Genomic DNA, 46,200 nt, shown 5'->3' on the forward strand with positions numbered 1-46,200 from the left:
GACCTACTCAACCAGATGGATGACCGGCTGTGGTTGCTGTTCCCCGACCTGTATGGCCCCGAAGGTGATCATCCCCGCTGGGCGCTCAACAGCGGGTTCGCTTCGTAATTCCTAGTCATTGCCGCAAGGCGCTTTTGTCCACCCGGGACGGTATCCCGGAACATCTTTCCCATCACAACCCGACGACTTCCAATCAGGAGCACCGCTCATGGTATCGCTGACGCTCGCCTTGCTCACCGTCCTCCCGCATCGCCACGCCTTCATCGCGAGCATCGAGGCTTTTGTTGCCCCGGTCGTGAAATCCGCGGCCGCAGCGGTTCGCCCTCTCCCTCCTACGGAGACGGCTCCCATCATCCCTCTGCCGGCACCGCCCGCGGCCGTGCTCGCCCTCCCGGCGCCGAAGGGCCAGAACCCGCTGCTGGCGGCAATTGAGGATCACCGCAGCGCCAACCTCGCCGTGAACCAAGCCGTGCGTGACTATGTGCAGGCTGAGGAGGACCGCGCTCCCGACGAACGCCTGTTGCTCGCCATCGCCGATCGAGCCGGCGACAAGGAGGTGGCCGCCCTCAACGCCCTGCTGGCGCTCACCCCGTCCAATGCCGAGGAGGTGCAAGCCCTCGCGACCTACCTCGCCGAGGTATCGACTGACTTCGATAAGGGCGCGTTCGGGGCTTGGCTGTTCCAGCGCTTCGCCGTGATGATCACCCGCGCGCAGATCCAGGCATGAGGCTCGGCCAATGACCTCGCCCGCTCGCCGCATCGTGCCTGCCACCGCTCCGCAGACGCTCCAGGCCCGCAGCTACTTCCCCGCGCCGATCTACGGCCGACACGCCCCCACGCTGCCGCCAGACGAGCCCGTGCCCGGCACCGTCGAGGAATGGGAGGCCGTCACCGCCGTCCGGCCGGACACGCCCCACGTCCGCGCCCTGCGCTTCCTGAGCACGGCCGGCGATCTCCTCGCCGCCTTCGTCCTGATCGGCGGCGGCATGGGCCTGATCGGGCTCGCCACGCACCTCTGACGGCCCCTCGCCTGCCAGCACTGAAGCGTCACAGCACTACAGCATTGGAGCACTGCCTATGCCCCTCTCTCTGAAGCTCCCTCGTCGCAACCCCGACGCGCCTCGCCCGTCCCTGCGCGACCGCTACGCCGCCCTGAAGGGCTCGGCCGCCAAGGTGATGGGCAAGCCCGCCCGGTTCGCCCCGCCGAAGCCGATCGGCGCCGGAGAGCCGTCCAAGGCCCTCGCCGCCGCCCTCGCCGCGCATGAGATGGCCTACGGCTATGCCCTCTATACCGACGCCTACGGCCTGCCGGACCTGACCGAGCGGCGGCAGGCCGAGGAGGAGGCCTTCCGGGCGCTGCTGCACACGCCGCTACAGTCGGATGCGGACCGCGCGGCCTACGCCGCGGCCGTCATCTCGCGGCAGATGCACTCCCTCGGCGACGCCAGCGCGACCGAGCGGGATCACCCGATGGCCGTGGCCTTCCGCAACATCAGCTTCGGCGAGAACGCCCGGGAGCCGGAGGAGATGCGCCACATCGGGCGCAAGGCCGAGGCTACCACGGACCCGAGCCCTGCGGCGATTGTGGCCCCCCGGCCGACCGATCGCGCGCTCGCCCTTCTCGGCGATCTCGAGCGGGAGTGGGCGACGCAGATCATCCAGCAAGACAAGGACCGTCAGGACCACAGCCCCGAGGCGGAGGTGCGCAACGATGTGATGATTGCCCGGCGGGACGCCCTGATGGCCGCCGCCGAGGCGCTGCCTGCGACCTCGCGTGAGGCCCGCCACGCGAAGGCTCTGGCCTTCGCCTGGGACGCGTCGATCATGCTTTGGCGGGCCGATCGGACGCGTGACCAGTACGGGACCGACGGTCGCCTGATGATCGACCTGATGAACAGCCTGACCGGCGAACTCTCGAACGCTGCCGGCATGAACGTGTCGAGCCTCGACCAGCCCAAAGCGATCCCGGCCCGGTTCGACGCCTACGACCACGAAACCGGCCTCGTGACCTACGCTGACGCGGCCGGCACGATATCAACGCGACCCGCCGCCGAATGGATCGCCTTCATGGCGATGCGCCTGCACCACATCGCCCGGTCCGAGCGCACCCGCCAGTTCAATGCGGAGTGCAAAGACCTCGACGGGGCGGCTTGCGCTGCGTTGGAAGCCCGGCTCACGCGCGAGCTGCGGATTGATGCATTGCATGCGCTTATGTTCCGCTCCGATCAGGCCTTCGCCGAAGCCCAGTCAGAGCGTAACGGGCACACCGGGGCCGGGCCTTCCGCCGCGAAGGTCGACCTGAAGCCGCTCACCGTGTTGCAGCTCGTGAACCTCCACGAGGCGTACCAGGCAGCTCGGCATCTCTGGGAAGGTGTCGTCGCGCGACCTTATAGCGTCGCATTTAGAGATCCACGCGGCTGCGTTCATGCATCCCCGGTGGGTCATCTGGCAGATTTCGAGGAAACCCGTGCGGCTCTCGTGGGGGAGCGGATTATTGACGAAATCGCGAACCGCAGCCCCCAGACTGAAAAGGAGCGCGACTACATCCTGAGCCTGCGCCTTCAGCACGAAATCGCCTGCGAAGACCGCATCCGCGATGCCGACATGATGCGCGAGATTTCTCAGGCTTGGGGAGCCTGACCCGTGGCGAATGTCATCACCTTCCGGCCCCGCCCCAAGCCTGACGCTCCGCGCGACGCCCAGGCCGCCTTTCGCGAGCAGATCGAGGTTGCGGCGCAAGCCGCCCTCGACACCGCCGACAAGCTGATTGCCATCCTCAACGAGATGGACGGCGACACCGACCTTGAGGACGGCGCCGACGCCGAGCCGTCCCTTGGCGCCCCTGAGGGCCACGCCTCGCAGGTCATTTGGCTGCGCGGCTCCGACACCGACCACGAAATCACCGCCCCGGAGATCTGCGCGTGAAGCTCGCCACCACCGCCCGTCTATCCCTCGCCCTCGGCCAGCCCCGCCGCGTCGCCTTCGGTCTAATGCGTCTCAGGGCCATTCAGCGCCAGGTGCTCGCCCGGGCGGGCCACGAGGCCGGAAAGGGCAACGTCGTCACCGCTGCCGCCCTGATCCTGCTGTGGCTGGCGGGCTGCTGATGCCGACCGCGATCCCCTCCGCCGAGCCCCGGCTTTCCCCGCGCCAGTTAGCCCGGTTCCTCTGGCTCTGCATTCGGGTTCGCTACCTGTTCCGGCGGATGGAGCGCGCCAGCCTCAAGGTGTCCCGCGTCGGCTTCGACCGTACCGGCGGCCGGCTCCTCTACTTCGCCGATTGCTGGCTTGCCTGCCACGCCGAGGTGGCGACGCTCCTGCAGTGTGCCGAACCGCCGGAGAGGTGGCGGAAGTGCGCAGGCTGTTCGGTCGCTGACAAAGGTCGACTAATAAATATTATGCAAAATGTTTATGCTTGCCATTTAACAAGTGATGACACTAGAATAACAAGGCGGGGTGAGATTGCGATCTTTTCAGCGCCATCTCGCTCTGACAGGACAGCGGGAGCTTCCTATGATTTTCGTATCACGAGCACGACTTGCTAGTTATCTAGTTTTTTCATGTATTTACTGGCTTTCTATAGCAACAGCCGCTGCTGAAACGTGTGAGGAAGAAAAGAAAAGGGTGGAAGAAGCGTTTCCCGACACGACAATCGTCTGTGAGGAACGAAGACCTTCTGGGGGATCGCCTTTCGGAGGTGGTGGAGGCGGTGGTAGTTTTGGAGGAGAGGTGGCAGAGCCTCCCTCGAGACCACCCGGTGGCGGAGGGGGAACCGGACGGCCACGCACCCAATCCACGAACGCTGTCGAGCCAAGCGCAATCAAAGTGAAAAAATGTCCAGGAAACTGGCAGCAGTCGTATTGCACGGCGATCCGTTTTCTTCTTGGTTCTCCACCTACTTTTATTGACGTTGGAGTTACAGTCGGAGCGCCTCAAGAACTGAGAGATGGAAAGAAAATAAGCGCGCGAGAAATGCAAGTAGATGCCTCAGTTGCTGCAACCAATGCGGGAAATTACTTTATTGGAGCAGTTAGATCTGGAAGCTTACTTGCTACGCAAGTTCCAACTCTCTTTCCTCAGCGCATGGGCGCAGATATGATGTCACATGGCATTGGCTATAGAGTGCAGCAATGCAACCCTGTACCAAATTCGCCCCCGCCGTGCTGATGCGAAGCTTGAAGGCACTATCCTTGAAGTCTCTTGGAGCTGCGCACAGGGGCTCAGTCCTTCATATTTGATGACCCGGTAACCCATTCCCATCATCCTGCGATGGGCCTTGTCGCGTATCGGCCCCGCGCCCCGTTAGGCCACCCGGCCGGCGGGGCTCGCTGTTTCAGGCTGTCCAGCGCGGATAACTGTCATCCGCTATGCCTACCGGCAGATTATTATTTGTTGCCATCCTTCAAAAGGCTCGAATGCATCCAGCCCCAGGGCTTCTCAACCCCGATCTGGACCCAATCGCGCGCTCTCGTGAAGACGTGAAAACTTATACCCGCCTGGGCTGTCCTTAAAACCGGGGCCGCCCTATCGGGACGCTCCCGGATGTTTCCTGACCGCTTCGTGACGACCATCTCGCGCTTGGGCATTGGGACAGCCGCGGCCTCCACTTTCGGCGAATTTTGATCGATCGGCGGGCTGCTTGCGGGTGCTGAGGTTTCAAGAAGCGGCCTCACCGGATCGGACTCCGGGTTTTGGTGGACGGGGCCGGCGCCAAAACCGGGATGGCCCCGCGAGACGTAGACCCAGCCGCTCGCCACCGAGACCGCGAGAGCTACGGCCACCAACACCAGCGCCCGGCCATGCGAGGAGCGCTCGGGCTGCGGTTCCTGTGGTCGCTCGACTAAGTGGTCGACCGAAGTCGCCGAAGCCGGTTCAGGGGAAGATGCAAGAGGTGCGACAGGTGCAGTGACCCTGGTATCAACCCACCGCCGGAAAGAGTGGACGCTCTTCCATTGGACCTGAGATCCGCTCAGCACACCAGAGACCGTATAGTCGGAATGTAGGCTATACGGACGTCCCTTGTAGGACATTTCTGCTTGAACAGGAGATGAAATCAGAAATTTAGGTTCTGGATCATTGTCAGAAACTGCTGGCAATATAATTGATAAATCTGGTATCGTCGGCGAACTTGCAAGCGTGGGTGGTGATCGCAGCGTAGGTGTGTAGGTCCCCTTTGGTAGACGAGCCCGCTTATTTACGACCCACTCGGCATGCGCCTCGGCCTCGCTGATACCCTTCCTACGAGCGTTGCGCCTGATCCGCTTCCTTGCATTGGCAGATGGTAGATTAAATCCTGTTCTTTCAACATGATCCTTATTGGCTCCATACCACAATAAAAATGATATAATTGCAAATACGATGGAAATGAACGTGCCCACTTCGCAAAACCTTATTTGCTGCCTGATTAAGCAGCGAGCTTCCATCTAGTTTTGCCGCGCTTGGAACAGCCTGCACGGTGGCGCTAGCAGGGCTGATAATGTCCTATTTTTGTGGGGACGCCAGAGGCCGGCTCATACACCCATTGACCCGTCTACTTTGCAGTGGCGGTTCACCCGTGCGCGGTGGCGGAAATGATGGCGGCTGCCGGCTTAAGATCACGAGGAAGGCGCTAACCAATCTCGGCCATCTTCCGCCCGGGCCACGTTGCGTATCAGATCATTGCCCCGCCGCGCCTTCCCGGCCGGCGGGCTCGTCGTGCGCCGGGGCATCGCGTAGGTTGGCCCATGCGCTACGCTCTCGCCGTCCTCGGCCTCCTGGCCCTCGCGACCTTCGTAATCGGCACACAGGGGCCTCCTTCCCACTTTGGCGATACGCTGGTCACCGGGCTCTTGATCCTGGCGGCTGTCCTACTGTCGGCCGCGGTGATCGTCAGCCGGCTAGATCGGGTTATCGAGCTCCTCAAGGATCGCCGCCCCGGCTAGGTGCTCCGGCCACGTCGCCAGCACCTCGGAATAGATGCAGTTCCGAGCAACCGTCGTGAGGTGGCAGGCTCCGCCGATTAGGTTGCCGGGGATCTGACTCAGCGCCTCGATAAGGGCTGGGCCGTCGCGGTTCGGCACGTAGAGGCCGCTGATATCACAGGGCGTGCGGGCGGCGGCGGCGAGCGCCTGGATGTGCGGTGGGCAGGCACGCACGTCTGTCGTGATGCCGCCAATCTGCCTTGGCTGCCAGGCTGTCGAGGGATCGTGCGTGCCGTCGTGGGCGTACCAGCACTGAGGCATCCCGCCGTCCAAGGCGAAGCCGACTAGGAAGGCTTCCGCGCTTCCAGGCCAATTCGGTATTACGCCGGCATACGCGCTCACGGCGGACCGCAGAAACTCGCCAAGTTGTGCCGCAGCTACCTCGAAGCTCGCGACGAGGTTAGCGCCTGCGAAAACGGAAGGAAGCAGGAGGCCGGGCCCACGGATGGCAACCGCGGCACGAAGATGCGGCAGGGGCAAGCACTTGGTGCCAAGCAACCGCCTATCCGTCAGATAGTCGACTTGGAGCGCGTCGGTGACGATGAATGCGGCGTCCGGATCCAGCGTGATGTTGATCGATGTCATGCGGAGTGGCCGTGTTCCTTGCCGTGCCGGAAGCGATAATAGCAGCGGAGCCTACCGCCGACGTTACGGCCAATCCGGACACGCCTATGGTGCCGCCGATGGAGGCTGCAACCTCTGCACTGATAATCGCTGCGCCGATGACCTCAGCCATTCGCTAAATCCTTCATCCGAAGACCGACGCCGATCATCACGCCACCGCGCCATAAGCTGACATCCTCCGCCGGCCAGCCCTTAGCAGTGAGCCCGGCCGCGGCATCGTTCAGCCGCCGGCTCATTTCCATTTCCATCACCACTGCGGGATCGTGAGAAAGCGCCCGTAGGCCGGCGGCGGTGGCTGTGTCGGCAAGGTCGCGACCGGCGGCCATGCCTTCCTCAAGCAGCCATTGGGCGCGCGACACCATCAGCCGGCCATCCGCCGATAAGCCTCGCCGCGCTCGAATTGGGTTCGGTCACGCTCCTGGTTGTTCGTAGCTATGGCCCGAGCGAGTGCGCTTTGCACCTGCGCCTCGGTGAGCGTGGAGCCCCGAAGGTCGAAGCTGTAGGATCGGGCATCGGTCATGGTAGGCGCGGCGTTCTGGTTCGCCGCACCGTTCTTCATGCTGACGGGGATGCTTCGACCATCCGGCAACGGCACGTATGCTTCCGGTCCTCGGCCTTCGCCAAAGATTGCCATCTGAGGCGAGTTCGCTACGCCGCCGTTCGCATATCGGTTCAGCGGCAGAGCACCGCGGCTCGTCATCACTCCGCCATTGGCGAACCAATCAGCGGCGTCGCCGGTCACAAGACCATTGGAGGCATCGCCGCCCAACCCGAGGAAGCCCAGGAAGCCGCTGCCACCGATCCTACCGCCGGCTCCGATAGGGCCGAGTGCCATGCCTAGGAACCCGCCAGGGCCGGCGCCAGCGCCCTGCGTGCCTGCAAGGGCAGCGAAGGGACCTTGCCCGAACAAAGCCGCCTGTAGGGCCGCCCTGCCGAAGTTGCGGGCGAGGTCGGCAACCGCGCTGCTCCAAGACCGGGTGCTGTCTAGCAGCGGGTCAATCAGGCCGCTCCCCATTTGCCCCAGCGACGACCAAGCGGCCTGTGTGTCGCGGATCGAAGCGTTCAACCGGATCTGATCGGCCAACGCCTGCGCGCCGGGCGTGTCCGTGTTATCGCCGTAGATCTGCCGGACCTGCGCGCTAACGATCTGCTCTTGCGGCGTGCGGCCGAGTTGAGCGCGTTGAAAGAATACCTCCCGCGAGGCCGCGGCCTCGACATAGGCTTGCTGCTGCCGACCGATCGCCGCGGACACCGCGTCGATGCGCTGCCGGTTCGCCTCGCTGAGCGGGATGCCGTCCGCGGTGGCACGGTTCAGCAGGTTCGCCCGGGTCGTCAGCCGCTCGGCCTCACCGGCACTCTTGCCGAGGGCCTGCGCCTGCGCCTGCTGCGTCCGCGTGGACTGCTCCGAGACATCGTTCAGAGCTCGAGCTTGCGTGATGTCGTTCGACTGCGTGACGCCGCGACGGACCTGCGCTCGCAGCTCGTCGGGCGTCGCGATCATGGATCGCTCGGCGCGCTCGGCCACGTCCTTCAGGGTCAGTCCGTTGAAATATTGCGTGCTCGGCCGCTCCCGCGCTTCCTGCCGATACGAGCCGAGATCCGGCCGGCTCGCCGTACCGAAAACGCCGGCAAACCGCTCGTCAATGCTCTGGTACTTGTCGCCCTGGCCTAGACCGGCCTCGACCTGACTTTGCTTGACCTGCCGCTCAACCGGGTTCACCTCAAGGAGCCGGTTTGCGCGGCTCTGCGCAACCACGACAGTCGCGGCGCGCTCTTGGTCGCTCCGCATCCGGGCAAGCTCGCCCTCTACCGCAGCGCTGGCGCTCTGCTGCGCCGTCACGTTCAATCGGGGATCGCCCACCGCCACAGCGGCGCCTCGATTGACGTTCGACCAGAAGTTAGACAAGGCGTCGGTCAAATAGTTGGTCGCGCGCTGTCCATATCCGGCAAGCTCGTTGTACTTTGCTAGTCGTGGGTTGATCTCGTCCAGAGCCATACGAACGACTTCGCCGCCGCGGCCTTGTTTCTGCAAGTCCTGCAACAGGCGGCTGGTCGTGGCGCTGTAGGTGGCGAGGCGGCCGGCATACTTGTCATAGGCCGCCGAGCCGTTCGTAAAGAACTCCTGCTGGATCTTCGCGGCGTCATCGAAGCTCGTGCCGAACGTTGTCGCAAAGTCGCGAGTACTGTTGAGGGCGGCCGTCAGTGTGTCGCGCGTCGCGTTGCCGGTGCTGGCGAAGGCGGTCGCGTACCGCGTGGCGCTGTCCGTCGCTAGGATGCTCGCGCGACCAATCTTCTCGATCTCGCCAGCCGCGATCCCGCTTTGCTGGCCGAGCCCCGTCAGCCCGACCGCAACGGCTTTCTGGCTCGCGTCGAATTCGAGGTACGCCTTACCGATCACCCCGAGGCCGCCGGCCACACCTCCGGCGATACCTAGGGACAGCGGCACGAGGCGCTGAACCTCCGTCACTACGCCGCCAAGGATGCCACGAACGCCAGCGCCAGGGCCGAAGATCTGCGCGATCTGCGGCCCCTGCTGCATCAGGATCGTCAGCGGGTTCATTCCGCCGTACAGCGTAGTTCCGATGTCGATAAACTGCGCCCGCAGGTTCTGCACCTGATAGGCCGCAAGCTCTGTGGTCTTCGCACCGTCCGCTAGCGTCCGATGCCACCGGCCAGCCGCCGCCTCTGCCTGCACATGAGCACGAATGGTTTGCTCAAGCATCGCATTGATGCCGTTAACGCTCCGCTGCATATTAGCTGCGGAGGTTCCAGCTTTATCGAACCCCCTTCCGACGCCGGCCGCTGCCTGCTCCGTCCGGATCGCCGCCGCACTTAAGCGGTCGAGGTCTGTCGTTGCTTGCGCAATCGGGCGGGTATCAACTTCAAAACCGAGTGCGGCGAGGTCAGCGGCCATCTTCAGCGCCTCCGTCAGGCCGTCATGCGGCGGTGCGCGTCGAGGCGCGCGGCAAGGGTGCGGATGTCTTCGCGGGTGAGGTCGTCGATACGGCCGAGGCAGCCTTTGAGGGTGCGTGCGGCGCGGACAGGCTGCGAGAACGCCCGAGAGAGGTCGTCCTTCGCCTGCTCCGGATCCGGAGCGGCGGGTGCGGGCTCTGCGGGCAGCCCTACCGCCGTCAGCAGGTGTCTCCGGGCGTAGACCGAGACGCTTTCGCCAGCCTCCTCGGCGCACTGGATGAGGGCGGCCTGCAAGCCCTTGTCGATCCGGACGTAAAGCTTGCGCGGGTACACAACCGCCATGACTGGTCCCTCTGCAGAACGGGACCAGTAGAGCACATATTTAATTCCCTAAGGTACGCTGATTAGGAATGCAGGTATATTCCGTTCAGTGGCTTTCCTGTATTTTTCATATCATCTTTTCACTCTTCGTACTCTATTTTCACATCTGAAGTATTCTCTGTCTGCATAGCGGCCTTGGCGCTCTCAAACACCTTCGCCTGAGCAGCGCTCATACGAAACGCCCAACTCATCTCCGCAAACGAAACCGTCCCGCTGCCGTCATCTTTTCCGGACGGCACGAAGCTCGCATCGTGTTCCTTCTGATGTCGCGCCGCAATCAAAAGATGTTGGATCAAATCGTCCGCGACTGCGCCAAGCAGTTTTTTCATCGTGTCTACGGTAGTCTGGCTTTTTATTAGATATTTATCTTCTTTCAAAAATGGATACAGTAGTTTACTATATACCAAGGCATTATCAAACATTGCCATTGAACCAAACCAATCATAGCGCATTTGCTCTAACACTTGCTGCGATATTTTTTTAGTTACTTCTGGTTCATTAAAGCTATTTTCGAGCCTTTTCTCAGCTTCTTCACTGACTGATCTACCGCTTTGGGCTGCCGCTTCCTCAAGCTGCTCCCTCAACCCGGCTCGCGCGCGAAGCTTTATCTGACTTGATTTTCTGTCCTCCTCGGCAAGCCGAGGCCGGCCGCGCCTTTGGGCTGGCTTGGTGTCATCCGTGGTCATCGGCGCGCTCCTGTTCACTGCTGATTATATGAGGCCCGATCGGGCCGCAACAGACTTGCGCGATCACCCGATCTGATCTATCGATTTTTCGAGGCCCGAATTGTACCCGTTTGGAGCGTTCGATGGATCAGGACATGCGCGAGGTGCTGACGCGGGCCTGGGTCGACATCCCGTGCACCGCCCGATTTCTCGGTATCGGGAAGAACGCGGCGTATCGCGCAGTGAAGGCGGGCGAGATCCCATCCGTCAAAATCGGCGGCTTGATCCGGGTGCCGACTGCCCCTCTGCGCGAGATGGCGGGACTTCCCGCCCATGAGGCGGCCCCTAAAGCCGCCGCCTAATCCCCGCCACTGGCGGGCACGGCCTGCCGGCTCTCCGTAGACACTCTGACGCGCAGACAAAAAAAGCCCCTGCAACGGGGGCTCCGCGGCAGAGGCTTTAAGGTCAATAATCCTGTGACCGTACATAAGCGCACCGCCGTTCAACGGCAATCCATTTCGCACACCGACCCCGCAATTCCCGTCTGGGGCGCCGATGACGCCCGAGAGATGCAGGTTCGAACGATTGCCCGCCGCACGGGGCATCCGGTCGAAACCTCGCGAGCGCTGGCTGACCTTGCCTTCGCTCGCGTCGATCGCTGGGGCGCCCGCGCATGAGCCGCCCCGCCCCTCATCCCGACAATCAGGCCCGCACCTTCGAAGCACTCGCCGCGGCGATGGCCGAGGCTGCCACCTATGCCAGCGTAGCGAGCGATCTCGCTGCGATCGGCGACGCTCGAGGCGCCGCCTATGCGGTTCGGGCGTGCTCGGCCTGCCTCCTGACGAGCGCCGAGCTCGTTCAGTTGGTGAAGCCGCCGGCCCGCCCCAAAACCGGGGAGGCCGCATAATGGCGGTTCCTCCGAAGATGCGTCGCATCATCCTGGCGTGCCGTGAGGCCGACGCGAAGTTCTTCGCCCGGCGGCAGGATCGTCAGCATCGCGTGCGCCTCGCGGCTCGGGCCGAGATCGCTCTCGCCCGCTCCGAAGGTGCGATCACGCTCCCTGTCCCGGCGGGCGTGCGCGGGTTCGTTGCAGTTGAGCGGCGGCCCGACGAGGCGCTTCATTGGGCGATCGGGTTCGAGCCCGAGCACACCAATACGGATCTCGACGAGCGGGCCGCTCACGCTGCCTACCTCGAGTTCCTACAACACGACGACGCCACGCTCTGCGATCTTGCTGCGCGTGTTCGGACCGGAGGCGCCACCGCTTGACGGTCGCGGCGCCCCCGCCCTCCGGAGTTGCTGGGCTCACACCGACGCAGGTTCGCAGCCAACTCCTGAGGATGGGGTGGCCGTGCGTCCTCCCGATCGTCGCCCATGACAACACGAAGCACAGAGGCCGCGGCAAGGCGCCGGGGATCCTCCGGTGGGGTGAGCGCGCCTTGTTTGAGGGGCCCGGCACCTCCACGGCGGACCTCGCCGACTGGCAGAAGTGCGAGCGGAAGTGGCCCGGGACCGGAATGGCCTGCGGCGACATCGTCACGATCGACGCCGACTTCATCGTTGAGCCGGACATGGCCGACCGGGCGCAGGCCCTCGCGTTCGAGGTGTTTGGCGAGACCCCGTTCATCCGTCAGGGGCAGGCGCCGAAGGTCGCCCTGGTCTACCGCGCCGCCGAGGCGATCCCGAGCGTCCACCTCAAGACGGCAGACGGCTCCGGCGATGGCATCGACGTGTTGAGCACGGGGACGCAGTTCGTCGCATACGGCGTTCATGCCAAGACCCTCCGGCCCTATTCCTGGATCGGGGCCGAAACGCCCCTGACCGCCGGGCCGGATGCGGCCCCGGAGATCAACCAGGCGCAGGTTGACGACTTCCTGGCGCGCCTTGGCCGCGTCGTCGAGCTGAACGGAACCGGGGGTCGGGCGGGGCGGGGCAAAGGCACCGGAAACGGGGGCGGCCAGATCGTCCGGGATGAGACCGGCCGCGTGGTCGACGGGCGCGAATTCCACCTGACCCGTACCGTGTACGCCGTCGCGGTCGCGATGCAGGACGAGGGCGCCGAGATCACCGTTGCGTCGCTCGCCGGCAGGGCCTGGGAAGCGTTCACCGCCTCCACCCTGCTGGATGACGCCCGTTGGTCCCCCGAGGCAGCCCGGGTGAAGGCTGCGGCGCTCCTCGACCGGGTGCGCCGCGGGTTCGTGACCCTCGCCCCGCAGCCCACGGCGCAGATGCCGGCCGCGGCCCCGAGTTACCTCGACCATCGCAAGACCGTCGCCGAAGCGGAGGCAGAAACCCGCGGCGTTGTGGATGCCTTTTTCGAGCAGCACATCCCTGCCTGGAAAGCCGACCGGGAAGCCTGGGAGGTGAGCGCCGAGGAGGCGAAGGAGCGCGACCAGGAAGCACCGGCCGAGCCCACCCCGACATCTTGGGCGGCCCGCGTCGAGACCGCGATCGGCAAGACCGCGCTCGCCATCGCCGGTGCGGCACAGGCCGCTAAGACCGGTCAGCGCATCGTCTACGCCGCCCCGATGCATTCGCTCTTGGCCGAGTTGCAGGAGCGGTTCGCAGCCCAAGGCGTCGAGGCCCGGGTCTATCGCGGCTACACCAGCGCCGACCCGGATGCGGAAGATGCTGCCATGTGCCTCGACCTGCCGGCGATGCAGGATGCGCGCGACGCGGGCGGGTCCATCCGAGCGGCAGTGTGTGAGCGGCGGGTGGACGGCCTGCAATACCTCTGCCCCTTCCACGCCCTGTGCGGGATGCAGCGGCAGCGGCAGGCCAAGCCGCAAGTCTGGCTGATCCCCCACGCCCTGCTGTTCCAGTCCCGCCCCTCGTTCATCCCGAAGCCCGACGCCCTGGTGATCGACGAGGGGTTCACGATGGGGGCCCTGCCGGACAAGCCGGCGCGCATGTCGCTCGACGCCATCGAGCAAGCCCCGTTCGAGCGCGACGATGACGGCAGCGTCTTCAGCAACGCCGCGAACGACCTTCAGAGCGCCCGCGGCGCCCTACTCCGGGCGCTCCGGGCTCACGACGAGGACGGCCCCCTGGGCCGGGAAATCCTGCTTCAGCGCGGCGTCACCAAGACCGTCGCCGCCAACGCCTACCGCCTTGAGTGGATGCGCCAGAGAGAACCCGGGATCACGCCCGGGATGCCCCCGAAGGCGCGCAAGGCAGCTGCGGCAGCGGTTGCCGCTCACAACAAGGAAATGCGCCTCCTCGCCGGCCTCTGGGCCGAGCTGCGCACGTTCCTGGAAGGGAGCGCTGCCGCCTCTGGACGCCTCTATCTTCGCTACGACCGCGAGGCCGAGTGCCGGGTGATTGAACGCCGCTCCCTCGGCACGGTCCGCACTTCCTGGTCGGCGCCCGCTCTCCTCCTCGACGCCACGTTGCCCGAACCGGCGCTGCTCGCCCCCGTGCTCGGCCATCCCGTCGAGGTGCGCGCCGACATCACCGCGCGGTGGAGCCCCTACGTCCGCACCCGCCAGATCGTCGGCGCGCCGGTCACCGCCCGCAAGCTCGGGATCATCGAAGGAAAGGAATTCGACATGCCCCGCCGGTCGGTGGTCGACCTGATGCGGCTGATCCGGCTGCGCGCCGCGCTGGCCTACCCCCGCATCGTGGTCGTGATTGCGCCTCAAGCCTTGGTAGCGAAGCTCTCGGAGATCGGCCTGCCGGAGAACGTCGAGACCGCCCATTTCGGTGCGGTCGCCGGGATCGATCGGTGGGCGACGGCGGGCGGGTTGATATGCATCGGCCGGCTGCAGCCGGGGCCGCGGATCGTCGAGCCGCTGGCCGGCATCATCACCGGCGAGGTGACCGAAGCGCTGCCCGAGGGCGAGGCGGGGGGCGCCTGGTACCCGCGGACCGAAGGCGGGATCCGACTGGCGTCGGGTGCGACGGTGAAGGTGGAGCACGAGCGGCACCCCGACCCCGTTGCCGAGGCACTGCGATGGCAGATCACCGAGGCTGGGCTGATCCAGGCCATCGGTCGGTTGCGTGCCCTGCGGCGCGGTCCCGACGCCCCCGCCTTCGTCGACATCATCAACGACGTGCCGTTGCCGCTCAGCGTGGATGCGGTCGTGTCCTGGGACGAGGCGAAGGTCGGCGCCTGGGCCGAGATGGCGCCCGAGGGCGTGCTGCTCGCGAGCCCCGCCGACATCGAAGCGTGCTTTCCGGAGGTAGCTCCTACCCGGGACAAGGCACGCGAAGCCGTTCCGCCGACGCTGGGGGTAACGTCTATAAGGGATATAATTATAGACGTTACCCCCAGCGTCACGGCGGGCCAGAACGCCCCCGGAACGGAGGCCTCCGGCACCCCTAAACACGTTGGGGCTAGCGTCAGGCAGGCGACCTACAAGCGCCGCGGGCGCTACGCTCCGGCCAAGGCGATCTTGCTCCCGAACGCCCCAGCAGATTTTGAGGGTTGGCTGTTCGACCGCCTCGGTGCGCTTGAGTGGGTGAAGATCGAAGAGCCGGAGCAGGCGCCCCGGGCAGAGCCTGTCGAAGCCTCGAGCCTGCCCGCTCCGGCGAGCGCCCTGCTGCTCCGCGCGGCTGACTACGATCCCGAACTCGTCGCCCGCTGCCGGTGCGTGGTCGACGTGCCCGCCGCCGCCGAGCGTCCCGCGCCGGTTCGGGCCGAAGTGGTGCGCTGGACCCTGCCGCCCGACGCCAAGCCGATCCGGTGGGCGCCCTCGATCTGGGCCATCCTGGCGACTGCGACCCCGATCCGATTGGAGGCCGCGGAGTGACCGACCACCTCGACAAATGGGGGCCGTTCAGCCCCGCGCTTGAGCCGGCCGAGCGGATCGCCCGCTGCCGCGGCCTTGAGGCTGTGGTGCATCTGATCACCGGCCCCGACGGCAACGAGGCGGTTCGCCTGCTCCGCACGGCCGAGCGGGATCCGGCCGCACTCCCCGCCGCCGCCCGCGCCATCAACGCTCTGCCTAGCATGACTAAGCGGCACATCTGGGCGAGCTACGCCGCCGTGACGAAACCTCTTCCCCCAGCCTGAGGATATCGCATGTTCATCAGCACCGAAGACGGCCGGATCATCAACAGCACGCACGTGGTCTCGGCCGAGATGCCACGCGGCGGCGCCGGGTTCTTTGTAACCTTCACGGACGGGCGCAAGGAACGCCTCCTGCTCGCGGTCGCCGACCTCGAGGAGTTGTGCGGGACCATCGTTCCGGCCCCGACCGGATACATGGTCTTTGAGGTGCACATCCCGGCCGCCGCCGACGCGGCCCGTGGGCTTCTCTGCCTGGATCCTCGCCCCGTCATCGCCTTTCGCGTCACCGACAGCGCTGCCCGCCCCGTTCCGATCACCGCGGCCGGTGCCGCGTCCACGTCCGGCGGCTGGACCTACGCCGTGCGCGGCCCCGAGGGGCGATGGATCGGCCCCGATGACGATTACGAGCGCGCGGCGGACTTCAAGGCCGCCTGCGAGCGCCAGCTTGCCGACACCCTTGCCCGTCACCCCCGCAAAGCTGCCTGAGGAGCCCCATCATGGCCGACATCATCGAGCTTTGGAGCACCAAGCGCGACACCCCGAAGGACCGTTGGACCGTGCTGCACGTCTACGGCCAGACCGGCAGCGTCGAGGTCGCCCGCTGCACCAAAGAGGGGCGCCCCGGCTGGCTCTACCTCCTCGGCATGTGCACCGCCGCTTCCGATACTGATGTGCTCGCCGAGGTCCCTGACACCCCGGAGGGCGCCGCCATCCTCGATTTCGTAGCGCTGGCCACCCTGCGCGCAATCGACCTCGCCGTGATGGATGCTGCGACCACCGCCGGGGATGCCGCGTGATCCCCGCCGAGACCGCGCAGAGGCTCGGCAAGCTCGTGCGCCTGCTGGCGAGCGATCATGACGGCGAGGTGGTCAGCACCGTGCGGGCCATCGGCCGGACCCTGTCGGCGGCCTCTCTCGACTTCCACGCCCTCGCTGCGGTGGTGGAGGAGGCTGCCGCCCGCCCCCAGATCATCCTCACGCCGTTCTCGCCCGACGAGCCGGACCTTGGCGATGTCGACTTCGGGAGCATGGCGCGGGACAGCGCCGACCTGATGCGCGAAGCCTACGAGGCGGCCGAGCGCCGGCGGAAAGAGGCGAGAGATGCCCCCGATGCGCCCGCCACACGCCATGGCCTGCCGATCTGGGGCACGCAGCGGATCGCGCACTGGGGCGACGTGGTGGAGCACTGCCTGATGCTGGACTGGACGATCCCGAAGGCCGCTGGCGGCAAGTTCCTGTCCCGCGAGGACCGCGACCGGCTCAAGGCCTTCCGGTGCGTGTTGAAGCGCCGCCCGACGAACGCCGACGCCGAGTGGATTGAAGGCATCCTGACCCGGTGCCACGAAGTCCGCGAAGCCTGGCGCACCCGCAAGACAGCTTGATGATCTCCATTTTAGCTGAAACCACTACTCAATTATCAATATTTTAGGTACATGTAACTGAGGTCTTCTCAGTACGCCAGTCCCTTGAACTCGACTTTCTCATGCCTTGAGAGGAATACCACGGCGATCTCGCCTTTCCCGCGCCAAACTATGCTGCAGAGGACATATCCGCAGGTGCCGTCGAGGCGAAGAAAAATCTTGTCGGACAGGCAGACGCTCGGATCGATCATAATAAGCGCCCCAGACATATGCACATCACGCACAGAGCAAGGAAGCGACATGCGTCGCCCCTCTATCCATATAGAGCCGCGCCGAATATTCTGTTTCGAGCGTGCATATGACAATTTACAATCTCTATTTTATTTAGATTGTTAACATATGTTCGTATTTAAAGATCTGAGATTTTTCTTTTCATCCAGATATAGAGCCAATATTACATTATGCACAACACATATCCGACGTTGGATATATCGCTGTGGTGAGGAGCTAGCCGCGGTGGGAGGCGTCGAAGCGCTGCGCTAAGCCCGCGCCGCTGCCATCGCTGCAGAGCCCGCTCATGCTGAGACCCGCGCTGCCCTAATTGATACCGCATGGTCAATTGTTGCTGGGTAGGCCGATCAAGACACAAATCACAGGATTTAAATCCTACCATTTGAAATTATTCGTGATACAGCGCATTATGGGAACGATTTCACAATCGAAGTCATATGACTGGACCCAAATATGACCACCGTCGAGTTTTCTGAGAACAATCTGGTTAGCCTAGCCGCCGACATCGTGTCCGCCTACGTGACGAGGAACAGCGTGCCGGTCGGCGACCTGCCGGCGCTGATTGCCGCGACGCACACAGCATTGACCAAGCTCGGCGGGCCGGCTGAGTCCGCGAAGGAAGAGCGGCCAGCCCCGCTTATGCCGATCAAGAAGACGGTAACCCCAGACTACATCATCAGCCTTGAGGACGGTCGTCAGTACCGGACCTTGAAGCGCCACTTGGCCGGGCGCGGCCTCACCCCTGAGCAGTACCGCCAGAAATGGGGCCTGCCGCACGACTACCCGATGGTCGCAGCCAACTATGCCGCCCAACGCTCCGAACTCGCTAAGAGCATCGGGCTTGGCCGGAAGGCCGCCTAAAGGCGGGGTAGTTACTCAGGCTCAGGCGGCGCCGACTATGTGCCGCCTGAACTGAGAGGAGCACCGCCGTGCCTCGCCCTCCTGGTCGCCCACCCCAGACCCCGCTGCAGCCGGTCGATACCCGACAGCAGGCCGTTGACGCCGCCGTGGCCCGCGTCGTCGAGAACATTACCGCGAACTTGAAGGCGATGATCCCCGAGCACGCGATCCGGCGGCTGATCGAGCTTGAGGTTCGCGCTGCGGTGCAGGCCTTACCGCCGGTCATGGTCGAGCGGGCAGCAGCGCCCCAGGTGCCACAGGCGGCGCCGCAGCCGCAGACAAGGCCGCGAACTGAGCCGGGACCGGCTCTGGCGCCTGAGCGGCTGACCTACCGGGTGGAGGAGGTCGCCGAGATCATGGGCGTCACTGACTCGACGGTGTGGAAGTGGCTCAGAGAGAGCGGCTTGCCGTCCCGGAGGATCAACCGCGTTCGCCTCATCCGCCGCGTCGATCTGGAAGCGTTCATCGACGCCATGCCGGCGTCGCGGGGAGGCCCGAAGGACGAGTGATGCGAACTCGCGCTGAGCTTCGGTAGCTAGCTGGGCAATCCACCTTGCGCTGTGGCGATCTCAATCGCCTCCTGCACGTTCGGCCCTATCGGGTGGTGATGCCGGTCGAGAAAGGCTTTGGCAGCCGCAAGCCGATCGAGCGCCGGGCTGGGCGTCCGATACTGCTCAGCCATAAGGTCGGAGGTCACTGCGAAGGCGAGTTCCTCGGCCAGCGCAGCGACGAGCGGCAAGGCGTCGGCGAGAGAGTTGGAGGCGATCATCCTGCATGTTGCGCCTCCGCCTCCATTAAATCGAGTCCAAGCCATTCTTATGCGCGACTCAGATGCTTCTCCACCTGCACCGGATCGCGCTGCGGATGCGCCAGAAATCCGCAGCGGAGGCGCTGGAGGCGTTTTCTGAGGCTTTCCGGTCGGGGCCCTGCCTGAACCCAGAAACGCCGTCAGAGACGCTCTGAGGGCAATTACGGCCGAGCCGGGCGAGGAAGGTGGTGCTCACAAGGTGACGATGCGAAGAAGCGGATCAGGCCGTTGCCTTGACCGGCAGCCGAAAGGGCGCTCCGAGCCGATTGAACGCGTTCATCGCCGCGATGATGATCGTGAGGTCCACGAGATCCTTCGGCGTGAAGGCCGCGCTCGCGGCCGCATAGGCTTCATCGGAAGCGTGCGTCTCGCTGACCAGCGTGACTTCCTCCGCCCACGCGAGCGCAGCGCGGTATTGGTCAGGGAACAGATGGGGGACCTCGGCTCAGACCGGAACCAAGGCGACCTTCTCGAACGGCATCGTTTTAAGAAGATCCCGGGTGTGCAAGTCGATACAGTGCGCGCAGCCGTTGATCTGCGACACCCGTAGAAAGACGAGGTGAATTAGTTCATGGGGCAGATTGGTGCCCGTAGTGATGTAGTGGTGGATGCCGAAAAGCGCCTTGGCACCCTGCGGCGCTACCTCGTTCCAAATCAGCCGCTTGTTCTCGCTCATGACGGATCCTGATGCTCGGAACGTCGAATTCTGACGTTCGAAGCTATGACGAGCTGACCTGCATGGTTGTGACATGCCACGCAGCATTTCTGCCCGATGCCGCCGAGATGACATTCATCTGACGGTGCGCAGATCGCACAGGCTGTGCATCGTTGTTGGCACTCGCAGTGCCCGTCGGTTCGCAACCGCCAATCTACTCTTCCAAGCTCGTCGAGCGGGCAAGGTCGAGGATCAACGCGGCTAGTTCCGGTTCCTCAACCAGCATGGCGGCAACCTCGGGGCTCACCCATTGCACGTCACGCTGGCCTTGCTCGCGCCAGTTGGGCAGGTGATCCGTGACGGCCAGCACGTAGACCGCTACCTGACAAGGGACGACGCCTCCGCCGGCCAGCCGCTTGCCATAGGAATAGTGACCGACCGGCGTCTTGCTGATCTGACCAGTGACGCCGGCCTCCTCCTGGGCCTCGATGGCCGCGGCCCGATAAGGCTTGCGCCCCTTCATCGGCCAGCCCTTTGGCGGGATCCAGCGCCGTGTCTCACGTGTGGTAACCAGCAGAACCTCAAGGCCGCCATCCGCGGCCTGACGCACTGGCAGAGCCGCCACCTGCAGCGCGTTTTTCTCTGCCACCTTCTTCAGAGAAGCGGCCCTTTTCGGCTTCTCTGAGAGTGAGGGCGATTTGCGCTTCGGCACGGCGGCTCAGAACCTCACATGGGCAAACATCTAGGCTTTCCGACTTTGCGAGCTTCGACGCGAACGCAAGCGGCACCTTTTGGTCTGACGGAATGGGTTCATGAAAACAAGCCGGCTAACCATCGACGCTTCAGCCGCCCGGATCATTTCTTCCAGGTCGCGCCCGGCCTTCGCGATCATCCGCCGGAGCGCGATCGCCAGCGCCGTGCACCGTCCAATCTTCCAGTTCGCCCGTGCAGCCCCTTAGCGGCTCACGCCCCCAGGAGAGCGGTATTGCTGGCGAGCAGCGAAACGGCATCGGCAGGGATTGTCGATGCAAGCGTTATGATCAATCCTGCCTAGAGTCTGCTCCAGCTGAGATGCGGCCAAGCCCGAGGAAGGGCAGGTGCTCTCAACAGCAGGAGCACCGCCCACCGCTCCACCGACCTGTTCGAGCGGAGAAACAGGTCCCGCCACGACAGAACCCGTATGGCTCCACACGGTCAGTGGAGCGCCGGCAGCGAGCACCCTAATGACATTCAGCATCGCACCAACCCTTTGCGACCTTCGATAATCGTCGAGGTTGGGGCGTGTACGCCGACACAATCGCGGCTGTGTTGCATTTCGTGTTGCGTGGTAAGGTCTTCGTGCGGTTGCGCACATAGGCTCAGGCAAGCTGATGCGGTGTGTGATTGGCATCTCGTCTGTGACAGTGCAGTAGGAACCTCACCATGAGCGCCATCCATCGCCGCCTCGAAAAGCTGGAGGCCACTGCCGCGCTTCATTCTCAGCCACATCGGGTGGCCCGCCGCTTCATCATCCAAGGACCGCATGGCATGTCTCACGGCGACGCCGTAGCCTTCCTGCGCGAGCAAGGACACCAGATCCGATACCAAGATCTCAACATCATCCGGTGCGTTATAGGTGCAGAGGACGGCCGGCCCGTGGATCTTCCTCTTGAGGATCTGACGCCCTACCAGTCATAATGATCGGAACCTGATAGACTCTGCACACGAGTGTCGGAGCACCTGTTACGATCCTGTAGTTTCAGAGGTTGTGGTGGCGAAGCCAGGGACGTTCAGCAAAGGCCAGAGCGGCAATCCGAAAGGAAGGCCGAAGGGCGCTCGCCACAAGACGACGGTGGCGATGGAAGCTTTATTGGCGAGCGAGGCTGAGGGGCTGACCCGTCGCGCCATAGAACTCGCGCAGGACGGCGACACGGTTGCGCTTCGCCTCTGCCTCGATCGCCTGATGCCCGTCCGAAAAGACCGGCCGGTGCCGTTCACCCTGCCCCCGATCGAAACGGCAGCGGACCTTCCGAAGGCCACCTCGGCGCTGCTGGCAGCTGTGGCCGCTGGCGAGCTCACCCCATCCGAGGCCGCCGAACTCGGCAAGCTGGTCGATGCCCACGTGAAGGCGGTAGAGGCGGCGGATCTCGCCGTTCGGATTGCTGCCCTCGAACAGCAGGGAGCCGCCCGATGACCGCACGTTTGACCGACCGCCTCGAACGGCTGGAGCGCAGCCGCCTTCGTGAAGGAGGATCTGCTTCGGTTCCGCGCGAGGTGACGGGCGCCTGGCTACGGGCGGTCGCAGTAGCTCTGGGCGGATATCCTCGCCCCCGAGTTGCCGAAGCGCCGTACTCCTCGGATAGCCTTAGCGACGGCTTCGCCAGGGGCCTCGGCTTTGCCGATCGCGCCGAGATGGTGAGCGGTATGGAGGCGGATCCCGATCGCTGGTGTACTCGCGTGGAGCAAGCCAGCGAAGCCCTGTGCGAGAGGTACAGGGCCGAGGGAAGCCCGCCCTCGGGCGATCAATCGTTCCGCGTGCTGTGCTCCGCACTGAACGAGGTTGCTGTGGCGAAGGCAGGCAGATCCGAATGGTCGGACGATGACACGTGCTTGGTGCAGGCGCTGTCCTACTATGGCGTCGAGGAGCAGGCTCGATGACCAGCCCGTCCCTGATCCGCCGACTGGGGCAGCTTGAAGCCGGTCGCCCTTCCTCCGCCCTGGTGCTGTCGCCGGCCGAACGGGAGAAGGCTGCCGAGCGATACGCTGCCTCGCTCGATGAGCCCGAGGAGGTGAGCGAGGCACAGCGGGCGTACTTCGCGAGCCGCACCCTTCACCAGATCGCGGCTGACTACGACCAGATCCTGCGCGGCGGCCCAGCGCCGTGGGCAGGCCGTTAAGAGCCGGAGACCCCCAGATGCATCACAGGCTGAAGGACCGGCTGATCCGCCTCGAGACGTCCCGCTCTCTGATGTTGAGCGGGGAACGCCCATTCATGGGTGGCACCAACCTCATGGTGCTGCTGGTCGCAGGCCACCTCGGCGGCATGACGGCTCATGAGGCTGTCGGTGAGGCCTACGGGCGGGCATTAGGCTACGCGGGCGGCTTCGAACTGAGATCAGTCCTCAGCCTCGAGCACGGCAGCCCAGCCGGCGAGGGACGTGACCGCCGGCACGCCGAAGCCGTGGCTCGCCTTCTCACCCTGAAGGGCGTCAGCGCCGAGGAGGGTGGTGGACCCGTGTGCGACGCGCTCCGAGCGCTGTACGACGATCTGCCCGAGCACGTCCGCCAGCATCCATTCGGTCGAGAAGTTGGGACCAGCCTCAACGAGGTGATGGACATGTTTCTTTGAAGCGAGCGGGCGCGACGCTCAGGGTGCGATCGACGCAGTAGGAACCCGGCGCGATCAGATAGCTTGCCGTCCAAGCCGGCGTTTCACCGGCAGGAGGCATGCCATGTCGAGCGACACCGAGAAGCATCAGCAACTCCTCAGTGCTCTCCGAGCCGCACAGGGCAAGGGTGACGGCTCGTTCGAGGAGGCGGTTACGCGCGCCTTCGAGCATGTCTTCGAGCACCTAGACCGACTCCACTCCCATGTGTCGCAAGGCGGTCCTGACGGCGAGGATCGCCACCTGAAACCCGGGGAGTCGCCCACGCTGCGATAGGTGCAACGTGAAGGCGATCCACAACGCCTTCGCGTCGTGGTGAGACGCACGGCCTTGCGTCGTCACCAACCACCTCCGGTGCAGGGTCAATCGTATGCGACCGCTCCTCGCATGGTTAAGAATGGCTTTACGAACTCGACCTCTGGTTGCATGCTGGTGTGGGGCAAATCAGCTGAGAGCCGTCATGGCGACGATCCGTGTTCTGGACCCGGTGACCGGCCAGGTTGTGACGATCGAAGTGCCAGATGCTCACCCGTAGCGCTTTAAGCAGCGACGGTCCGACGTCTGAGGGGGGGCTGATAGCCGAACCGCCGCCGCATCCCCGGAAACAAAAGGCCGCCCTTGCGAGCGGCTGGAGTCCAGGGAGGAAACGCCCGTGAAGGGCGTGATCCTTTTATGCCCGGCCGAGCAGCGGCGGTGTGCGCGATCGCACCGTGCTAGGCAGCTACCCCCAGCACGTCTCCTACCTTACCAGCTTTAGCCAGCATCCTCGGGCATTCGAACAATTATTTGTTCATAAATACAACCCCAAATTGCATTTAGAGGGGGTCGATAAATGTTTTTCGTGTTGGTGGCAGCGGTGGCGGGCACCTGCGTCGGTGCCTCATGGACGTTATACGCTGGGCCGGCGTGGATGATGGCAGCGGCTCTCGTCGGAGCTCTCTTCAGCGCTCTGTACGCCTACCTCATCATCGCCTTCGTTGACGACGGCTACGATGGGAAGTGATCGGCGTCCTCAGTGGAACCGATCACTTGGGTCGGATGAGGTGCTGTGTCGTGCGAGCAGCACCCCCGCCATCGTCAGGGCATGCCTCAGCACGGGCAGCATCTCCTTGGCGCCGTCCTGCTCGATGAGGCCATGTGCCATCAGCAGGTAGTCGGCGACGGCCTCCAACGGCGTGCCAGGCGGTGTCGTTGCGTTCGATGGCGGCGGGATAAAATGTGCCATCGTGCCGTAGGCGGTCATCGGCTCGGAGCCGCTGGGGCTGATCTCCGTGAGCGATCCGAGATAGCCGAGGAAGGTGCGATCGGGCGGACCATAGGAGGGAACGGCTCCGATCATCACCCAAGCATAGCTTCCATCAGCCCGGCGGAGGCGAAGGCGCAGACTGTACTCGCTCTGCTGATTTCTGACACGCCGCAGGAAGGTAACCGCGGGTTCGTAGTCGTCTGGGTGCACGCACCGGAACCAGCCGTGCTCGGCAGCTTCAGAGGGGGGTTGCCCGGTGAAGGTGGACCACTCCGGGCTGACATACGTTATGGCGCCGCTCGCGTTTGCGACGAAGATCATTCGTGCTGGCCCCCCTGCCTGCGAGCAGGGGCCGGGTCAGCTGAGACGTCGGCGCCGTGCTCCCTGCACCAACTTGCTCAACTCCCGGGCGAGTTCCAGGAGCAGCATGTCGGTGAGTTTCAGCAGGAACGGCTGCTTTACCTCTGCCAGCGTGTCGCGCAGGGCCATGCACTGATCGGCCGCGCGCTCCAGCGGGTGGTCGTCCTGGTTCAACGGCTCCACCACGAAGCGGGAGCTGTCCTCCTTGCGGTCGGTGATGTCGACGATGATGCCATGGCTGCGTAGCGGCCGACCTGCAACATCATGATAGAAGCGCCCCCGAGCCAGTACCCAGCGTACTTCACCTTCTTGCGGGCATGTCCGGTATTCGGCGACGAGCACGCCTGACGACTCGGCTGTCCGGTGAATGTATGCGGAGACCCACTGCCTATCATCGGGATGGATGCCAGCTACGAAACGTTCGATGGGGATGCCGGTACTGGCTTGGCGGAGACCCACCCCAAACAGGCGGGCCACGACGTCATCAGCGTAAATGCAGTTGCTCGCGATGTCCCAGTCCCAGCTACCCACCGCATCGGGGATGGCGAGCACGTCGATTGAGGGGGCATCCAGATGAAGGGTGTGGTGTGCGCCTCTCACGCGCGCCTCCGTCAGTAGTCCAAGCTGCCTACCACAAATTGCATAGCTATTAGCAAATGCTAGTCTCTGCGTGTGAAATTTCACACGCCTGCCTGAATGCGGCCTAAGATGTGCTTTATGAGATTGAAAGCTGGCCTTAGAGATTTCACATAGTCTGCGAGCAGCGAGCCCATCGCGGCCAGTGCTAAATCGTTATAATTAAAATATTTTGGAGGCGAAGATGGGTGACGAGGTACGGAACGGATACAAACAACCCAAATATGATTCGATCAAAAATGCCGATGTGAATTCTAGAGTTGGTGATATTGGATTACGTCGCGTACGACAGATAGAAGAAGCACTTGGCGTTAGCATTAGTCCAATTACTAGTGAGATCTTAGATTACAATAATTCAGATAATAAAAAATCACATGATCAGACAATTCAGCTAATTCGAGCATTTGATCTTATTTCTGATAATAATGTTCGCAATGATATAATTGAAATAGTTATTGCCGCAGCGCAGCATGAAAACCAGTCCGATTGATCGATGGCAAACAATTGATTGGCACTGTTGCTCAAATCACAACAGCGTTTAGCGTGGCTCCAGCCTGTGACTTCATCCTCCGTTGGTGCCGGAGCGCTGTGGCGAGTTTGCATCAACCCTCTCGCCAATCCCACGCCAACCTAAAAAGCCGCAGCTGAATGACCTTTTGAGCCTCGAAGGCCAGCGACGCCGCGGGGATGAGCCACCATGTCCAACTGATCATCTGCGACGGTTGCGTTTCGGACGCTTCGTGCGTGGCGTCCGTAGACACGTAATCCATCAACATGTCTTCGATATCGGCGGGTCCAATCATGATTGCTCCTCAGCGGTCATGCTGCACCGCACAATTCAACAGATGGCCGTATGCCTACGTTCCATGCGGCTGGTGCATTGGTGCATGACTGATCGCCTTTCTGGAATGGAACTGCTCGACCTGCGACCCTGCCTTCCGGCAGAGCTTGCGACGGTCTCGCGTCTCTGCCGGTTATAGACCCATGCCGCGCCGCAGCCGTTCGAGGGCAGCTTCCAATCCTTCTGACGCTCGTCGAGATGTCGACCGATCCACCTCGCCCATAATCACCCCCCTTTCCGGGGAAGCTTGCTTTTGGGCGAGTTGGGGTGCGGGCATGGCCCTGGGGGCGGTGACGTTGGAGGCTGGCGCCCGCTGCGGCTCGGGGCGCGGGATTGGGCGCCTTGCTGGCGCAGGGGCTCCACGAGCCGCCTGAGCGCGGGCATTCGCGGCCGTGAAGGCCACGGCGTACTCCTCGGCGAACCGGAACAGCAGCGGCCTCCTGTGCAGGCCCTCAGCCGTCCGCTGGTAGCGCTTGCCCGGGTCGGGCTCGTACCGGGCAACGAAGCCAATTTCCTCGAGCACGGCGAGCGCCCCACGCACCCGGGCCTCGGTCAGCCCTAGATCCTCCCGGCCGGCGATGGCCCTCCTATCGACCGGAAAACTGTAGAGGAGCCGCCTGGGGGTACTCCAGAACCGGCCGAGCCACGTCGCCAGGGCGAGGCAGGCAGCCGCGTTCTTCCGGCCGCGTAGGGCCGTCTCAAGCCTGTCCGCGACAGAGCGCGGCAAGCGGTAGGCACACGTCATCGTTCGGCCCTTTCGGGCCGCGGCAGATCGATCGGAGGCGCCGGCAAGCGCTCCGTTCCTCAGGCAAGCCGCTACCGTTGTCGGAATTGGCGTTCCGACTTGACTCCCGGGAGAGCCTCTGGCGATATCGGGGAGCGAATGATTTCCCGGTATCGCTGCTTCGGCAGCAGCACGGCCCTCCGTTTGGCGACGGGGGGCTGTTTGCGTTTCAGGGTCTCACTGCGGCGGCGGTGTTCTCCTCAGCGACACACAGGATGCGAGTCGCCCAAGCTGGCATTCGGCACGAACGGCAACGGTTCGTCAAACTTTGGCGGATTGGCGTCCTCAGAGCTGGCGGGATAGACGGCCCGATGGCTGTTCACCCGCTTCGCGGTGAGCCAAGCGAGGCCGCGGTTGAGGGACATCCCAGAGGGAAAGCGTCGCTTCACTGGCGCACCGCTAAGCCGCGCGAGGCGCTACCGCCCTTCGTGAGACCTGAGCCCGCTCCTCGACGACCGCGTCGAAGGTGAGCGAACCCACAGCAGCTTGAACTGTTCGAATACCGTTCTGCCTGACACATGTGCCAGCGAAAGCCGAACAGCGTCGGCTGGCTCGAAATCCACTCTGCACGAAATACGAGATGCGGCATCATAATCTGACTTGACTTATCCAACCAGTCGCTCGCTATCTTGAATTTGCAAAACAACAGATAGTTTGGGCCTCAATCATGGACGACGTCACACAACACGACGCTGATTTTATCGGTCTCGCCGCCGACATCGTTGGCGCCTACGTCTCGAACAACAACGTCCGTGCTGCGGACCTTCCCGACCTCATTGCATCAGTGCACGCCTCGCTGACTGGCCTCAGCCAGCCGGCAGCTGCGCCGGAAGAGGATCACAAGGTTACCCCGGCGCAGATCCGCAAGTCGGTCACGCCCGACGCGATCACAAGCTTTCTCGACGGGAAGCCGTACAAGTCGCTGAAGCGTCACCTCAACTCGCAGGGTTACACGCCGGACGAGTACCGCAAGAAATTTGGTCTGCCATTCGACTACCCAATGGTTGCGGCGACGTATGCGGCCCAGCGCTCCGAGCTCGCCAAGAGCCTCGGCCTCGGCCAACTCCGGCGCGATCGGGCAGCTGCGCGGAAGGCGGACAACGAAGTGCAAGGGGGCGAACCTGCTGCACCGGCGCGTCGCGGCCGGCCGAAGAAGGTTGAAGCCGCGGCGGAGTGAAGTGAGCCTGCTCAACCCATGGCGGCAGGGAACTGGGCGTACCCTGCCGCTCCGAACCGTGAGCCTGATTGTAGCAGGCCTCGTGATCGCGCTCGTGGGGATCTTCTTCGCCCTTGAGGACGTGATCCCTAACCCATTCCAGTAGGCTTTCTCGCCGCGCCGCAACCCAACAGATGTCTGTGCCGCCGCCAAGCTTCGCTGCTAAGTACAGGTGCCTTGCTGTTCCGATCACCCTTCAGCGAGGTCGGCGGGCCGGGTCTCTTCGGAGGGAACGCCCCGGCCCGCCGCTCAGGCTTTGCTGTCGCTCCCTAATACGCGCTCAGTCGGGCCGGTAGATAAAACAGCGTACAGCGCTGGCGTTAATTCGTGCTCAGTCACCGCGCTGTGTAATATCTTCCATGATAGCCTGCCGATGGACGCGCCAGTGATCCAAGCACTCAAACATTAATTGAGCTAATTTTTCAAGGAATTTGGTATCTTTTTCATCGGCCTTTTTCTGCTCAATTTTATCTAGGAGGCAGCTGATACGCTGCTCGCATTCTGCGATCTGCTGATCAGCACACGCGAGATGTAGATGCTTCAAATTACGCAACAGGCAGAAACCGGCTGGATCTTGGCAAGCACCCGGCTTACCTGAGCCGCTGACCACGAACCGCCGCGAGCCGTGGGCACGCCACGCACGTTGAGTGCTGCGGCAATGGCTGACAATGTCGTCGCGCCATCCGCCCGCACGCTTGCGAATGTCGGGGCGAGTTCTACCGCACGCATCCTGGCATTGTCCTGCCTCGTGCGGAGGCTAGCCTGCCGACCTTTGGTGGAAAATCTATCGACTTTTGTGCTCAATTTTTCGACATCCGTCATATACAAGGTATGATATGAGAAAATAGCTGCCTTGTCATTAGGGATAAATTCCTATATTAAAATCAGGTTTTTTGAAGCTGCGAGCAACCCATCGAACATGTATGATTTTTAACTATTTAATTGCCTGCAACCATCATATGGATGCTGCGTCTCACTTTGCTCCCCCGTTCGGTGAGGCCAGCGGGTTGAGCCTCGCCCCCGTAGAGGTTCAGCCCGCTATTACCGATCGACCGACACTCAGAACCCATCCTGACGCGTGCCGCGCGCTACCTCGGTCATCATTTCGTTTGGGAGAGGGCGCTGCAGCTGCAACGCCTCTTCTGCCGGCGCCTCGAGCCAGGTGCGCCACTCCTCCGCAGTAGTGAGCAGCACCGGCATCGCCTTCGGGTGTACCGGCCCAACCACGCTGTTCGCCTCGGTCGTCAGGAACGAGAACAGCCGGTGCTCCTCCTCAGCGGGCTCGTCCCGCTTCGGCCCACGCACGCCCGTCCAGGGTCGCCAGATCCCTGCGAAGGCGAACAGCGGCCGGCTCTCGTCGAGGGCGAACCATACCGGCGTCTTGCGGGGATTGGTGTCAGCGTACTCGCTGAACGAGGTGACCGGCACCAGGCAGCGGAACGCAGGCTTGAGCCAGGGCCGCCAGTAGGGCGAGGCGACGTTGCGCACGTTGGTGACCGGCTGCATGCCGGCTTTCGGTGGTGGCGGGAAGCCCCAGCGCATCATCGTCAGCACCCGCTCGCCCTCGGCGGCGTGGACGATTGGGGCCATCTGGTCGGGGAAGATCCCGGGCAGCGGCGGCAGGTTGCCGGTCTCGTCGCGGTCGATCGCGAAGGTGCGCCGGATCTCGTCCTGGGAGCGAGCCGAGCTGTAGAGGTTGCACATGGCCGCGATCGTAGCCGACCGGGCCCTGCCGGTCTCTTGATGCGACGCAATCTCGATCGCGCTTCGAGCCGCCGCTTTCAACCCTAAACCACCGTACCAACCATGTCAGACGTACAGCTAAGGGTGCAGAATTAAGGGCGGGGAGGCAAGAATTAAGACGCTGAGCGCAACGATCAGCTCAGGTCCTTCGTCTATATCATGCTCAGAGCAGCTTACGCTGCCTTCCTGAATGAAATATGATCGCGCTGATGATCTTCGACGCACCCGACAGCCCACTCAAGAGCCTCTTCAGGGGCCGCGAAAGTCAACGATGCACCTGCGTATTGGCATGGGCCAAAGGCTGCCTCTAAGCACCAGCGTCCCCAGAGCGTATCGTCAAGTTCGTCGTCGCGCTCAACGCGGACCACGACAGCAAGCAGCTTGTCGTCTACGAATAAGAGGTAACCTTGCTCGTCCTGGCTGGCGGTATTCACTAGCAGGGGCTCGCATCGAAAAGTGCGTGTGGTCATCGACCTACCTACGTTTCATCAGAAGGGCACCGTCATATTGTGGACGTTCGATCGGTGGATTAACAAATGAAACACAACTAGCCAAAGGTACGAACTCGCTGACCTCCCGTCGGCGCGTGCAAGGTGATGCTAAGCAGGGGTGCCAAAATGAAGCCTGGCCGCATCATGGATGGCTAGAATTCCTGTTAAACCACAACAGGTAAGGCTCCGCGGTAGAATAGTATTTAGCTTATCAGTATGATGTACATCGAAATCGCGCACAATATAATTGAAATTCGGAAACTCGCGCCATCATTATATGCTATTTTGTTGTTTGTGGGTGATTGTAGCTGCCCTCTAATGCCTAGTTTATGATAAAAATCAACACGCAATCAGGAACAATCGAAATTGCAGGATGTTACTTCAGATATTTTGATACCTAAGCTGGAGGACAGCCTATGGGCATGATAATTTTCCTGCTCCTCGCTTGCGGATTTCCAGGGCTCATATTTTTATATATACGCCAGCGCGTTCCTGACACCGCATGGTCGAGACATGCGGTGGCCTCTCGAATGCATACAGCACCGCCCAAGCCCTTTCAGCGTTATCCAGGCTATCTTGGTGGTCTAAGAGCTGAAGGCTCTGACAGTCAGAAATCAGATAAAATCCTGTCCGCGCATGGTGCAGGTATCGAGCACGGTTTTACTAGCAATACCACACGAAGTGATGACAAAGAGCAGAGATCGGAAGACACAAATCACATCGGCGGCGCCCTCGTTCGAGAGCAAGGCAAAACGCCGCCCGCAACCGACTCAACAGGTATTGGACCGCCTCCGGCAGGTTCTAAGATCAGCCCGGATGGGAAAGTTACCTCTGTGGATAGCCAGGAATGACGCACCCACTGACACGGCGAAAAATTGACTGCTCAACAGCAGAACGCCCGCCAAGGCCATACCCTCTGGCGGGCGCTCGCGTCCCTGAAGAATGCGAAATCGCTCCTTTCGCTGGAGCCCAATACAATTCGGCTATAACCGTTCCGCCTTGGTGTGGTGGCATGTCGATGGGCTTTCTAGAAGCCCAAGGTCAAATCCCAATCAGCTTGACCATGGAGGTAATGCTTTTGTCACTAAGCAGGACCCTCCCTTTCGAGCAATTCAAGACGAGCAAGATGTTCTTCATGCTGGCGCTGAACGTCCTCGAAGAGGATCAGGAGCGCCTTTGCCTCTTGGGTCGGCAAATCCCGCTGTCGCAAGCGAGCGATGAGGGCGCGCTGCTTCGCGATGAGCCGCGCGCCGACTTCGACGTGCCGCCGTACCATCCCGAGTTCAGCTTCGCCTTCGCGCATCGCCAAATCATAGCAGGGGTCACCCGACCCGGGGCGTCTGCTTCCCACCCATGGAGCGGTTGTGCCACTGTTTTGGACGGACTTACAGAGCCACTGCACTGACCATCGGCACCTCGTTCAACCGCGTCGTGAACCGCGGCGAGCGCATCTCGAATTTGGTCGACCAAGTGCGCTTCTCGAGCAGCCCAGCCCGCGCCGGCACCACGGCGCCGCGCCCGAAGCGGCTGTTGCAGGCGTCCATCGCCGCCATCAGCGCGCCGGACTTCTCCCGGTCGTGCGCACCGAACAGCGGGCGCGGCGCCTCGTCGAGCGGCACGAGGTCGGTAGTGACCAGCCCCGCCTTGCTGTAGCGCCAGGGCGTCGGCCCCTGCTCCCGCCAGGTCATCGCTACGCCGCGGATCGCCGCGTCGATCAGGTGCCGGGTATCGTTTGTTGCCTCCGGCAGGTGCACCACCTTCGAGACCGAGCGCATCGGGTCGCCGCGGTCGTGCTCGCTGGTGTGGTAGAAGACGGTCACCGCCGAAACCGCCAACCCGTCCCGCCGCAGCTTCTCGCCGAGCCGCGTGGCGTGCGCCGCCACCGCCTGCTCCAGTACTCTCCGCTCGGTAATCCTGCTGGAGAATGAGCGGGTGACGGCGCAGCCCTTGCGCCGAGCCGGCACGATCTCGAGCGGCAGGCAGGCGCGGCCGCGCAGTTCGTGGATGATCCGCTCGCCCACCACCGTCAGTGACTGGCGGGCCGGCCGGGGATCGAGGTCGCGCAGGTCCGCCACCGTATCGACGCCCATGGCCTCCAGGCGGGCCAGCGAGGCGCGCCCGATGCCCCAGACCTCGCCGACTGAGATCCCAACCATCCAGGCCGCGCGCTCAGCCTCATCGGACAGGTCGCAGACGCCCCCGAGCTCCGGCACGGTCTTGGCGATGTGGTTGGCGAGCTTGGCGAGCGTCTTCGTCGGCCCGATCCCGATGCAGGTGGGTAGGCCGGTCCACTGCCGGACGGTCGAGCGGAGATCCCGGGCGAGCGCCACCCGGTCGCGCTCGCGCACGTCGGAGAGGTCGAGGAAGCTCTCGTCGATGGAGTAGATCTCCACGTCCGGCGCGAACTGCCGGTAGACCGTGTTCGCCCTCGCGCTCATGTCGCCGTAGAGAGCATAGTTCGAGGAGAACACGCGCACTTTCTGCCGGCGGCACAGGTCGCGGATCTTGAAGTAGGGCTCGCCCATCCGGATCCCGAGCGCCTTGGCCTCGGCCGTGCGGGCGATAGCACAGCCGTCGTTGTTCGAGAGCACGATCACCGGCACGCCGGTCAGCTTCGGATCGAACACGCGCTCGCAGGAGCAGTAGAAGGAGTTGCCGTCGATCAGCGCGATAGCGCGGCTCATCGCACGAGGCTCGCGCGGGCCTTCACGTGGTGCCAGCGCACCGAGAACAGCAGCACGCCCCAAAGCAGGCCTTCCTCTAGATCCTCCAGGGTGAAGTCCTGATCCATCTCCGGGTTGTCGAACGTGAGGGCCAGCCGGTTGCCGGTCATGATCAGGCGCTTGAGGCTCATCTCGCCGTTGACCACCGCGACCACGACCGCGCCCGAGACGGGCGAAAGCGAGCGGTCGACCACCGCCAGGTCCTCGTCGTGGATGCCGGCGCCCTTCATGCACCAGCCGCGGACACGCCAGATGAATGTCGCGGGCGGGTTCGGCACGAGCCAGCGCGGAAGCTCCAGCGCCCCCTCGATGAAGTCCTCGGCCGGGCTCGGGAAGCCGGCGCACAGCGTCGGGAGCATGAACGGAACTCGCACGAGCCCGCCCGCATCCGCCACCTGCTCGCCGACCCGATAGAGACCCACGCGCATCCTCCGTCTCGGAACAAAAAGAGAACAAGCAGGCCATGGGTTCCGGTCAAGGCCACGCTTCCGGCTTACGCCACTGCGCCAGCCCGGATCGGTGATCTGATAGGTCGAGCTTAACCACGGGAGCGGCTAGGCTGGTCCCAACAGCAGCCTGCCGACTCGGAGGAGCAGGGATGCCGATCCGGCCGGAGCACCGCTTCTTCTACCCCATCGACTGGCCCCAGCTCTCCGACGCGATCCGCTTCCGCCGGGCGCGGGGCCGGTGCGAGGCATGCGCCCGCCCGCACCTGCAGCGGGTCTTCCACCTCGGCGATGGTCGCTGGTGGGATGCCGACATTGCAAGCTGGCGCGACGGTCAGGGCCGCCGGCTCCGGCAGCGGCTACGCGACGAGGACCTGCTCGCCCGGATCCGCGTCACGAAGGTGGTGCTGGCCGCCGCCCACCGTGACCACGACACCGCCAACAACGAGGACGCCAACCTGGCGGCTTTCTGCCAGCGCTGCCACATGCTGCACGACCGCGATGAGCATCAGCGCCGCCGCTGGCGCACCGTGTTCCGTCGTAAGGCCATGGGCGACTTGTTCCAGGGGCCGTATCCGGTTGCCTGAAGCTGACGCCACCACAGAGCGGCAGGCGGCAGGTAGATCGCCGGACCGAGATCAATTCAAGCTCCGGCTTAATGCGGATCCGCGATCCCGGACGGGCGGCCCCTCCTCGGCTCTGCTATGGCCCACAACGAGAGGACTGTTTCCAGACGGCTGAGGTGTGGTCATGAAACCCTGCGCTATATAGACTGCGATAACACGTAGCATAATCAGTATTTCGCTCGCATGTAACTGTATTAACAAAAACAGCAATAACGGACACCCGTAATATATAATATTTTTTATATTTATTATTGAGCAGCTAATTATAGTAATATCGTATTGATGTTGATTTGTGTTACTCTATGGAATTGGTATATGAACAGTTAGGTAATATAAATAATCATTGCATAAGCAATCAATCTGAAAAATTTAATAGAAAATTATAGTAACTGACACAAAATGCCGACAATCGGCAGTCGTCCCCCCCAGTGAGCCCCGAACGGCTGGCAGCGTCTCGCGAGCTAGATCACGCATGTTGCCCCTATCCAGGCGCGCTACGCCCCGCTCGTCCATTACGACTTCAAGCAACAACGGGGACCGCTACGAAATGCCGCTAAACCGCGCATCCCAGCTCGTCGCGGCGTTGGCATCGCTGATGCGGGACCGCGACGGCGGCATCGGCATCATCTTCGGGCTCAGCCTGATCCCGATCGTTGGCCTCGTCGGGCTCGGGGTCGATTACGGCATGGCGATCACCAACCGTGCGCGGCTCGACCGGGCGGCGGATGCCTCGGCGCTCGCCGCCGTGGTGACGGCCAAGGCCTACGTCGCCGCCAACTCATCGCAGTTTGGCGTCTTCGACAAGGCGAAAGCAGCAGGGGCCACGCAGGCCGTCAACACCTTCAAGGTCAACGCCAGCAGTGTACCCCTTTCGAGCGTGACGCTACCAACGCCGTTCGTCGACATCTCAGGCCAGACAATCACTGCCACCGTGACCTACACGGCGACGATCCAGAATAGCTTCGCGAAGCTATTCGCGGTTCCGACCACTACGGTCACCAACACGATGAAGGCTTCGGTCGACCTGCCGAGCTACCTGGACTTCTACCTGATGGTAGACGTGTCGGGCTCGATGGGCCTGCCGTCGACCGCGAGTGGCATGACGCAGCTCGCACAGAACAACGACGACAGTTTCTCGGACTACAAGCAGGGCTGCCAGTTTGCGTGCCACTTCCCCGGCAATAAAGGCTGGGGCCTGGCTGCGGGCAAGATCCAGCTCCGCTCGGACGCAGTGAACAACGCCGTCTGCGCGCTGCTGCAGCGGGCGACGACGCCGGCGGTGCAGAACCAGTACCGGATCGGGATCTACCCCTTCATCAACCAGCTCGCGACTCTTGCGAGCCTGACCACCGACGTGAGTGCCCTTAAGGCCGCGGCCCAGTGCTCGGTGGCTTGGCCGCTCGCCTTCACCAATCTCCTCGATACCGGTGCGACGCAGCTCAACTCCCCCGGCGATCCAACTAGTGGCATCGGCTCGGGCGGTACTCATTTCGAGGTCGCGTTCCCGCAGATGAAGGGGATCGTCGGCCTGAACGGCTTCGGCGACGGCTCGACCAGCGCGAGCCGCAAGCCGTTCGTGTTCCTTGTCACCGACGGCATGCAGAATGGGCAGCACTTCTTCGTCAAGCCAAACGGTACGTACGCCTATCCGGGCAACCCGTCGAAGTTCGTGGGCTACGGCGATGCCGGGTGGGACGGCTCGCAGCCAGCACAGATCGATGCCAAGAACTGCGATGCTTTGAAGAGCGCTGGTGCAGTAATTTCTATTCTGTACATTCCGTATAATCAAATAAGCTTTGTTGATAAGGGTGGCAGTGTTGTAGCGGAGAACAAGAAAGTCAACGCATTCAGCCCGACGTTAGCAAACCCACTCCAAGCCTGCGCTTCTTCCGGCTACTTTCGGACTGCCAATACGCCCGCAGACATCACTACTGCTCTCAATTCCATGTTTGACCAAGCGCTCCGGGTTGCTAGACTTACTCAGTAGGATCCCGATTAGAAGGTGCCCAAATCTTTGTGCGACCGTGGCGAGCATCAGCGCCGCCGCTGGCCGAGACGGAGCAGCAGTTGCGGGGCCTCCCAGCGAAGAAGCGGCAACTCGTAGATAAGCTGCGGGCGAGCGCCCGCCTGCCGACTTGAAAGCCACGCAGGATGATAGAAGCTACTTCAACTGCGTGCGGCACGTCGAATAGCTAAAATATGTGAAATGCATAATATAAGAGAGTTATGTCAAAGACCTTCAAGCTAAATCGCTTGTTGTGTTTTGCTTTTAAGTGAAAAATAAATTAATATTAGGTAATTCATGTAGTTTTATTATAAATAATTTACCTTTTTCATAAGAAAATGTTTTGATCTGGCAATGTTTGCGATTTAGAAATGACGAAAGATTATGTAGATAGCTACATCAAATCTCGTTTTTCAAAAAAAGGTGGACTAATGTCTGATATGATCCGAGGCCATATATTGGCAACCGGCCCTAGCAGTATTCCGACTGTCGATGGTAAAACATTAGGCACTCAAGAAATATCATTTATTAAAATAAAAACGCCTAAGGGGAATATGCATTTGATAAGAAATGTTGTTCTTCCTCTCGAAATTGTCACAATAATTGAAGATGCAATGGATCATGGTCATTTAACAGAGCTGTGGCTTGCCGGCCGCGAAAGCAAGCCACTTGTTTATGCAATCAGAACAGAAAATGAATGTTATTATACCAATTCCGTATCGAGCGGTTTATATAAAGACGCTCTTAAATTCTTCCTTATCGGGATACCAACTATGCTATTTCTCTGTGCGGGATTGTTGTTTTGGGCTATGTCCATCTTTGCAGTAATAGCAGCTATGATTTCTGCTGCGAAATACACTGAGGAGCAATTTATCGCTGGATGGGAAAAAGGAGTTCTAAAACAGGTCGATCCAGTGCCAGAACTATCTGCATCGACCGTGACATAGAGCATCTGCAAAAAAGCCGTGACGCTTTGGTATGGTATGTCTTTCTCCTCGGCGACGGCTAATGGTAGGATGCTGAGACCTCGGACTGATGCCACGCCCAGGCCGTCGGCGCCAGCAGCGGTTCCGCAACGAGCACCAGCGCCGCCGCCGTCAAAACTTGTTCCAGCGCGGCGCTCTCAATCGCCAACGATATATTCAAATACTAGGCGCGAATGTGGGCTGTCGTATGAGTAGGCCACAACCTCGCATCCCTTCCTGATCGGACCCGGTCCAGTCAAAGTTAGGATCTCGTTGTGTTTCGAGTATATGCCGCGGACCGGGTAGCTCGCTGGTGCGCAGCCTTGCTTGAAGGCATAGGCAGTCCCAAGCATGAGGCTACCAGGCTTTAGGTCTCCCCGGTACAGGACGGCACCCGCCTTCACTACCCCCCTAAGATCTGGCTTAAGGCGAAGATACGTGATGGAATTGGTTTTGGGATCAACGCGGACCTCACTCCGGTTGTGCAACCATCCATCCTCAGAAGGCTGAAAGGGATCGGCCTTTGTCGCCTTTGACGGTTGTGGTAGTGGTGGGATGGAGATGTACCGCTTACCTTCGGTCTCGATGGCGTTGCCATCGACGCGCCAAGTTACGTCGACATCGCCCGCGATATGCCCGTTGCTCCAGCAAGCCTTTGCTCTGAGACGACCCGCCTCAACCGTGGGATTTTTACAGTCAAGACCCTGCACCCCGACCATATTTTCCTTGCTATCGATATGGATGTAATCTCCATCTGCAGCACGGTAACCACCGTCGGCTGCACCCACAAGCGCATTAGCTTTGGTAGTCTCGCAGACTATGCTGAAAATAATAAGACCGAAGGCAAAGGCTATGTTTCTCATATGAGCATCATGGCTTCATAGCCTTGCAAATTTGTTAATATAAATATTTATATATGTGCATGATCTTCATTTTTGTCATAAACAAAATTAGATATCTTCGATCGCACAAGTTGCTTGGAGGCTGCAGGTGGTTGCGATGTACAAGAAAGATGACGCAATCGCTTAGAGACCCTACAAAAACCCTGACCCCGAATGCCCTTTGAAGGCGTTCGCTCGCCGGATGTAGCCGACGACCGTCCGGGTATCCCGGTGCCCGGACTGATCCATGATGCGGGCGAGATCTGCCCCACGCTCGGCGGCGGTGGTAATGTAGCCAGCCCTCAGGGAGTGAGCCCCAAACGTCGAGGCATCGAGCCCGGCCGCGGTGGCGTACCGCTTCACGATGTCGGCGACAGCTTGGGTAGTGAGGCGAGGCGCAGGAGTCGCATAATCTGCGACACCAGAGGCATCAGCGGAGGAGTGGCGAAGTTCGCCAACCCTTCCCCTTTCGCGTGGGAGGGTGCCCCGCACCCGTCCGGATCTCGAGACCGGCCGAAACACCGGCCCCTCCGTGATCCCGGCGCTATCGAGCCAATCGCGCAGCAGGGCAACCGGCCGGATGAAGCGGCCATGCGGAATAGCCTTCTCGAACCCGGCGCCTTCCTGGTCCACCTTCGATCGGCGCACCAGCACCCTCAGGCCCTCCGGATCCTCGCGCAGGTCCGCCACGTCGAGGGCGACGAGCTCGCTCCGCCTGAAGGCCCCCGCGAACCCGAGGGCGAGTAGAGCTCTATCCCGCTTACCGGTGAGGGTGTCGGGCGTGCGCATCAGCATCGCCATCACAATGTCGGCCGTTGCCGCTGCCTTCTGATCCGGGGCCGTCCCGACCTTCCTCCGGATGCCCTTCATCGTGGCTCGCACCGCCTCGTCCTCAGTCGGGTCCGGCTGCCGGACGAGCTTGTGCGCGTACTTGATCGCGGCGAGACGCCGACCGATCGTTGAGGCGGCTCGTCCCGCCTCGGCCTCCGCCACCAGGAAGCCGGCCACAGCCTCAGGGCTCGCCGGCAGTGGCCGGAAGCCGTAGCGGCTGCACCAAGCCTCGAACGCCGCAGCATCGCCCCTGTAGGCTCGCACGGTGGCGTCGGCCTTGCTAGCGCGCTGGTAGGACTCGACGAGGGTGGCGGCTTCGGCGGGCAGGCCGGCGGAAGTTTGCGCCGCGGCGGCGCCAACCGGCAATGCAGGCGTCAAGTTGTTGTCTGCATACTCGGCGGGCAGGCTGGCGGGCCCGCCCGTGTCGCCAACTTGGCGACTTGGTTCAGCAGACGAAAAGATTTCGTTTGCAGCCGGGCGGCCAAGTTGGCCACTCCGCTCCGCGGGCTCGGCCGGAAGCAAGTGGCAGAGTTCGCCACTTGCCACAGCCTGTGACGAGTGAGGCCGGCGGCTACCCGACATCGGCGCAGCATCCCTTTTCGGTCCCGAGCGCTTCCCCGATCATGGCGCCCATCTCCTCGTCACCCCAGGCAGGGAGGCCGAGATAGTGTCCCGGCCGGCGAACCATCCCGCACCAGAACCGCCCGTGCTCGAATTCCATCGCGGGGCACGGGGCGCCTTTGACCGCACCCGGGACGAACTGGCGGGCCACCCCGCAGGGCTCGGCCGCGCAGCAGAAGCCGCACCCATTGCAGGGTGATCCGAACTCAGGCTTGGGCGGCGCCTTGGCGGTGATCGCCTCGGCGAGGAGCCACGCAGCTTCCGGCATCTCGCGGAACAGGCTGGCGGGGCTCGGCGCAGGCCCGGCGCGGCCTGTCTCATGTTGGAGTGATCGCGCCGGAACCCGCCCGCCAAGTGAGGCGGATCCTAGCACATCGGCAGGGGTGACCGAAGCGCCAGCGCGCCCGGTCCCCGGATCGGGGGAGCGCGCCGGCAACTCCCCGGCAAGCGGGCGCGAGCCTACCACACCGAGACCTGGAGATGAATGATAGCCTGGGCTTTGTTTCATCACCGATCCTGCGACCGCGCCTGTCTGAAACTTTCGAGAATGACGCTTATCGAAAGTTACATCTGGTGTCGGCGCACCGCAAGGCTATCGTGCTGTAATGCTACAGCGCTGAGACGCCAAAGTGCTACACAAGGCAAAGAGGTGGCGTCATGACCCTGAGGGCGACGCCTACCACGCCCGATCGTGCAGAGACCGCTCCGGGTGGAGGCCGCGTGAAAACGCCGAGGGCGACAATGACAGGAGGAATTCTGATCCGCCCGACCGAGGCCTTGCTTGCTGAGAGCGCCCGAACGAACACCGCCAGACCTTGCACGTTGATCGCCATCAGCTGCAGGAGCGCGCGAATGATCGACCCGACGAAGAGCACCGACCACAACGAGGTCCAGCCGCATGACCCGGCCAAAGCCAAGGCGGATCTCGCCGCTGCCAGCGCGCCTGGCCAGCTGAAGCCGGGTGATGATCTCCAGGAGCGGCAGGATCAGCTCCTCGACCAGGCGGTGGAGGAGACGTTCCCGGCCAGTGATCCGATCTCGCCGAAGCGGATCACCAAGTAGTTCGCTCAGGGCGGCCTGTGACAGGGCATTTGCCGCGCTTGTGCAAGAAAGTGCCATCTGCCTAGGGATGGCGCACAATTGTGCTTGAGAGCGGCACGCCCGCAGGCTAAGACCCTCGTCCCAGACAGAAAAAAGGCCGCCCAAGAGAGCGGCCCGAAGTCTAGGGAGGAAACGCCCAAAGAGGGCACAACATGACCGCGACGCCGTCGCGGCCGTGCATGGGGTATGTATCCCATGCTTTTCTGCATCGCACCATACGACCTATGTCCCAGGAACCATGCGCTATGCGCATGGTTGCACTAACCATTTGTGCACATCTAGGTTGTATGAGGCGTGACTTCAGCTAAATCGGGGCATGGCCAGAGGAATGGGTCGCCAGCTGCCTTTTAGGGTCAGTAGGTGAACCAAGTCGGTCCGTCCTTGCGCTATCAAAGCGCTGCAGTATGCCAGCGCTGTGGCGCTTCGCTCATCGAAAGTTAATCCTCAACGCTGTCGTGCTGCAACACCATCATGCTGTAGCGCTACAGAGTTTTAGCGCTGTAGCGCTGTAGCGGTGCGATGAAGGCCTTTGTGATCATGCTGAGGGTTCATCACGGGCAGTCGGGCAAGGGCCGCTGAGGGTGGAAAGCAGACCCTCGTGCCATGCCCGTCATGGTCGGCTTACAAATCCCGTGTGATCGTCACACGGCGCTGTCGCTCGGCAATAGCTCGAGGTCATTCTCCTCCTCGCCCACATACACCGGGACGCCGCGCAGCACGCCCTGGAAGCCCATCAGCGGCGCGCCGATCATCAGCCCCGATGAGCCGATGCGGTACTCGCGGATCGTGCCCTCGTGCGTGCCGGCCCGCTTCTTGACCACCGAGATCGCTCGCCGCACATGCCCGCGCGCCTCAAAGTAGCGCAACAGCACGACCGTGTCGGCCAGATAGGTGACATCGACCGGCGCCTTCATGTCGCCGACCAACCCATGCTGGGCGACAGTCAGGAAGGTCGCGGCCCCTTGGCGGTTGAGGTATTGCAGCAGCTCGTGGATGTGCAGGATCAGCGCATTCTCCTGCGGCATCGCGGCCTGGTAGCCGTTCAGGCTGTCGATCACCACGGTCTTCACCGCGTGCTCGTCGACGCAGTTGCGCACCCGGTGGGCGAACTCGCCCGGCGATAGCTCGGCGGCATCGATCTGCTCGATAAAGAGCAGCCCCTGGTCGCGCAACGCTTCAAGGTCGAAGCCGATCTGCCGGGTCCGATCGAACAGGAGGCCCAGCTCCTCGTCGAACACGAACATCGCCGCCTTCTCGCCCCGGGCGACGGCCGCGAGCACGTACTGGATGGCCAGCAGCGATTTGCCGGTGCCAGCCGGCCCCAGGATCAGGGTGCTCGATCCCTGCTCGATCCCCCCGCCCAACAGAGCGTCGAGCTGGCCGATGCCGCTCACCAGCTTGGTGCGCGCGAACGCGGTCTTGTGCTCCAGCGAGATCAGACGGGGGAAGACCTGCACGCCGCCCGTCGCGATGGTGAAGTCGTGGTAGCCGCCGCGGTATCGCTGGCCGCGGTACTTGGCGACGCGCAGGCGCCGGCGCTCGGCCCCGTACTCAGGTGCTATCTCCTCCAGGCAAATGACACCTTGGGCGACGCTGTGGACAGTCTTGTCCATTATGTCGGCGGTGAGGTCGTCGAGCATCAGCACGGTGGCGCCGCGGCCGGCGAAGTAGTGCTTGAGCGCCAGGATCTGCCGGCGATAGCGCAGGGAACCGCCAGCCAGGAGGCGGATCTCGGACAGGCTGTCGAGCACGATGCGTGCTGGCTTGCGCTCCTCGACCTCTCGGATGATGGAGCGGGTGCTCTCGCCTAGTTCGAGGTCGGAAGAGTAGAGCAGGCTCTGCTGCTGGCTCTCCTCGAACAGGCTCTCAGGCGGGACGAGTTCGAACACCGAGATACGCTCGTCCAGGCTCCAGCCGTGCGAGGCGGCGTTCTCGGACAACTCCTGCTTGGTTTCCGAGAGGGTGATGTAGAGGCCCCCTTCGCCGGCTTTGCCCCCTTCAAGGAGGAACTGCAGCGCGATCGTGGTCTTGCCTGTGCCTGGGTCGCCCTCAAGCAGGTAGAGGCGATCACGGGTGAGACCGCCGCCCAGGATGCTGTCGAGGCCGGCGATGCCGAAGAGCGCCTTTTTGCTCAGCTCAGTGGGCGTGGTCATGGAAGCCGATCTCGGTGAGTAGGTTGGCTCGGTTCGGCGATCCGGGCCCATCGTTGGTGCGAGCGCTCCTGATCATGAGCCGCTTCTCGGATCGTTCCTGCCGCATGCTGGGGGGGTGTACCACGATATGACCATCCACACAGCGAACGCTTACGTCCGAGAGGGGTCGAAAGCGGCTGGACGCGCGAACCAGCCGCGGTGATACGTGCCCAGGCCCATGCTCAAGGTCCTCAAAAGCGCTATGGCATGACAGCGCTACAGCATGGAAGCGCTGCAGAGCTATTTCTCTTGCTTCGCTCCGGCCTTTAGCGCCTCGACGGATGGATGCCCGTGCTTCTGCAACGCGGCATCGATCCCCTCCATGATGACATCGTGCACCTTCACGTCCCGGGTGAAGGCGATCTCGCGCAGCCGGCGATGCACCTCGCGCGGCAGGTAGATGGACGTGTGCACCGTCTCGGGGCGCGGGCGCCGGCCAGTCGGCTTCGCGGGAGCCTCGAGCGGTGCCCGATCGGCGGGAGCATCCGGCTTGGGCGCGGCCGGCTCGGCACCTGGCAGGGTGAGGCCACCAATCAGGGAGGGGCGCTTGCTCATGTCCGGTTGCCCTTCATCTTACGATCCACCCACACCCAAAGCGCTCGGATCTCCTCGGCTGCTTTCCCGTCCGGGGCGAACTCAGTGACGCCCTGCCCGGCCGCGATAGCGTCCTGATGGTCGGCACGCTGCGCCAGCGGCGGCTCTGCCAGGACCCCGAACATGCTCAACCCGCTGGCTGCCTCCGTCGCCCGGGATGACCGTCCAGGCGGGCATTGGTTCAGCGCGAAGGCGAACCGATCTCGCATCCCGAGCCGCATCAGGGTCTCGATGGTCGGCATTGTGGCCTGTAGGTCGAGGCGCGAGGGACGGGCCGGCACAAGGGCTAGATCCGCGGCCTGCATCGCGAGATTGCCTCCAGTCGAGGATACGCCCGCCGTGTCGAGGATCGCGACTGTGTAGCCTTCCGCCTTCAGCGCCTCGAGGATAGCGGGCAACTCGCCGAGCCGATCGGACGGTAGCCTATCGACCGCGGGTGCTTCGGCCGTGCGAGTGTCACCCCAGGCCCCGAGCGAGCCTTGTGGGTCGAGGTCGAGGGCAACGACCTTCTCGCCGGCCTCGGAGGCAGCGACGGCGAGGGAGGCTGCCAGCGTCGTTTTCCCGACGCCTCCCTTCTGCGTGACGAGTGTCAGGGTCCGCATGTCTCACCTGTGATGCTGTCGCGCCGTAGCATCTAAGCGCCACAGTATGAAAGCACTGCAAACGTATGATGCCGCCGTGCTGTAGCGCTACAGCACTAAGATGCTATCTCGTCATACTGGCGCTGCGTTGAAACGGCAGGGGTGAAGGTACCTGCTACCGGCCGCTGAGCTGCTGGCACTCCTTGCGCGCCGCCTCGGCCCTCTCGTCGATCCACTTCGCCAAGTCGACCAGGTGCACGCCCTTGGCGCACCGCTCGCTGGCTTCCATCCGGACGAGGGGCAGGGCGATGGCTCCAGCCGATATCTTCTGCACGAGCTTCTGCGGTGTCAGGTGCCAGAAGTAGTCCCTGCACACGACGTCGATCGGGATCACGGCTGCGCCGCCGTACTGAGCCATCAGGAGGAAGGCGGTGTTCATCGACGGTCTCCGGCGGCCGCGTCAGCGCGACTCGTCTGGACCATGACGGCCAAAGGCCTTGTATTCGTGTTATGCGGATATGCCTTGGCGGCCGCGAGATGATGCAGACATGAATGCCCACGATCTCAAACCCGGCGAACGCATCACGTGCTCCAATTGCCGAGCCGTGTATGAGGCGACGGCTGACGGCATGATCAACGACCGCAACGACGCTCGCTGCCAGGTGTGCAGCGATATCATGGTGCACTGGCCTCAGTTCGTCGGGCTTCGTCTAATCCCGCCGAGTGAGGAAGCGTAGCCTGACGGCTGCCGGATCACCGATCGGGCGGGCGCTTCTGGTCCTCCCGGCCGGTGAACCAGAAGACGAAGATCGCAACGGCCCAGACTACAGCGGGAGCAACGAATAGGGGCAGAGCGCTTCCTACGGGACTCACGCCGCGTGCCGAGCCCAGTAGGCGACACCCCAACCGAACGCGGCGGCCACAATCGGAACGATGACGAAGGCCAGGATCCGAATGTCCGTCACGGGCGATGCCACCGCCAGCGGTTGGCATCATAGGCGAGCCAAGCGCCCACGGCGATAATCACCAGGGGGCCGCCGGCCAATGCGTAGAGCTCGAACCACGTCATTCCTTGAGCCCTCCTAAAACGGCCCTCGCCAGGAAATGTAGGCCCACCCCGAGGAGAACCCAACCCGGGGCGGCGAGACCAAAGAAACGGATCTGCTCGGCCGTCAGGTTCCCGAGGCCGTAGAGGGCCACGAAGAACGGCGCGATCAGGCCGCTGCCGATCACCGCGACAGCGATGTTGTTGAGGAACGTCGCAGACAGCTTGGCCCGCTCGTTGTGGATCAGGCTCACAGCGCGCCCTCAGTGCTCATCCCGCGTCCCGTCCGCCCGGTTGCGGAAGCGGATCCCGGCGCCGCCGCCGTTTTCGGGGATGAACTCGATGCCGGCCTCCTCGAACACCCTCCGAAGCAACTCAAGCGTCGATCTCTTAGCCTCGCCGTTCTCTGCCCTGTTCAGGGTGTTGCGATGAAGCCCGGTTTTCTCGGCTAACGTTGGGTTCGACCACCCAAGAGCCGCCTTGGCCATCCGGATCTGTTCTACGGTGAGAAGGGGCGGGTTTTCGGGTTGGCCCGGGTTCATGTGCTGACAGCACCATTTTAGGGTTGACGGCACCTGCTATTGGCACCATAAAGGTGCTCATAGCACATGAAACACCCGAGACCAAGTCGATGGCCGCCACCCGTTCTCTCCACTGGGCTACCGCGATGAAGGAGATCGCTGCGACCCGTACCCATCGCCCGGCGGGCCTCCTTGCTGCCCGCGGACTGATTGCCGCCACCTCCGCCAAGCGCCGCCCCCTCGTCGTTGCCGGCGAGTACGACCGTGCCGCCATCATGTCGGCCGCCATCGCCGCCGCCCGCGTCCACCAGGGCCGCACTGGCTCGACCTGGGGCGAGGCCCTCTCCGTCACCCTCAAGGCCACCTGGGCGCTCGCCAAGGCCGCCCGCGCCGCTCGCGCTCACTGAAGGATCGCCCAGCCATGAACGCCATCGCTTCCGCCGCCTTCGCAGCCCGCCCGCCCCGCCGCCCAATCTGGGAGCGGGAAGCCGCCCTGCGCGACAGCGACACCAACCGCCTGCCCGACCACTCCGCGTTCTGGGGCCGCTTGCCGCTGCCCTTCTCCCCGGCCGAGGCGTGGAAGCTCCTTACCCCCGAGGCTCAGGCAGAGATTGGTGCCGCGATCATCACCATGCACCTCGCGCAGTACATCCACGGCGACGGCATGGCCGATGCGGACCAGTTCCATGACGAGGCGCTTCGCGGTCAGGCGAGCGAAGTGGCGAACGACCTACTCAACCAGATGGATGACCGGCTGTGGTTGCTGTTCCCCGACCTGTATGGCCCCGAAGGTGATCATCCCCGCTGGGCGCTCAACAGCGG

The 46,200-nt window shown here is 62.8% G+C and carries 53 protein-coding genes and 1 pseudogene; 30 read left to right on the forward strand and 24 right to left on the reverse strand.

What is annotated here, in order from left to right; all coding sequences use genetic code 11:
- Positions 1 to 208 precede the first annotated feature (208 nt).
- From BM430_RS29100 to BM430_RS29120, 5 genes are read left to right on the forward strand one after another with little or no spacing between them, the layout of a single operon-like run.
- Positions 209 to 727: a hypothetical protein gene (locus tag BM430_RS29100; RefSeq protein WP_093570712.1), complete on the forward strand. Its 519-nt coding sequence runs from the start codon at positions 209 to 211 to the stop codon at positions 725 to 727.
- A 10-nt stretch (positions 728 to 737) separates the two neighbouring features.
- Positions 738 to 1,019, forward strand: a complete 282-nt coding sequence (locus tag BM430_RS29105; RefSeq protein WP_093570713.1) for a hypothetical protein — start codon at positions 738 to 740, stop codon at positions 1,017 to 1,019.
- A gap of 58 nt (positions 1,020 to 1,077) precedes the next feature.
- Entirely contained in the window at positions 1,078 to 2,640 is a 1,563-nt protein-coding gene (locus BM430_RS29110; RefSeq protein WP_093570714.1) for a hypothetical protein, read from the forward strand.
- A gap of 3 nt (positions 2,641 to 2,643) precedes the next feature.
- Positions 2,644 to 2,925 carry a hypothetical protein gene (locus BM430_RS29115; protein WP_244539706.1) on the forward strand — a complete coding sequence of 94 codons (282 nt, stop codon included), beginning with the start codon at positions 2,644 to 2,646 and terminating at the stop codon, positions 2,923 to 2,925.
- Entirely contained in the window at positions 2,922 to 3,104 is a 183-nt protein-coding gene (locus BM430_RS29120; protein ID WP_093570715.1) for a hypothetical protein, read from the forward strand. The genes BM430_RS29115 and BM430_RS29120 overlap by 4 nt, the downstream gene beginning before the upstream one ends.
- A 2,768-nt stretch (positions 3,105 to 5,872) precedes the next feature.
- Here the strand turns inward: BM430_RS29120 and BM430_RS29130 are convergent.
- From BM430_RS29130 to BM430_RS34290, 5 genes are all read right to left on the reverse strand, one after another.
- Positions 5,873 to 6,541 carry a hypothetical protein gene (locus BM430_RS29130; protein ID WP_093570717.1) on the reverse strand — a complete coding sequence of 223 codons (669 nt, stop codon included), beginning with the start codon at positions 6,539 to 6,541 and terminating at the stop codon, positions 5,873 to 5,875.
- Between the two features lie 143 nt (positions 6,542 to 6,684).
- The gene (locus tag BM430_RS29135; RefSeq protein WP_093570718.1) at positions 6,685 to 6,942 is read right to left on the reverse strand and encodes a hypothetical protein; all 258 of its coding nucleotides are present in this window, start codon (positions 6,940 to 6,942) and stop codon (positions 6,685 to 6,687) included.
- The gene (locus BM430_RS29140) at positions 6,942 to 9,494 is read right to left on the reverse strand and encodes a phage tail length tape measure family protein (protein ID WP_093570719.1); all 2,553 of its coding nucleotides are present in this window, start codon (positions 9,492 to 9,494) and stop codon (positions 6,942 to 6,944) included. The genes BM430_RS29135 and BM430_RS29140 overlap by 1 nt, the downstream gene beginning before the upstream one ends.
- 14 nt (positions 9,495 to 9,508) lie before the next feature.
- Positions 9,509 to 9,835, reverse strand: coding sequence for a hypothetical protein (locus BM430_RS29145; RefSeq protein ID WP_093570720.1), 327 nt, complete (start codon positions 9,833 to 9,835; stop codon positions 9,509 to 9,511).
- 119 nt (positions 9,836 to 9,954) lie between these two features.
- Positions 9,955 to 10,560 carry a cytochrome P450 family protein gene (locus BM430_RS34290; RefSeq protein WP_143132153.1) on the reverse strand — a complete coding sequence of 202 codons (606 nt, stop codon included), beginning with the start codon at positions 10,558 to 10,560 and terminating at the stop codon, positions 9,955 to 9,957.
- Positions 10,561 to 10,682: 122 nt separating this feature from the next.
- Here BM430_RS34290 and BM430_RS29150 point away from each other — a divergent pair, with 122 nt between their 5' ends.
- From BM430_RS29150 to BM430_RS29200, 10 genes are all read left to right on the forward strand, one after another.
- On the forward strand, positions 10,683 to 10,901 hold the full coding sequence (locus BM430_RS29150; RefSeq protein WP_093570721.1) for a helix-turn-helix domain-containing protein: 219 nt from the start codon (positions 10,683 to 10,685) through the stop codon (positions 10,899 to 10,901).
- A 311-nt stretch (positions 10,902 to 11,212) separates the two neighbouring features.
- Positions 11,213 to 11,446 (forward strand): hypothetical protein, encoded by a 234-nt coding sequence (locus tag BM430_RS29155; RefSeq protein ID WP_093570722.1) that lies wholly within the window; start codon positions 11,213 to 11,215, stop codon positions 11,444 to 11,446.
- Complete coding sequence (locus tag BM430_RS29160) at positions 11,446 to 11,808, forward strand: hypothetical protein (protein ID WP_093570723.1); 363 nt, start codon at positions 11,446 to 11,448, stop codon at positions 11,806 to 11,808. The genes BM430_RS29155 and BM430_RS29160 overlap by 1 nt, the downstream gene beginning before the upstream one ends.
- Before the next feature lie 170 nt (positions 11,809 to 11,978).
- Positions 11,979 to 15,290: a hypothetical protein gene (locus BM430_RS29165; RefSeq protein WP_348273098.1), complete on the forward strand. Its 3,312-nt coding sequence runs from the start codon at positions 11,979 to 11,981 to the stop codon at positions 15,288 to 15,290.
- Positions 15,287 to 15,553 carry a hypothetical protein gene (locus BM430_RS29170; RefSeq protein ID WP_093570725.1) on the forward strand — a complete coding sequence of 89 codons (267 nt, stop codon included), beginning with the start codon at positions 15,287 to 15,289 and terminating at the stop codon, positions 15,551 to 15,553. The genes BM430_RS29165 and BM430_RS29170 overlap by 4 nt, the downstream gene beginning before the upstream one ends.
- Positions 15,554 to 15,562: 9 nt before the next feature.
- Positions 15,563 to 16,036 carry a hypothetical protein gene (locus BM430_RS29175; protein ID WP_093570726.1) on the forward strand — a complete coding sequence of 158 codons (474 nt, stop codon included), beginning with the start codon at positions 15,563 to 15,565 and terminating at the stop codon, positions 16,034 to 16,036.
- Positions 16,037 to 16,047: 11 nt separating this feature from the next.
- Entirely contained in the window at positions 16,048 to 16,347 is a 300-nt protein-coding gene (locus BM430_RS29180; RefSeq protein ID WP_093570727.1) for a hypothetical protein, read from the forward strand.
- The gene (locus BM430_RS29185; protein ID WP_093570728.1) at positions 16,344 to 16,931 is read left to right on the forward strand and encodes a hypothetical protein; all 588 of its coding nucleotides are present in this window, start codon (positions 16,344 to 16,346) and stop codon (positions 16,929 to 16,931) included. Before BM430_RS29180 ends, BM430_RS29185 begins: the two co-directional genes overlap by 4 nt.
- A 723-nt stretch (positions 16,932 to 17,654) precedes the next feature.
- Complete coding sequence (locus tag BM430_RS29195) at positions 17,655 to 18,062, forward strand: Ros/MucR family transcriptional regulator (RefSeq protein ID WP_093570730.1); 408 nt, start codon at positions 17,655 to 17,657, stop codon at positions 18,060 to 18,062.
- Between the two features lie 146 nt (positions 18,063 to 18,208).
- Positions 18,209 to 18,610 carry a helix-turn-helix domain-containing protein gene (locus tag BM430_RS29200; protein WP_093570731.1) on the forward strand — a complete coding sequence of 134 codons (402 nt, stop codon included), beginning with the start codon at positions 18,209 to 18,211 and terminating at the stop codon, positions 18,608 to 18,610.
- Between the two features lie 26 nt (positions 18,611 to 18,636).
- On the opposite strand, the gene BM430_RS29205 is transcribed toward BM430_RS29200, so the two are convergent.
- From BM430_RS29205 to BM430_RS29215, 3 genes and pseudogenes are all read right to left on the reverse strand, one after another.
- Entirely contained in the window at positions 18,637 to 18,870 is a 234-nt protein-coding gene (locus BM430_RS29205) for a hypothetical protein (RefSeq protein ID WP_093570732.1), read from the reverse strand.
- A gap of 259 nt (positions 18,871 to 19,129) precedes the next feature.
- Positions 19,130 to 19,585 (reverse strand): annotated as a pseudogene (locus BM430_RS29210) (carboxymuconolactone decarboxylase family protein).
- A 193-nt stretch (positions 19,586 to 19,778) separates the two neighbouring features.
- A complete protein-coding gene (locus BM430_RS29215; RefSeq protein WP_093570761.1) occupies positions 19,779 to 20,189 on the reverse strand; it encodes an NUDIX hydrolase in 411 nt (136 codons plus the stop codon).
- Positions 20,190 to 20,986: 797 nt separating this feature from the next.
- Between BM430_RS29215 and BM430_RS29220 the strand changes: the two genes are divergently transcribed.
- The 6 genes from BM430_RS29220 to BM430_RS29245 all read left to right on the forward strand — a co-directional run bounded on the left by BM430_RS29220 (position 20,987) and on the right by BM430_RS29245 (position 23,205).
- Complete coding sequence (locus tag BM430_RS29220; protein WP_093570733.1) at positions 20,987 to 21,241, forward strand: hypothetical protein; 255 nt, start codon at positions 20,987 to 20,989, stop codon at positions 21,239 to 21,241.
- 73 nt (positions 21,242 to 21,314) lie between these two features.
- On the forward strand, positions 21,315 to 21,737 hold the full coding sequence (locus tag BM430_RS29225; RefSeq protein WP_093570762.1) for a DUF5681 domain-containing protein: 423 nt from the start codon (positions 21,315 to 21,317) through the stop codon (positions 21,735 to 21,737).
- Positions 21,734 to 22,201, forward strand: a complete 468-nt coding sequence (locus BM430_RS34910; RefSeq protein ID WP_177303202.1) for a hypothetical protein — start codon at positions 21,734 to 21,736, stop codon at positions 22,199 to 22,201. The genes BM430_RS29225 and BM430_RS34910 overlap by 4 nt, the downstream gene beginning before the upstream one ends.
- On the forward strand, positions 22,198 to 22,440 hold the full coding sequence (locus BM430_RS29235) for a hypothetical protein (protein ID WP_093570735.1): 243 nt from the start codon (positions 22,198 to 22,200) through the stop codon (positions 22,438 to 22,440). The genes BM430_RS34910 and BM430_RS29235 overlap by 4 nt, the downstream gene beginning before the upstream one ends.
- Before the next feature lie 17 nt (positions 22,441 to 22,457).
- Positions 22,458 to 22,892, forward strand: coding sequence for a hypothetical protein (locus BM430_RS29240; protein WP_093570736.1), 435 nt, complete (start codon positions 22,458 to 22,460; stop codon positions 22,890 to 22,892).
- A gap of 103 nt (positions 22,893 to 22,995) precedes the next feature.
- Positions 22,996 to 23,205, forward strand: coding sequence for a hypothetical protein (locus tag BM430_RS29245; RefSeq protein ID WP_093570737.1), 210 nt, complete (start codon positions 22,996 to 22,998; stop codon positions 23,203 to 23,205).
- Between the two features lie 736 nt (positions 23,206 to 23,941).
- On the opposite strand, the gene BM430_RS29250 is transcribed toward BM430_RS29245, so the two are convergent.
- Both BM430_RS29250 and BM430_RS29255 read right to left on the reverse strand, forming a co-directional pair.
- Complete coding sequence (locus BM430_RS29250; protein ID WP_093570738.1) at positions 23,942 to 24,496, reverse strand: PAS domain-containing protein; 555 nt, start codon at positions 24,494 to 24,496, stop codon at positions 23,942 to 23,944.
- A gap of 36 nt (positions 24,497 to 24,532) precedes the next feature.
- The gene (locus tag BM430_RS29255; RefSeq protein ID WP_177303203.1) at positions 24,533 to 25,135 is read right to left on the reverse strand and encodes a PAS domain-containing protein; all 603 of its coding nucleotides are present in this window, start codon (positions 25,133 to 25,135) and stop codon (positions 24,533 to 24,535) included.
- A 220-nt stretch (positions 25,136 to 25,355) separates the two neighbouring features.
- On the opposite strand from BM430_RS29255, the gene BM430_RS34295 reads away from it, so the two are divergent.
- The gene (locus BM430_RS34295) at positions 25,356 to 25,661 is read left to right on the forward strand and encodes a hypothetical protein (protein ID WP_143132155.1); all 306 of its coding nucleotides are present in this window, start codon (positions 25,356 to 25,358) and stop codon (positions 25,659 to 25,661) included.
- 112 nt (positions 25,662 to 25,773) lie between these two features.
- Here BM430_RS34295 and BM430_RS29260 read toward each other — a convergent pair whose 3' ends face one another.
- The gene (locus tag BM430_RS29260; protein ID WP_093570740.1) at positions 25,774 to 25,974 is read right to left on the reverse strand and encodes a hypothetical protein; all 201 of its coding nucleotides are present in this window, start codon (positions 25,972 to 25,974) and stop codon (positions 25,774 to 25,776) included.
- Between the two features lie 1,489 nt (positions 25,975 to 27,463).
- Here BM430_RS29260 and BM430_RS29270 point away from each other — a divergent pair.
- A complete protein-coding gene (locus BM430_RS29270; RefSeq protein ID WP_093570742.1) occupies positions 27,464 to 27,973 on the forward strand; it encodes a Ros/MucR family transcriptional regulator in 510 nt (169 codons plus the stop codon).
- A gap of 370 nt (positions 27,974 to 28,343) precedes the next feature.
- Here the strand turns inward: BM430_RS29270 and BM430_RS34300 are convergent, their stop codons facing one another.
- Together BM430_RS34300 and BM430_RS29275 are read right to left on the reverse strand one after the other, a co-directional pair.
- A complete protein-coding gene (locus BM430_RS34300; protein ID WP_143132156.1) occupies positions 28,344 to 28,622 on the reverse strand; it encodes a hypothetical protein in 279 nt (92 codons plus the stop codon).
- A 449-nt stretch (positions 28,623 to 29,071) separates the two neighbouring features.
- Positions 29,072 to 29,716 carry an SOS response-associated peptidase gene (locus BM430_RS29275; protein ID WP_093570743.1) on the reverse strand — a complete coding sequence of 215 codons (645 nt, stop codon included), beginning with the start codon at positions 29,714 to 29,716 and terminating at the stop codon, positions 29,072 to 29,074.
- A 952-nt stretch (positions 29,717 to 30,668) separates the two neighbouring features.
- Between BM430_RS29275 and BM430_RS34305 the strand changes: the two genes are divergently transcribed.
- Positions 30,669 to 31,097: a hypothetical protein gene (locus tag BM430_RS34305; RefSeq protein ID WP_143132157.1), complete on the forward strand. Its 429-nt coding sequence runs from the start codon at positions 30,669 to 30,671 to the stop codon at positions 31,095 to 31,097.
- 233 nt (positions 31,098 to 31,330) lie between these two features.
- Here the strand turns inward: BM430_RS34305 and BM430_RS29285 are convergent, their stop codons facing one another.
- The 3 genes from BM430_RS29285 to BM430_RS29295 form a co-directional block, all read right to left on the reverse strand.
- On the reverse strand, positions 31,331 to 31,549 hold the full coding sequence (locus tag BM430_RS29285) for a hypothetical protein (protein WP_093570744.1): 219 nt from the start codon (positions 31,547 to 31,549) through the stop codon (positions 31,331 to 31,333).
- Positions 31,550 to 31,631: 82 nt separating this feature from the next.
- A complete protein-coding gene (locus tag BM430_RS29290) occupies positions 31,632 to 32,930 on the reverse strand; it encodes a Y-family DNA polymerase (protein ID WP_093570745.1) in 1,299 nt (432 codons plus the stop codon).
- Positions 32,927 to 33,397: a LexA family protein gene (locus BM430_RS29295; RefSeq protein ID WP_093570746.1), complete on the reverse strand. Its 471-nt coding sequence runs from the start codon at positions 33,395 to 33,397 to the stop codon at positions 32,927 to 32,929. Before BM430_RS29295 ends, BM430_RS29290 begins: the two co-directional genes overlap by 4 nt.
- Before the next feature lie 170 nt (positions 33,398 to 33,567).
- On the opposite strand from BM430_RS29295, the gene BM430_RS29300 reads away from it, so the two are divergent.
- From BM430_RS29300 to BM430_RS34310, 3 genes are all read left to right on the forward strand, one after another.
- A complete protein-coding gene (locus tag BM430_RS29300) occupies positions 33,568 to 34,002 on the forward strand; it encodes a hypothetical protein (RefSeq protein WP_093570747.1) in 435 nt (144 codons plus the stop codon).
- A 586-nt stretch (positions 34,003 to 34,588) separates the two neighbouring features.
- Positions 34,589 to 36,028 (forward strand): TadE/TadG family type IV pilus assembly protein, encoded by a 1,440-nt coding sequence (locus BM430_RS29305; RefSeq protein ID WP_093570748.1) that lies wholly within the window; start codon positions 34,589 to 34,591, stop codon positions 36,026 to 36,028.
- Between the two features lie 389 nt (positions 36,029 to 36,417).
- On the forward strand, positions 36,418 to 36,993 hold the full coding sequence (locus BM430_RS34310) for a hypothetical protein (protein WP_143132158.1): 576 nt from the start codon (positions 36,418 to 36,420) through the stop codon (positions 36,991 to 36,993).
- A gap of 176 nt (positions 36,994 to 37,169) precedes the next feature.
- On the opposite strand, the gene BM430_RS34315 is transcribed toward BM430_RS34310, so the two are convergent.
- Both BM430_RS34315 and BM430_RS29310 read right to left on the reverse strand, forming a co-directional pair.
- Entirely contained in the window at positions 37,170 to 37,874 is a 705-nt protein-coding gene (locus tag BM430_RS34315) for a hypothetical protein (RefSeq protein WP_143132159.1), read from the reverse strand.
- A gap of 171 nt (positions 37,875 to 38,045) precedes the next feature.
- On the reverse strand, positions 38,046 to 39,101 hold the full coding sequence (locus BM430_RS29310) for a site-specific integrase (RefSeq protein ID WP_244539707.1): 1,056 nt from the start codon (positions 39,099 to 39,101) through the stop codon (positions 38,046 to 38,048).
- Positions 39,102 to 40,196: 1,095 nt separating this feature from the next.
- Here BM430_RS29310 and BM430_RS29320 point away from each other — a divergent pair.
- Entirely contained in the window at positions 40,197 to 40,406 is a 210-nt protein-coding gene (locus BM430_RS29320; RefSeq protein ID WP_093570751.1) for a hypothetical protein, read from the forward strand.
- A 680-nt stretch (positions 40,407 to 41,086) separates the two neighbouring features.
- Here the strand turns inward: BM430_RS29320 and BM430_RS29325 are convergent.
- The 6 genes from BM430_RS29325 to BM430_RS29350 form a co-directional block, all read right to left on the reverse strand.
- A complete protein-coding gene (locus BM430_RS29325; RefSeq protein WP_093570752.1) occupies positions 41,087 to 42,598 on the reverse strand; it encodes an ATPase domain-containing protein in 1,512 nt (503 codons plus the stop codon).
- 279 nt (positions 42,599 to 42,877) lie between these two features.
- A complete protein-coding gene (locus tag BM430_RS29330) occupies positions 42,878 to 43,192 on the reverse strand; it encodes a hypothetical protein (RefSeq protein ID WP_093570753.1) in 315 nt (104 codons plus the stop codon).
- On the reverse strand, positions 43,189 to 43,833 hold the full coding sequence (locus tag BM430_RS29335) for a nucleotide-binding protein (RefSeq protein WP_093570754.1): 645 nt from the start codon (positions 43,831 to 43,833) through the stop codon (positions 43,189 to 43,191). The genes BM430_RS29330 and BM430_RS29335 overlap by 4 nt, the downstream gene beginning before the upstream one ends.
- A 154-nt stretch (positions 43,834 to 43,987) precedes the next feature.
- Positions 43,988 to 44,251, reverse strand: coding sequence for a pyocin activator PrtN family protein (locus BM430_RS29340; protein WP_093570755.1), 264 nt, complete (start codon positions 44,249 to 44,251; stop codon positions 43,988 to 43,990).
- Positions 44,252 to 44,877: 626 nt separating this feature from the next.
- A complete protein-coding gene (locus BM430_RS29345; protein ID WP_093570756.1) occupies positions 44,878 to 45,111 on the reverse strand; it encodes a hypothetical protein in 234 nt (77 codons plus the stop codon).
- A gap of 9 nt (positions 45,112 to 45,120) precedes the next feature.
- On the reverse strand, positions 45,121 to 45,345 hold the full coding sequence (locus BM430_RS29350; RefSeq protein WP_093570757.1) for a helix-turn-helix domain-containing protein: 225 nt from the start codon (positions 45,343 to 45,345) through the stop codon (positions 45,121 to 45,123).
- A 143-nt stretch (positions 45,346 to 45,488) separates the two neighbouring features.
- Here BM430_RS29350 and BM430_RS29355 point away from each other — a divergent pair, with 143 nt between their 5' ends.
- The gene (locus BM430_RS29355; RefSeq protein WP_093570758.1) at positions 45,489 to 45,785 is read left to right on the forward strand and encodes a hypothetical protein; all 297 of its coding nucleotides are present in this window, start codon (positions 45,489 to 45,491) and stop codon (positions 45,783 to 45,785) included.
- A gap of 14 nt (positions 45,786 to 45,799) precedes the next feature.
- On the forward strand, positions 45,800 to 46,200 hold a 401-nt coding region (locus tag BM430_RS29360; RefSeq protein ID WP_093570759.1), incomplete at its 3' end, for a hypothetical protein.

This window comes from Methylobacterium sp. 174MFSha1.1 (genome assembly GCF_900116815.1).
Lineage (GTDB): Bacteria > Pseudomonadota > Alphaproteobacteria > Rhizobiales > Beijerinckiaceae > Methylobacterium.

Excerpts from the sequence above, each read along its gene's own strand:
- BM430_RS29100 (WP_093570712.1), top strand. The coding sequence starts at position 209 with ATGGTATCGCTGACGCTCGCCTTGCTCACCGTCCTCCCGCATCGCCAC.
- BM430_RS29105 (WP_093570713.1), top strand. The coding sequence starts at position 738 with ATGACCTCGCCCGCTCGCCGCATCGTGCCTGCCACCGCTCCGCAGACG.
- BM430_RS29110 (WP_093570714.1), top strand. The coding sequence starts at position 1,078 with ATGCCCCTCTCTCTGAAGCTCCCTCGTCGCAACCCCGACGCGCCTCGC.
- BM430_RS29130 (WP_093570717.1), bottom strand. The coding sequence starts at position 6,541 with ATGACATCGATCAACATCACGCTGGATCCGGACGCCGCATTCATCGTC.
- BM430_RS29135 (WP_093570718.1), bottom strand. The coding sequence starts at position 6,942 with ATGGTGTCGCGCGCCCAATGGCTGCTTGAGGAAGGCATGGCCGCCGGT.
- BM430_RS29140 (WP_093570719.1), bottom strand. The coding sequence starts at position 9,494 with ATGGCCGCTGACCTCGCCGCACTCGGTTTTGAAGTTGATACCCGCCCG.
- BM430_RS29145 (WP_093570720.1), bottom strand. The coding sequence starts at position 9,835 with ATGGCGGTTGTGTACCCGCGCAAGCTTTACGTCCGGATCGACAAGGGC.
- BM430_RS34290 (WP_143132153.1), bottom strand. The coding sequence starts at position 10,560 with ATGACCACGGATGACACCAAGCCAGCCCAAAGGCGCGGCCGGCCTCGG.
- BM430_RS29150 (WP_093570721.1), top strand. The coding sequence starts at position 10,683 with ATGGATCAGGACATGCGCGAGGTGCTGACGCGGGCCTGGGTCGACATC.
- BM430_RS29155 (WP_093570722.1), top strand. The coding sequence starts at position 11,213 with ATGAGCCGCCCCGCCCCTCATCCCGACAATCAGGCCCGCACCTTCGAA.
- BM430_RS29160 (WP_093570723.1), top strand. The coding sequence starts at position 11,446 with ATGGCGGTTCCTCCGAAGATGCGTCGCATCATCCTGGCGTGCCGTGAG.
- BM430_RS29175 (WP_093570726.1), top strand. The coding sequence starts at position 15,563 with ATGTTCATCAGCACCGAAGACGGCCGGATCATCAACAGCACGCACGTG.
- BM430_RS29180 (WP_093570727.1), top strand. The coding sequence starts at position 16,048 with ATGGCCGACATCATCGAGCTTTGGAGCACCAAGCGCGACACCCCGAAG.
- BM430_RS29195 (WP_093570730.1), top strand. The coding sequence starts at position 17,655 with ATGACCACCGTCGAGTTTTCTGAGAACAATCTGGTTAGCCTAGCCGCC.
- BM430_RS29205 (WP_093570732.1), bottom strand. The coding sequence starts at position 18,870 with ATGATCGCCTCCAACTCTCTCGCCGACGCCTTGCCGCTCGTCGCTGCG.
- BM430_RS29220 (WP_093570733.1), top strand. The coding sequence starts at position 20,987 with ATGAGCGCCATCCATCGCCGCCTCGAAAAGCTGGAGGCCACTGCCGCG.
- BM430_RS34910 (WP_177303202.1), top strand. The coding sequence starts at position 21,734 with ATGACCGCACGTTTGACCGACCGCCTCGAACGGCTGGAGCGCAGCCGC.
- BM430_RS29235 (WP_093570735.1), top strand. The coding sequence starts at position 22,198 with ATGACCAGCCCGTCCCTGATCCGCCGACTGGGGCAGCTTGAAGCCGGT.
- BM430_RS29240 (WP_093570736.1), top strand. The coding sequence starts at position 22,458 with ATGCATCACAGGCTGAAGGACCGGCTGATCCGCCTCGAGACGTCCCGC.
- BM430_RS29245 (WP_093570737.1), top strand. The coding sequence starts at position 22,996 with ATGTCGAGCGACACCGAGAAGCATCAGCAACTCCTCAGTGCTCTCCGA.
- BM430_RS29250 (WP_093570738.1), bottom strand. The coding sequence starts at position 24,496 with ATGATCTTCGTCGCAAACGCGAGCGGCGCCATAACGTATGTCAGCCCG.
- BM430_RS34295 (WP_143132155.1), top strand. The coding sequence starts at position 25,356 with ATGGGTGACGAGGTACGGAACGGATACAAACAACCCAAATATGATTCG.
- BM430_RS29260 (WP_093570740.1), bottom strand. The coding sequence starts at position 25,974 with ATGATTGGACCCGCCGATATCGAAGACATGTTGATGGATTACGTGTCT.
- BM430_RS29270 (WP_093570742.1), top strand. The coding sequence starts at position 27,464 with ATGGACGACGTCACACAACACGACGCTGATTTTATCGGTCTCGCCGCC.
- BM430_RS29275 (WP_093570743.1), bottom strand. The coding sequence starts at position 29,716 with ATGTGCAACCTCTACAGCTCGGCTCGCTCCCAGGACGAGATCCGGCGC.
- BM430_RS34305 (WP_143132157.1), top strand. The coding sequence starts at position 30,669 with ATGATAATTTTCCTGCTCCTCGCTTGCGGATTTCCAGGGCTCATATTT.
- BM430_RS29285 (WP_093570744.1), bottom strand. The coding sequence starts at position 31,549 with ATGCGCGAAGGCGAAGCTGAACTCGGGATGGTACGGCGGCACGTCGAA.
- BM430_RS29290 (WP_093570745.1), bottom strand. The coding sequence starts at position 32,930 with ATGAGCCGCGCTATCGCGCTGATCGACGGCAACTCCTTCTACTGCTCC.
- BM430_RS29295 (WP_093570746.1), bottom strand. The coding sequence starts at position 33,397 with ATGCGCGTGGGTCTCTATCGGGTCGGCGAGCAGGTGGCGGATGCGGGC.
- BM430_RS29300 (WP_093570747.1), top strand. The coding sequence starts at position 33,568 with ATGCCGATCCGGCCGGAGCACCGCTTCTTCTACCCCATCGACTGGCCC.
- BM430_RS29305 (WP_093570748.1), top strand. The coding sequence starts at position 34,589 with ATGCCGCTAAACCGCGCATCCCAGCTCGTCGCGGCGTTGGCATCGCTG.
- BM430_RS34310 (WP_143132158.1), top strand. The coding sequence starts at position 36,418 with ATGACGAAAGATTATGTAGATAGCTACATCAAATCTCGTTTTTCAAAA.
- BM430_RS34315 (WP_143132159.1), bottom strand. The coding sequence starts at position 37,874 with ATGAGAAACATAGCCTTTGCCTTCGGTCTTATTATTTTCAGCATAGTC.
- BM430_RS29320 (WP_093570751.1), top strand. The coding sequence starts at position 40,197 with ATGATCGACCCGACGAAGAGCACCGACCACAACGAGGTCCAGCCGCAT.
- BM430_RS29325 (WP_093570752.1), bottom strand. The coding sequence starts at position 42,598 with ATGACCACGCCCACTGAGCTGAGCAAAAAGGCGCTCTTCGGCATCGCC.
- BM430_RS29330 (WP_093570753.1), bottom strand. The coding sequence starts at position 43,192 with ATGAGCAAGCGCCCCTCCCTGATTGGTGGCCTCACCCTGCCAGGTGCC.
- BM430_RS29335 (WP_093570754.1), bottom strand. The coding sequence starts at position 43,833 with ATGCGGACCCTGACACTCGTCACGCAGAAGGGAGGCGTCGGGAAAACG.
- BM430_RS29340 (WP_093570755.1), bottom strand. The coding sequence starts at position 44,251 with ATGAACACCGCCTTCCTCCTGATGGCTCAGTACGGCGGCGCAGCCGTG.
- BM430_RS29350 (WP_093570757.1), bottom strand. The coding sequence starts at position 45,345 with ATGGCCAAGGCGGCTCTTGGGTGGTCGAACCCAACGTTAGCCGAGAAA.
- BM430_RS29355 (WP_093570758.1), top strand. The coding sequence starts at position 45,489 with ATGGCCGCCACCCGTTCTCTCCACTGGGCTACCGCGATGAAGGAGATC.